At 68.8% G+C, this 56724-nt stretch carries 54 protein-coding genes and 1 tRNA gene (1 of these 55 only partly in view); 28 read left to right on the top strand and 27 right to left on the bottom strand.

Translation table 11 applies throughout. The features are described 5' to 3' along the window. Positions 1-283, top strand: partial view of a LysR family transcriptional regulator gene (locus NA8_RS20945; RefSeq protein WP_063052105.1) — the end only. It extends 653 nt beyond the left edge of the window; only the last 283 of its 936 coding nucleotides appear in the window; its start codon lies beyond the left edge, outside the window; it ends in the stop codon at positions 281-283. A gap of 36 nt (positions 284-319) precedes the next feature. Here NA8_RS20945 and NA8_RS20940 read toward each other — a convergent pair whose 3' ends face one another. Together NA8_RS20940 and leuA are read right to left on the bottom strand one after the other, a co-directional pair. Next, positions 320-1948, bottom strand: a complete 1629-nt coding sequence (locus tag NA8_RS20940) for a MinD/ParA family ATP-binding protein (RefSeq protein WP_063052062.1) — start codon at positions 1946-1948, stop codon at positions 320-322. Positions 1949-2210: 262 nt separating this feature from the next. Further along, positions 2211-4004: a 2-isopropylmalate synthase gene (gene leuA, locus NA8_RS20935; protein ID WP_063052061.1), complete on the bottom strand. Its 1794-nt coding sequence runs from the start codon at positions 4002-4004 to the stop codon at positions 2211-2213. Positions 4005-4273: 269 nt separating this feature from the next. Here leuA and NA8_RS20930 point away from each other — a divergent pair, with 269 nt between their 5' ends. From NA8_RS20930 to NA8_RS20915, 4 genes are all read left to right on the top strand, one after another. Then, entirely contained in the window at positions 4274-5041 is a 768-nt protein-coding gene (locus NA8_RS20930) for a sulfite exporter TauE/SafE family protein (protein ID WP_063052060.1), read from the top strand. 105 nt (positions 5042-5146) lie between these two features. Continuing rightward, positions 5147-6775, top strand: coding sequence for an alpha/beta hydrolase (locus tag NA8_RS20925; RefSeq protein WP_157106811.1), 1629 nt, complete (start codon positions 5147-5149; stop codon positions 6773-6775). Positions 6776-6851: 76 nt separating this feature from the next. Further along, positions 6852-8471: a GMC oxidoreductase gene (locus NA8_RS20920; RefSeq protein WP_063052058.1), complete on the top strand. Its 1620-nt coding sequence runs from the start codon at positions 6852-6854 to the stop codon at positions 8469-8471. A 106-nt stretch (positions 8472-8577) separates the two neighbouring features. Continuing rightward, positions 8578-9453: an ion transporter gene (locus NA8_RS20915; protein ID WP_245663926.1), complete on the top strand. Its 876-nt coding sequence runs from the start codon at positions 8578-8580 to the stop codon at positions 9451-9453. Here NA8_RS20915 and NA8_RS20910 read toward each other — a convergent pair. Both NA8_RS20910 and NA8_RS20905 read right to left on the bottom strand, forming a co-directional pair. Further along, positions 9431-10642, bottom strand: coding sequence for a low temperature requirement protein A (locus NA8_RS20910; protein WP_063052103.1), 1212 nt, complete (start codon positions 10640-10642; stop codon positions 9431-9433). The genes NA8_RS20915 and NA8_RS20910 overlap by 23 nt on opposite strands. Positions 10643-10725: 83 nt before the next feature. Continuing rightward, the gene (locus NA8_RS20905; protein ID WP_040864430.1) at positions 10726-11184 is read right to left on the bottom strand and encodes an SRPBCC family protein; all 459 of its coding nucleotides are present in this window, start codon (positions 11182-11184) and stop codon (positions 10726-10728) included. A 252-nt stretch (positions 11185-11436) separates the two neighbouring features. Between NA8_RS20905 and NA8_RS20900 the strand changes: the two genes are divergently transcribed. After that, entirely contained in the window at positions 11437-11784 is a 348-nt protein-coding gene (locus NA8_RS20900) for a hypothetical protein (RefSeq protein ID WP_063052057.1), read from the top strand. An 85-nt stretch (positions 11785-11869) separates the two neighbouring features. Here the strand turns inward: NA8_RS20900 and NA8_RS20895 are convergent, their stop codons facing one another. Continuing rightward, entirely contained in the window at positions 11870-12061 is a 192-nt protein-coding gene (locus NA8_RS20895) for a DUF1918 domain-containing protein (protein ID WP_040864432.1), read from the bottom strand. 64 nt (positions 12062-12125) lie between these two features. Further along, positions 12126-12719 carry a TetR/AcrR family transcriptional regulator gene (locus NA8_RS20890; RefSeq protein ID WP_063052056.1) on the bottom strand — a complete coding sequence of 198 codons (594 nt, stop codon included), beginning with the start codon at positions 12717-12719 and terminating at the stop codon, positions 12126-12128. Between the two features lie 55 nt (positions 12720-12774). On the opposite strand from NA8_RS20890, the gene NA8_RS20885 reads away from it, so the two are divergent. Then, positions 12775-13350 carry a dihydrofolate reductase family protein gene (locus tag NA8_RS20885; protein ID WP_063052055.1) on the top strand — a complete coding sequence of 192 codons (576 nt, stop codon included), beginning with the start codon at positions 12775-12777 and terminating at the stop codon, positions 13348-13350. Between the two features lie 29 nt (positions 13351-13379). Continuing rightward, the gene (locus NA8_RS20880) at positions 13380-13955 is read left to right on the top strand and encodes a dihydrofolate reductase family protein (protein WP_063052054.1); all 576 of its coding nucleotides are present in this window, start codon (positions 13380-13382) and stop codon (positions 13953-13955) included. Positions 13956-14050: 95 nt separating this feature from the next. Here the strand turns inward: NA8_RS20880 and NA8_RS20875 are convergent, their stop codons facing one another. Continuing rightward, on the bottom strand, positions 14051-14464 hold the full coding sequence (locus tag NA8_RS20875; protein ID WP_063052102.1) for a YjbQ family protein: 414 nt from the start codon (positions 14462-14464) through the stop codon (positions 14051-14053). 163 nt (positions 14465-14627) lie between these two features. Between NA8_RS20875 and NA8_RS20870 the strand changes: the two genes are divergently transcribed. Further along, a complete protein-coding gene (locus tag NA8_RS20870) occupies positions 14628-15893 on the top strand; it encodes an aspartate kinase (protein WP_040864436.1) in 1266 nt (421 codons plus the stop codon). A gap of 3 nt (positions 15894-15896) precedes the next feature. After that, positions 15897-16931 (top strand): aspartate-semialdehyde dehydrogenase, encoded by a 1035-nt coding sequence (locus NA8_RS20865; protein WP_063052053.1) that lies wholly within the window; start codon positions 15897-15899, stop codon positions 16929-16931. A 54-nt stretch (positions 16932-16985) separates the two neighbouring features. Here NA8_RS20865 and NA8_RS20860 read toward each other — a convergent pair whose 3' ends face one another. Further along, positions 16986-17549 (bottom strand): TetR/AcrR family transcriptional regulator, encoded by a 564-nt coding sequence (locus tag NA8_RS20860; RefSeq protein ID WP_063052052.1) that lies wholly within the window; start codon positions 17547-17549, stop codon positions 16986-16988. Positions 17550-17634: 85 nt separating this feature from the next. Here NA8_RS20860 and NA8_RS20855 point away from each other — a divergent pair, with 85 nt between their 5' ends. Both NA8_RS20855 and NA8_RS20850 read left to right on the top strand, forming a co-directional pair. After that, on the top strand, positions 17635-18057 hold the full coding sequence (locus NA8_RS20855; protein WP_157106810.1) for a nuclear transport factor 2 family protein: 423 nt from the start codon (positions 17635-17637) through the stop codon (positions 18055-18057). Between the two features lie 126 nt (positions 18058-18183). Further along, complete coding sequence (locus NA8_RS20850) at positions 18184-19107, top strand: aminotransferase class IV (RefSeq protein ID WP_063052050.1); 924 nt, start codon at positions 18184-18186, stop codon at positions 19105-19107. 18 nt (positions 19108-19125) lie between these two features. On the opposite strand, the gene NA8_RS20845 is transcribed toward NA8_RS20850, so the two are convergent. Together NA8_RS20845 and NA8_RS20840 are read right to left on the bottom strand one after the other, a co-directional pair. Next, a complete protein-coding gene (locus NA8_RS20845; protein WP_063052049.1) occupies positions 19126-20475 on the bottom strand; it encodes a serine hydrolase domain-containing protein in 1350 nt (449 codons plus the stop codon). Between the two features lie 247 nt (positions 20476-20722). Continuing rightward, positions 20723-21964 (bottom strand): APC family permease, encoded by a 1242-nt coding sequence (locus NA8_RS20840; protein WP_063052101.1) that lies wholly within the window; start codon positions 21962-21964, stop codon positions 20723-20725. A gap of 568 nt (positions 21965-22532) precedes the next feature. Here NA8_RS20840 and NA8_RS20835 point away from each other — a divergent pair. The 3 genes from NA8_RS20835 (at position 22533) to bla (ending at position 25603) form a co-directional block, all read left to right on the top strand. After that, a complete protein-coding gene (locus NA8_RS20835) occupies positions 22533-22958 on the top strand; it encodes a Fur family transcriptional regulator (RefSeq protein ID WP_063052048.1) in 426 nt (141 codons plus the stop codon). A gap of 63 nt (positions 22959-23021) precedes the next feature. Beyond that, positions 23022-24494, top strand: coding sequence for a catalase (locus NA8_RS20830; RefSeq protein ID WP_063052047.1), 1473 nt, complete (start codon positions 23022-23024; stop codon positions 24492-24494). Positions 24495-24598: 104 nt separating this feature from the next. Continuing rightward, the gene (bla, locus tag NA8_RS20825; RefSeq protein ID WP_084466959.1) at positions 24599-25603 is read left to right on the top strand and encodes a class A beta-lactamase; all 1005 of its coding nucleotides are present in this window, start codon (positions 24599-24601) and stop codon (positions 25601-25603) included. 37 nt (positions 25604-25640) lie between these two features. Here the strand turns inward: bla and NA8_RS33895 are convergent, their stop codons facing one another. Then, positions 25641-25781 carry a hypothetical protein gene (locus tag NA8_RS33895; protein ID WP_157106809.1) on the bottom strand — a complete coding sequence of 47 codons (141 nt, stop codon included), beginning with the start codon at positions 25779-25781 and terminating at the stop codon, positions 25641-25643. Between the two features lie 415 nt (positions 25782-26196). Between NA8_RS33895 and NA8_RS20820 the strand changes: the two genes are divergently transcribed. Together NA8_RS20820 and NA8_RS20815 are read left to right on the top strand one after the other, a co-directional pair. Beyond that, positions 26197-27423, top strand: a complete 1227-nt coding sequence (locus NA8_RS20820; RefSeq protein ID WP_063052046.1) for a cytochrome P450 — start codon at positions 26197-26199, stop codon at positions 27421-27423. A 147-nt stretch (positions 27424-27570) separates the two neighbouring features. Further along, positions 27571-28161 (top strand): TetR/AcrR family transcriptional regulator, encoded by a 591-nt coding sequence (locus NA8_RS20815; RefSeq protein ID WP_063052045.1) that lies wholly within the window; start codon positions 27571-27573, stop codon positions 28159-28161. A 64-nt stretch (positions 28162-28225) separates the two neighbouring features. Here NA8_RS20815 and NA8_RS20810 read toward each other — a convergent pair whose 3' ends face one another. The 4 genes from NA8_RS20810 to NA8_RS20795 all read right to left on the bottom strand — a co-directional run bounded on the left by NA8_RS20810 (position 28226) and on the right by NA8_RS20795 (position 35677). After that, the gene (locus NA8_RS20810) at positions 28226-29458 is read right to left on the bottom strand and encodes an FAD-dependent monooxygenase (RefSeq protein WP_063052044.1); all 1233 of its coding nucleotides are present in this window, start codon (positions 29456-29458) and stop codon (positions 28226-28228) included. Positions 29459-29620: 162 nt separating this feature from the next. Continuing rightward, complete coding sequence (atzF, locus tag NA8_RS20805) at positions 29621-31348, bottom strand: allophanate hydrolase (protein WP_063052043.1); 1728 nt, start codon at positions 31346-31348, stop codon at positions 29621-29623. Then, positions 31349-34897, bottom strand: coding sequence for an urea carboxylase (gene uca, locus NA8_RS20800; protein WP_063052100.1), 3549 nt, complete (start codon positions 34895-34897; stop codon positions 31349-31351). 72 nt (positions 34898-34969) lie between these two features. Beyond that, positions 34970-35677 carry a GntR family transcriptional regulator gene (locus NA8_RS20795; RefSeq protein WP_063052042.1) on the bottom strand — a complete coding sequence of 236 codons (708 nt, stop codon included), beginning with the start codon at positions 35675-35677 and terminating at the stop codon, positions 34970-34972. Between the two features lie 198 nt (positions 35678-35875). On the opposite strand from NA8_RS20795, the gene NA8_RS20790 reads away from it, so the two are divergent. Further along, a complete protein-coding gene (locus tag NA8_RS20790) occupies positions 35876-36334 on the top strand; it encodes a hypothetical protein (RefSeq protein WP_063052041.1) in 459 nt (152 codons plus the stop codon). A 42-nt stretch (positions 36335-36376) separates the two neighbouring features. Here NA8_RS20790 and NA8_RS34420 read toward each other — a convergent pair whose 3' ends face one another. Then, positions 36377-37099, bottom strand: a complete 723-nt coding sequence (locus tag NA8_RS34420; protein WP_063052040.1) for an SDR family NAD(P)-dependent oxidoreductase — start codon at positions 37097-37099, stop codon at positions 36377-36379. A gap of 541 nt (positions 37100-37640) precedes the next feature. Between NA8_RS34420 and NA8_RS20775 the strand changes: the two genes are divergently transcribed. Next, entirely contained in the window at positions 37641-38150 is a 510-nt protein-coding gene (locus NA8_RS20775) for a tyrosine-type recombinase/integrase (protein WP_063052038.1), read from the top strand. 125 nt (positions 38151-38275) lie between these two features. On the opposite strand, the gene NA8_RS20770 is transcribed toward NA8_RS20775, so the two are convergent. The 3 genes from NA8_RS20770 to NA8_RS20760 all read right to left on the bottom strand — a co-directional run bounded on the left by NA8_RS20770 (position 38276) and on the right by NA8_RS20760 (position 41066). Continuing rightward, a tRNA-Pro gene (locus NA8_RS20770) sits at positions 38276-38349 on the bottom strand. 60 nt (positions 38350-38409) lie between these two features. Beyond that, the gene (locus NA8_RS20765) at positions 38410-39504 is read right to left on the bottom strand and encodes a DUF8017 domain-containing protein (RefSeq protein ID WP_063052037.1); all 1095 of its coding nucleotides are present in this window, start codon (positions 39502-39504) and stop codon (positions 38410-38412) included. 599 nt (positions 39505-40103) lie between these two features. Further along, positions 40104-41066 carry a metallophosphoesterase gene (locus NA8_RS20760; RefSeq protein ID WP_063052036.1) on the bottom strand — a complete coding sequence of 321 codons (963 nt, stop codon included), beginning with the start codon at positions 41064-41066 and terminating at the stop codon, positions 40104-40106. A 133-nt stretch (positions 41067-41199) separates the two neighbouring features. Here NA8_RS20760 and NA8_RS20755 point away from each other — a divergent pair, with 133 nt between their 5' ends. Then, positions 41200-41664: a GatB/YqeY domain-containing protein gene (locus NA8_RS20755; protein WP_063052035.1), complete on the top strand. Its 465-nt coding sequence runs from the start codon at positions 41200-41202 to the stop codon at positions 41662-41664. Positions 41665-41719: 55 nt separating this feature from the next. Here the strand turns inward: NA8_RS20755 and NA8_RS20750 are convergent, their stop codons facing one another. Next, a complete protein-coding gene (locus NA8_RS20750; RefSeq protein ID WP_063052034.1) occupies positions 41720-44089 on the bottom strand; it encodes a penicillin-binding protein in 2370 nt (789 codons plus the stop codon). 367 nt (positions 44090-44456) lie between these two features. On the opposite strand from NA8_RS20750, the gene NA8_RS20745 reads away from it, so the two are divergent. Then, positions 44457-44780 carry a WhiB family transcriptional regulator gene (locus tag NA8_RS20745; RefSeq protein WP_063052033.1) on the top strand — a complete coding sequence of 108 codons (324 nt, stop codon included), beginning with the start codon at positions 44457-44459 and terminating at the stop codon, positions 44778-44780. 94 nt (positions 44781-44874) lie between these two features. Here the strand turns inward: NA8_RS20745 and bagB are convergent, their stop codons facing one another. Next, positions 44875-46014: an ATPase BagB gene (bagB, locus tag NA8_RS20740; RefSeq protein WP_063052032.1), complete on the bottom strand. Its 1140-nt coding sequence runs from the start codon at positions 46012-46014 to the stop codon at positions 44875-44877. Further along, complete coding sequence (bagA, locus tag NA8_RS20735) at positions 46011-47048, bottom strand: ATPase BagA (RefSeq protein ID WP_063052031.1); 1038 nt, start codon at positions 47046-47048, stop codon at positions 46011-46013. Before bagA ends, bagB begins: the two co-directional genes overlap by 4 nt. Positions 47049-47512: 464 nt before the next feature. On the opposite strand from bagA, the gene sp36 reads away from it, so the two are divergent. From sp36 to NA8_RS20725, 3 genes are read left to right on the top strand one after another with little or no spacing between them, the layout of a single operon-like run. Next, positions 47513-47674 (top strand): Sp36 family protein, encoded by a 162-nt coding sequence (gene sp36 / locus NA8_RS33890; protein WP_085994820.1) that lies wholly within the window; start codon positions 47513-47515, stop codon positions 47672-47674. Between the two features lie 17 nt (positions 47675-47691). Then, positions 47692-48150, top strand: a complete 459-nt coding sequence (locus NA8_RS20730; protein ID WP_040864456.1) for a RidA family protein — start codon at positions 47692-47694, stop codon at positions 48148-48150. 39 nt (positions 48151-48189) lie between these two features. After that, positions 48190-48981: an MBL fold metallo-hydrolase gene (locus NA8_RS20725; RefSeq protein ID WP_063052030.1), complete on the top strand. Its 792-nt coding sequence runs from the start codon at positions 48190-48192 to the stop codon at positions 48979-48981. A gap of 65 nt (positions 48982-49046) precedes the next feature. Here NA8_RS20725 and NA8_RS20720 read toward each other — a convergent pair whose 3' ends face one another. Both NA8_RS20720 and NA8_RS20715 read right to left on the bottom strand, forming a co-directional pair. Then, complete coding sequence (locus tag NA8_RS20720) at positions 49047-49721, bottom strand: Crp/Fnr family transcriptional regulator (RefSeq protein WP_039794544.1); 675 nt, start codon at positions 49719-49721, stop codon at positions 49047-49049. Between the two features lie 132 nt (positions 49722-49853). Further along, the gene (locus tag NA8_RS20715; RefSeq protein ID WP_063052029.1) at positions 49854-50096 is read right to left on the bottom strand and encodes a hypothetical protein; all 243 of its coding nucleotides are present in this window, start codon (positions 50094-50096) and stop codon (positions 49854-49856) included. Positions 50097-50319: 223 nt separating this feature from the next. On the opposite strand from NA8_RS20715, the gene nth reads away from it, so the two are divergent. The 4 genes from nth (at position 50320) to NA8_RS20695 (ending at position 53654) form a co-directional block, all read left to right on the top strand. Continuing rightward, on the top strand, positions 50320-51021 hold the full coding sequence (nth, locus tag NA8_RS20710) for an endonuclease III (RefSeq protein ID WP_063052099.1): 702 nt from the start codon (positions 50320-50322) through the stop codon (positions 51019-51021). Then, entirely contained in the window at positions 51018-51662 is a 645-nt protein-coding gene (locus NA8_RS20705) for a TlpA family protein disulfide reductase (protein WP_245663925.1), read from the top strand. Before nth ends, NA8_RS20705 begins: the two co-directional genes overlap by 4 nt. Before the next feature lie 97 nt (positions 51663-51759). Then, the gene (locus NA8_RS20700) at positions 51760-52464 is read left to right on the top strand and encodes an NUDIX hydrolase (protein WP_063052028.1); all 705 of its coding nucleotides are present in this window, start codon (positions 51760-51762) and stop codon (positions 52462-52464) included. After that, positions 52461-53654 carry a MarP family serine protease gene (locus tag NA8_RS20695; RefSeq protein WP_063052027.1) on the top strand — a complete coding sequence of 398 codons (1194 nt, stop codon included), beginning with the start codon at positions 52461-52463 and terminating at the stop codon, positions 53652-53654. Before NA8_RS20700 ends, NA8_RS20695 begins: the two co-directional genes overlap by 4 nt. Positions 53655-53705: 51 nt before the next feature. On the opposite strand, the gene NA8_RS20690 is transcribed toward NA8_RS20695, so the two are convergent. From NA8_RS20690 to nhaA, 3 genes are read right to left on the bottom strand one after another with little or no spacing between them, the layout of a single operon-like run. Continuing rightward, positions 53706-54641 carry an alpha/beta fold hydrolase gene (locus NA8_RS20690; protein WP_063052026.1) on the bottom strand — a complete coding sequence of 312 codons (936 nt, stop codon included), beginning with the start codon at positions 54639-54641 and terminating at the stop codon, positions 53706-53708. Positions 54642-54686: 45 nt separating this feature from the next. Beyond that, entirely contained in the window at positions 54687-55193 is a 507-nt protein-coding gene (locus NA8_RS20685) for a phage holin family protein (RefSeq protein ID WP_063052025.1), read from the bottom strand. Between the two features lie 33 nt (positions 55194-55226). Beyond that, complete coding sequence (gene nhaA, locus NA8_RS20680) at positions 55227-56522, bottom strand: Na+/H+ antiporter NhaA (RefSeq protein WP_063052024.1); 1296 nt, start codon at positions 56520-56522, stop codon at positions 55227-55229. Between the last annotated feature and the right edge of the window lie 202 nt (positions 56523-56724).

The following is a 56724-nucleotide window of genomic DNA, read 5'->3' as shown; positions in this document are numbered from 1 at the left end:
GCGTATAGCGCAGCGCCTCAACGACTTTCGCGTTATCGAGACCTTGGTCGCCGTCGGCTACGGCGTCGCGCTCATGCCGCGCTATGCCGTAGGCCACCCGGACCTGGCGGTGCTGCGGCTGTCCGGTGTGCGTGCCGCCCGGATGTACGAACTGGCCACCCGGCCCCGGGCCGAGGCCCGTCCGGCGATCGCGGCTGTGCTCGCGGCGTTCGAATCGGCCGCCGCGTCGGCGACAGACGATTCCGGGACGCCGCCCGGAAAAGGCGCCGCCACCGGGGCATAACTCCGGGCGGCGGCGCCGAGTCGGCAGGCGAACCGATCAGAATCCCGGCGGCGATTGGTGTCGGTAGGGGTGCTGTGCCTGCGAGCTGACGTAGCCGAAGTCGTCGGCGACCATCGCCGCCAGCTCCAGCAGCGCCCGCCGAGTGGGCTTGCTGACCAGTTCCAGATCGATCTCCGCGCCCTCGGCGAGGTGGTCGTCGAACGGCACCACCTGCACCGCGCGGGTGCGGTCGAGGAACAGCTTGCGCAGCTGGTCGAGATCGACGGTGGACGCGCCGCGCCGGGAAGCGTTCACCACCACGACCGTTCGTTCCACCAGCTTGCCGTAGCCGTGGTGGTCGAGCCAGTCCAGCGTGGCCGACGCGCTGCGCGCACCGTCGATGGCGGGCGAGGTGACCAGCACCAGCGAACTCGCCATATCCAGCACGCCCGCCATCGCGGAGTGCATCAAGCCGGTGCCGCAGTCGGTCAGGATGATGTTGTAGAACGACTGCAGAATGCCGATCGCCTTGCGGTAGTCCGCTTCGCTGAACGCTTCGGAGACCGCCGGATCCTGTTCACTGGCAAGCACTTCCAAACGGCTCGGCGCCTGCGAGGTGTGCGCCCGCACGTCGGAGTACCTGGTGATGTGCTGGTCCTCGAGGAGGTTGCGCACGGTGGAGCGGGTCTGCCGCGGCACCCGGTGCGCGAGCGTGCCCAGGTCGGGATTGGCGTCGATCGCGATGACCCGGTCGCCGCGCTGCGAGGCGAAGGTGGAGCCGAGACCGACCGTGGTGGTGGTCTTCCCGACGCCGCCCTTGAGCGAGAGGATCGCGATCCGGTAGTCCCCGCGCACCGGCTGGTTCACCCGGTCGACGAGGTCCTGGTAGACGATGTCGGCCGCCGATTCGCCCGGGTTGATCATGCCGCCGGAGGCCTTGTGCACGGCACGGCGCCAACCGCTGCGCGGCGCCCTGCGAGCCCGCCTGAGCAGGTTGAGATCGTTCACCGAATGCCCCGGCTGGCCGGGCTGCGGCACGTGCTGCGGTTGGAACGGCGGTGCGGACAGATGCGGCGGACCGCCCTGCCAGCTCGGCACCTGCGGTTGCCCGATCGGCGGCGGGGGCGGCGGTTGATAAGGGGGCGGCGGAGGCTGATGCGTCACCGGTGGTGGCGGCGGAGCCCAGCTGTAGATCGGGCCGCTGGGTTGATCCTGCTGCGGCGCACCGGATCCGGGCTGCGCGGAATCCACCGGAACTCGCCGGACCAAGCCGTCGCCGCCGATCTCCTGGCGGTACTCCCCATAACCGGGATGGGGCCCTTCCGGAGGTGTCGCTATCGGGTGGCTACCGCTGTGGCTCGGCTGCGGCTGAAATGCCCCGGTAGGGAACGGCTCCCCCGGAAACGGTGACGGAGGGGGATACGGGCCCGGGCTCGGCGGGGCGTACGAACCGTAGGGCTCGGCCGGTCCGGCCTGCGGGGGAGCCCAAGCCTGCGCCGGTGCGTCCGCTTGCGGGTAGACCGTGGTCTGCTCCGTCGAGCCTTGCGGCTCCGGCCGTTCGGGCTGCGCGTCCGGCTGGGCAGGCCCATCCGCCACGTCGGATTCCTTCGCTTCCTCGCCGCCGATCGGTTCGGCCGACGGATCGGTGGCCGCGGACTCCGTGTCGCTGACTTCGGCCGTATCCACGGAGTGACTCTGCAGCCAGGGCGGTGAGGTCGGATTGTGGTCGTTTGGTGTCACGGTTCCCCCATCTGCTCGGGAATTCGAGCAGAGAGCTCGGCGCTTGGAGTGCGAATCCCACGCTAGCACGGGGTTCGCTACGCCGTGTCGCGGTAGGCGTGCCGGACGTGGGGAGCGGCGCGGCCCACAACCGGTCTGCGCCAGCGGGATCGGGCGCCGCGCGGTGGAACCGTCGCGACGCCCGTCCGAGTCCTTCCGGAATGCGCTGTCAGTGCGCCCGGTTCACCGCCGACACCACCGCGCGCAGCGACGCGGTCGTGATCGAGGTGGCGATGCCGACGCCCCACACCACCCGGTCACCGATCGCGCACTCCACGTAGGCGGCGGCCTGCGCGTCGTCACCCGCGGACATCGCATGCTCGGAGTAGTCCAGGACCTCGACCTCGAAACCGACCGCGGCGATCGCGTCGACGAACGCCGCCAGCGGTCCGTTGCCCTTGCCGGTGATCTCCTGCTCGACGCCGTCGACCTTCACCACGGCCACGATGGAGTCGACCCCGCCGTCGGTCTCCGACGCGGTGACCTTCTGGCGCATCCGCTCCAGCGGGCGGATCGGGCTCAGGTACTCCTCGTGGAAGACGTCCCACATCTCCTTGGGCGTCACCTCGCCGCCCTCGCCGTCGGTGATCTTCTGGATCGCCTGGGAGAACTCGATCTGCAACCGCCGAGGCAACGCCAGCCCGTGGTCGGTCTTCATGATGTAGGCGACGCCGCCCTTGCCGGACTGCGAGTTGACCCGGATGACCGCCTCGTAGGTGCGGCCGACGTCCTTCGGGTCGATCGGCAGGTAGGGCACCTCCCAGACGATGTCGTCGACATCCGCCCCGGCGGCGTCGGCCGTGGTCTTCATCGCGTCCAGGCCCTTGTTGATGGCGTCCTGGTGGCTGCCGGAGAACGCGGTGTAGACCAGGTCGCCGCCGTACGGGTGGCGCTCGTGCACCGGCAGCTGGTTGCAGTATTCGACGGTCCGCCGGATCTCATCGATGTCGGAGAAGTTGATCTGCGGGTCGATGCCGCGGGAGAACATGTTCATCCCCAGCGTGACCAAGCAGACGTTGCCGGTGCGCTCGCCGTTGCCGAACAGGCAGCCCTCGATCCGGTCGGCGCCCGCCTGGTAGCCCAGCTCGGCGGCGGCCACCGCGGTGCCGCGGTCGTTGTGCGGGTGCAGCGACAGCACGATCGAGTCGCGGCGGGCCAGGTTGCGGCTCATCCACTCGATCGAGTCGGCGTAGACGTTCGGCGTGGCCATCTCCACGGTGGCGGGCAGGTTGATGATCAGCGGCTTGTCCGGCGTCGGCGCGATGATCGCCGAGACCGCGTCGCAGACGTCCTTGGCGTACTCCAGCTCGGTGCCGGTGTAGGACTCCGGGCTGTACTCGTAGCGCCAAGAGGTGTCCGGGTAGCGCTGCTCGATCTCCAGGCACAGCGCGGCGGCGTCGGTGGCGATCTTCTTCACCGCCTCGCGGTCGGCGCGGAACACCACCTTCCGCTGCAGGATCGAGGTGGAGTTGTAGAAGTGCACGATGACGCTCTGCGCGCCCGCGCATGCCTCGAACGTGCGTTCGATCAGCTCCGGGCGGCACTGGGTCAGCACCTGGATGGTCACGTCGTCGGGGATCGCGCCGTCCTCGATGATCTCGCGGACGAAGTCGAAATCGGTCTGGCTCGCCGAAGGGAACCCGACCTCGATCTCCTTGTAGCCCATCCGCACCAGCAGGTCGAACATGCGGCGCTTGCGGGCGGGGCTCATCGGGTCGATCAACGCTTGGTTGCCGTCGCGCAGGTCGACCGCGCACCAGCCCGGCGCCCGATCGATCACCCGGTCCGGCCAGGTGCGGTCGGGCAGCGAGATCGGTTCGACCTCCTCGGCGAACGGCCGGTAGCGGAACGTCGGCATCGAGGAGTTCTTCTGTTTGTTCCACCCGGGCTGGTCGGCGGGGGCGGGCTTGCTCGGCGCGGTGATGGTGCGCGCGGCGGATACGAATGCGTCAGCAGGGGACATGGGGGTTTCTCCCGAGGATGTCGTTTTTCCCAATGGGCTGGGTCGACCGGCGCGGCAAAACCCCGCGACGGGAGCCGGTCCGATCAGACCCCGTCGCGGCGGTCGAGAAGAAGTGCCCGCTGCATGATGTCCGCGAGTTTACCGTGCCGCTGTCCGGGCGGGAAGGGAGGTCCGTCGTCGGGTGATCCGACGACCCGGCTACCGTTCGGTCCGGCAGTGGACAACGCTTGTACGGGCCGGGGGTCCGACGGGACGTCGAAGGATTGGCTATGACGTGGCTGGAGCAACTGGCCGTCTTCGGTGCGGGCATCGCGGCGGGCGGCATCAACACCATCGTCGGCTCCGGCACGCTGCTCACGTTTCCCGTTCTGCTGGCGTTCGGCCTTCCTCCGGTGACCGCGAACGTCTCCAACACCATCGGTCTGGTCCCCGGTTCCATCAGCGGTGTGCACGGATATCGCAGGGAACTCGCAGGCCAGCGCGACCGGTTGGTGCGGCTGGGCACCGCGTCGTTGCTCGGCGGCATCACCGGCGCGGTGCTTCTGCTGGTGTTACCGGCCGACGCGTTCAAGGCGATCGTGCCCATATTGATCATCCTGGCACTGGTGCTGGTGGTCGTGCAGCCGCGATTGGCAGGCTGGGTCAAGCGACGCAGGGACAACGACGGCGCCCCGGCGCCCGCGCACGGCGGCTCCGTCCTGTTCGCCGCGATCTTCGCCACAGGTGTCTACGGCGGGTACTTCGGAGCCGCCCAGGGCGTGCTGCTGATCGGTTTGCTGGGCGTTTTCGTACACGACGACATCCAGCGCCTCAACGGAGTGAAGAACGCGCTCGCCCTGATCGTGAACGCGGTGTCCGCGCTGATCTTCATCGCCGTGGCGGATGTCGACTGGCGTGCGGCGGTGCTGATCGCGCTCGGCTCGATCATCGGCGGGCAGCTCGGCGCACGGCTGGGCAGGCGGATGCCGCCGGTCGCGCTGCGCGCGGTCATCGTCGTGGTCGGCGTCATCGCGGTGATCCGCCTGATGGCGTCCTAGAGCGGGGCGGATGGCAACGATGCGTACGAACCGGTATTGCCGCGGAAATCTCAGGGTCGGATGTCAATCCTCAGGATGACGACGCCCGCCCGCGCGGGGCACAGGATGAGTGCCGTGCCTAGCTGGAAGATCGTCATCGCCGCCGCGCTCGCCGCCGCGCTGCCCGCGGTGAGCGGCTGCGGCGGCCCGCCGAGCCGACACGAGTCGGCGGTCGCGGAACTGGCCGCGCAGGCCGACGCTGCGCCGACGCCGCTGCTCGAGTGGGCGCCGTGCGCGGAGCCGAAGCTGAACAGGTTCCAATGCGCGACCGCGCAGGTGCCGGTGGACTACGCGCATCCGGACGGTCCGACCCTCGGGCTGGCGGTGGTGCGTCAGCAGGCCACCGACCCACAGCGGCGGATCGGCACGCTGTTCTCCGCTGTCGGCGGTCCCGGTGGATCGGGGCTGCGCTGGGCGGAGCAAGGGGAACTGCTCGGCGGCGAGCTCGCGCGCCGCTTCGACGTGATCACCTTCGACCAGCGCGGGATCGGCCGCAGCGGACAGGTGCGGTGTTTCGCGGACGCCGGACAGCAGCACCGGTTCTGGTCCGGCGCGGTGTTGGCGCCGGTGAATCCGGAGCAGGAGCGTGCGGCCGACGCGGCGAGCCGTGAGCTGGCCGCCGGTTGCGCGGCACACGGCGGCGCGCTGCTCGGCCACCTGACCACCGTGGACGCGGCGCGCGACCTGGACCTGCTGCGCCGGGCCGTCGGCGATCCGCAGCTGACCTACGAAGGCGGTTCCTACGCCAGCTACCTGGGCCAGGTGTACGGAGCGCTGTTCGGCGATCGGGTGCGTGCGCTGCACCTGGCGTCGGTGATCGACCCGGATACCTACACCAACGACACGCGACGCGCCATCGAGAACCGCGCGGCCGGAACCGAAGAAGTGCTCGGTGAATTCCTGCGGCTGTGCGCGGACGCGGGACGGGAGCGCTGCGCCTTCGCCGCGCCGGGCGGTCAGGGCGATGCCGTCGTGAGTGGAGGTGCGGGCGCTCCCGTCCGCCCCGCCGACCTCCGCACCCGCAATGACGCTGTGCTGCAACGCCTTCGCGAGGGTCCCCTCGTGGTGGGGGCCGGAGAGCGGGCGCGGACGGTCACCTATGCCGAGGTGCTGTCGTCGCACGCGCTGTTGCTGTACGACCCGGAGCGGGGCTGGCCCGCCCTGGCCGAACTGCTCGCCGAACTGGAACGCGGATCGGCGGGCAACCCCGACGCGGTGGGCGAGATCCTTTCGGCGACGGCGCAACCGGACGACTTCCTGGACTCTTTCATCGCGATTTCCTGCGCGGACAACAGCTTTCCACGCGATCCCGGCCAATGGCCCGGCATGGCGCGGGATCTGGCGGGCGTCAGCCCGACTTACGGCGCGTTCTGGTTGTCGTTGCTCCATGCGTGCGCCTTCTGGCCGTCCCCGCCCGAGGGGTATGCCCAGCGGTATACCGGGCCGTGGATCCTGCGATCGGACACCCCGGCCGTGTTGGTCGACAACCGATTCGACCCGGCCACTCCGCTCAGCGGCGCACGGCGCGCGCAGCAGGAATTGGTGAACGCGCGGTTGGTCGTCGTCGAGGACGGGTACGGGCACACCCCGCTGAACGAATGCACCCGGAAGCTGCGCGAGCATTATCTCATCGACCTACAGCTACCCGCTCCCGGGGCGACCTGCCGCCCCGATGAGCTGCCGTTCGACCGATAGCGAAAACGGATATCTGTTCACAAAACGGGAATACCGGTAATCTGCGCACGCTAAGCCTGATGATGGAAGGTGACCGGTGCGTAGACGTGCCTTGTTCAAGGCGGCGGGCACCGCCGCCCTGCTCGGTGCTGTGGGGACGATGACGGGGACGAGCACGGCGTCCGCCGACCCGATGTGGGAGGCCTTGTTCCGCGCCTGGGTGCCGGAGATCTTCGCCCCGATTCCCGACCCGGCGGAGCACTCGCCCGCGATCGTCATCGGCTCGGGCTTCGGCGCCGCGGTGACCGCGTTGCGCCTGGCCGAGGCCGGGATCGTCACCACCGTGCTGGAACGCGGTTCGCGCTGGCCGAACGACCCGTGGCGGGAGATCTTCACCGGCGACGACCTGCCCGACGGCCGCGGCTTCTGGCACCGCACCCACTTCACCGGCGTCACCAAGGTGCCGATGCGTTTCGCCAGTTTCGGCGGCGTGCTGGACTGCACCGAGTATCCGGGCATCGACGTCTGGCGCGCGGCCGCGGTCGGCGGCGGCTCGGTGATCTTCAGCGGGGCCATGATCGCCCCGCAGCGCCGCTTCTTCGACCACGTCTTCGGTGGCACCGTCGATTACGGCGAGATGGAGCGCGTCTACTATCCGCGCGTGCGGGACATGCTGCGGCTGAGCCCGATGCCGGCGGACATCTACAACTCCTCGCCGTTCACGCATTCCCGCGCCTGGGACGACCAGGTGCGCAAGGCCGGCTACCAGCCCCAGCCGAACGACTCGATCTTCAACTGGGACATCCTGCGCGCCGAACTCGCGGGCGGTGCGAAGCCGTCGGCCACGGCGGCCAGGAGCAATCTGGGCAACTCCAACGGCGCCAAGTTCGACCTGAACCAGAACTACTTGGCGTACGCGCAGGGCACCGGACGGTGCGGAGTCTTCCCCGGCCATCGGGTGGACGCCATCGCGCAGGAGTCCGGCGGCCGCTACGCGGTCACCGTGACGAAGCTGTCGCCGACCGGTGATGCGCTGTCCACCCGCACCCTCACCTGCGATCGGCTCTTCCTCGGCGCCGGATCGATCGGCACCTCCGAACTGCTGGTCCGTGCCCAGGCCACCGGCGCGCTGCCGAACCTGAACGAGCACGTCGGCGACGGCTGGGGCACCAACGGTGACGTGGTGCTCGCCCGCGGCGCCAGCGCGCTGGCCGGTCACGGCCAAGGCGTGCCGAGCGCGAGCCGGATCTTCGACGAATCCGGCGTACCGCTGACTTTGGAGAGCTGGTACATCCCGGGGATCCCGTTCGAGACCGGCGCGCTGGCCTCGCTCGGCATGGTGCTCGACCCGACCCGTACGCGGTTCGGCTACAACCGGGCCACGAACCGGGTCGGGCTGAGCTGGTCGGTCAAGAACCGGGACGACACCGTGGCGGCGGCCAGGGCGGTCGACCACCGGATCGCCGAACGCGCGGACGCCCTCGTCGAGTACAGCGCCCTCGGCTACGACGCGAACGCGCTGTTCACCGCGCATCCGCTCGGCGGAGCGGTGCTGGGGCGGGCAACCGACGGCTACGGCCGCGTGCACGGTCATCCCGGCCTCTACGTGGTGGACGGCGCGGCGATACCGGGCAGCACGGGGACGGTCAATCCGTCGCTCACCATCGCCGCGCTTGCCGAACGCAATATCGAGGCGATCGTTCGCGCCGGTCGCTGAGCACGTAGGCCTCCGGGCGGTGCGTCCGGGAGTATCGCCAACCGTGCCGAGCATGCTTTCGGCGTACTAATGTCGGCGGCACCGTTCGGCGTCGAAGGGATTCGCAGTGTCCGCTCCCGCTTCCAGCTCGGGCATCGAGAGTTCCTCCGCCGATCGATACGGCCTGCGGGAATCGCCACAGCCGCAGGACTATCCGCGCAAGCCGCCGATGCTGTGGACCGATTTCGTGATGCTCGCGCTGGCCGTCGTGTCCGTGGCGCTGGTCGCCTGGATCACCTTCTTCCCGGTCTCCGGGCACACCTACCACGTGGTCGTCGTCGTCGACTGGTCCCTGTGCGCGGTGTTCGCGATCGAGTTCCTGTGGCGCTGGCGCCGTGCGGGCTGGCCGTGGACCTTCCCGCTCGTGTACTGGTACGAGGTCCTCGGCATGATCCCGGTGACCAGCCTGTTCTTCCGCGGCTTCCGGTTGTTGCGGCTCGTGGTGATCGTCGTCCGGCTCGCCCGGGTGGCCGATCGCCTGTTCGGCGACCGGGTGACGGCCGCGGTGGTGAACCGGTTCGTGGCCACCATCGTCGACACCATTCGCCGTCCGATGACGATCGCGGTGATGGACGAAGTGGCGCAGGTGCTGCGCACCGGGCACTACACCCGCAACATCGCGGCCGCCCTGGAGGAGAACCGCGCCGAGCTCGACGAGATGATCCTCGAGCTGATCAAGAAGGACCCGCAGGCGGGCCGGGTGCGCTACATCCCCTTCCACGACGAGATCATCCGGCTGATCGCCGACACCACCTTCCGCATCGTGTTCCAGGTGCTGGAGGATCCGCGCACCGACGAACTCGTCGCGGACGTCCTGCGAGAGAACATCGATCAGATCCGCGACGCGGTCCGCGACGGTGCACGGGTGCCGCCGTCCGCGTACGGGCCGACACCCGACGAGGACTGCGTGCGGCATCGCGTCACTCGGGCACCGCGTGCCTGATCGCGTCCCGCGGCTGCGCCAAACGCACGGTCTCCCAGGCGATCAGCGCGATCAGGACGACGCACAGCAGGGCCAGCGACGCCAGCGCGGGCAGAGCACAGGCCAACGGGATGAGCGCCAGCAGCACCGCCACGGCGACCACGCGGGGCATCGTGACGGTGCCGGTGGCGAAGTGCTTGAATCCCACCAGCGCGATCAGATACAAAACGACGCCGCCGTAGAGTGCGTACAGCGGGATGCCGTACAGCGCGTCCTTCAGGGTGTGGTGCGAGGAATCCCCGACGTAGTAGAGAACTTTCTTCAGCCCCAGTGACAGCGCGATGATCCCGACGATCATCGGGAAGTGCCAGAAGGTGTAGGAACCCTGCGCGATCTTGATCTGCCGCCTGCCCTCGGCATGGACGAGTTCGTGCTCCACCGCCAGTGCGGCGACGTCGAAGTACGCCCACCACAGCAGACCGGAAACGGCGAGGCCCAATAGCGAGCCGAGAGCGATCGGCCAAGAGATCGGCAGATCGGCCACCCCGATGCCGATCGAGACGATCGATTCACCGAGCGCGACGATGACGATCAGCCCGTAGCGCTCGACGAAATGCCTGGCCGAATTCAACCGCCAATCGGTGCCGGCGAACAACGTCCACAGGTAGTCGCCGGCGATCGCGGCGATCCACAGGGCGATCTGCACCCTGCCGGTGGTCAGCGCGGCGACGACCAGCAGCGTGGTGCCGAGGGTGATCGAACCGAGCGCCCAGCGCAGCAGTTGGCCGCGCAATTGCGGATCAGCGGCACTGGCCAGCCAGAACATCCCGAAGTGCACCAATCGCACGACCAGGTAGGCGATGGCGAAGACCAGCGGCCCGAACCATCCGCCGGTCTTGTCGTCGAACGCCTCCGGGATGGTGAGCGCGGCGAGGAACGCGCCACCCATGGCCGCGAACATCGCCACCCGTGCGATGCCCTCGTCGGCGCGAACCACATTGCCGAGCCAGGAGTAGGCGATCCACAGCCACCACATCACCGCGAGCACCAGCGCCGCGCGCAACGCGTTCTTCGCGCTGGCGTCGTCCGCGACCAAGCCGGTGACCATGGTGAACGCGAAGACGAGCACCAGGTCGAAGAACAACTCGAGCTGGGTCACCGAGGCGTCTGCGGCCATCGGCTGGAACCGCACTCGTTTGGAACCGATCATGCCGCTCATCGTCGCACCCCGATCGGTTCGGCGCCGGTTCGCTGCCGCGCCCGCCCGCCGATTTCGCGCAGAGCACAGCGCGGCTACACGGGCTGGTAGGTCTCCGTTTCGGGGAACCGCTCGGCGAAATCGATGAAACACTCCGCCACCACTTCATTGGCCTTGCGGAAAGTGCGTTTCAGCAGAAATCCGGGAACGGGGAGGGGTAGATAGAGTTCGACGTGGTACCAGACGTGCGTGCCGTCGACGCTGTCGGACACTTCGAAAAAGCCGCCGCCCCGGACGCCCCGGGTGCTGTCGGCGACAACCCAGGAGGATCGGTCGTCGGTCCAATCATATTCGAGCACTTGAAGATCCGAGCTGCCGAGCAGTTCCGCCTTGAGGAAGACGCGCCGCGGCCTGCGCCGGGCGTCGCGGGTGGCGACCCGCACGTCGCTGTAGGAGGACGACCATTCCGGAAGCGATTCGACGGCTGTCAGGGCATCCATGACCTGTTCGGGATCGGTATCGACGAAGAATCGGATATCCGTTTTGGTGCGCATGGCATACCTCCGACCCCCGGTTGGACAAGTCGGCCGATTGTCTCCGCGATTTGTCCGGTTCGTCAACCTGGCTGCGCGAGACCACATCTCGGCTAACCGGATAACGTGCCGTTATCAGGTCGAGATCGGCGATCGGCTACCGATGGAACAACTTCCGGACGGAAGGATGGGGTCGGCCGGAGGGCCGCGCGCCTACGATCGGATCCGAATGGGCGCCGGTCTGCGGCGCCGTCGGTCGGGCGGGAGGATGTCATGAAATACGCCGAACTGCTGGCGCAGGCGCGGGACGCGATCACGGTGCGCCGGGTCTACGGTGACCCCTACGAATCCGGCGGGGCGATAGTCATCCCCGCCGCCTCGGTCGGCGGCGGCGGTGGCGGAGGCGGAGGCGGCGGGAACAGTCCGGACGGGGAGGGCGCCGGGGAAGGGGTGGCGTTCGGAGTGGGCGCCAAGCCCGTCGGCGCCTATGTGCTCCGCGACGGGCGGTTGACCTGGCATCCAGCCGTGGATGTCAACGCGATCATCGAGACGGCGGGCAAAGTGCTGATCGCGGGGGTGCTGGCCTTCGCGCTGACTCGCTACGCCAAACGCCGCGCCTGACCGGCGCGGCGAGCGACGTTTCGGCGTCGGGGAGCACCGGACCGGGCGCGGGGCGATGCCGCCCGGCGCGCGATCCGGCGCGCGTTCATTCCGATGTGGCGGGCTCGACGATCGCGTCGGGCCCTGGATACACCAGCGACTCGTGACCGTCGGAGAAGCGCACCACGTAGGGCGGCGTCCCCTCCGGCCCGCGGACCTCGATGATCTCGGCCAGGTGATCCACTTCTCCCACCACGTGTCCGTGCACGCAGAGTCGATCTCCTACATGTGCGATCATCGCCCCATTATCGAACGCCAGTGGTGCGCGTCACAACCACTCGGGCGAAGGCGGCCGATCGGATTCAGTCGTCCGCGCTGATCACGCGCTCGACCGCGGCTTCGATCAATGCCCGGCTCTGCTCCTCGGTGAACACGTCGGGCAGCGTCATTCGGTCGACGATCAGCCAGTTCAGTGCGAGGTAGAGCAACAGCACCGACTTCTCGTCGCCGGGCAGGCCCGCCGCGAGATGGTTGCGCACGTTGTAGTCGATGTCCTCGCGCACCCGTTCGGTCAGCACCGCGCGCAATTCCGGCCGCCGGGTCGCCTCCAGGCGTAATTCGAGCAGCGCCAGGTAGCCGGTGCGGAACGCCTCGATGCGTCCGACCGTCTCCGTCATCAGTTCGACGATATTGGCGCGGGTCTTCGGCCCGTCGGTCAGTTGGGTCATCGTGGCTTCGCTCGGCTGTAGCCGCTCGTAGAACCGTCGGCCCGCCTGAGTGAGCAGGTCGTCGCGGTTGGTGAAGTAGTTCGACGCCGTGCCCGCGGGTACGGCGGCCTCCTTGTCCACCGCGCGGAAGGTCAGTCCGCGCGCCCCATCGCGCGCCAAGACCTCGATCGCGGCGTCGACCAGCGCCTGTCGTCGCTCCGGATTGGTCCGCACTTGACACCACTCCATTCGTAGTACTATCTTTCAACCACTACAGACAGAGTACTACAAGTGAGGTGTGGGTATGCGAAAGCTTGTCTACTATGTGGCCGTGTCGCTGGACGGCTACATCGCGGGCCCGGCGGGGGAGTTCGACTTCTATCCGTTCGACACCGAAATGAGCGCGTGGATCAGCGGGCGGTATCCGGAATTCGTGCCGAGTCACTTGCGTCCGCTGGTGGGGATGGCGGTGGACGAACAGAACAAGCGGTTCGACACCGCCGTGATGGGCCGCGGCACCTACGAACCGGCCCTGTCCGAAGGCGTGACCAGCCCGTACGCGCACATGAAGCAGTACGTGGTCTCCAGCACGCTCGGGCGCATTGACGATCCGGCCGTCGAGCTGGTCGAACGCGACCCCCTCGGCCTGGTGCGGGAGCTGAAGCAAACCGAAGGCGGGGATATCTGGCTGGTCGGCGGTGGCGAACTCGCCGCCCAGCTGCTGGGCGAGCTGGACGAGATGATCATCAAGAGTTACCCGGTGGTCGCGGGCGGCGGGATATCCGCGTTCTCCGGCGCGTTCCGTCCCACTTTGTTCGCCCCGGTGCAACGCAAAGAGTTCGGCAACGGCGCGCAGGTCACCTGGTTTACGCGGGCCTGAGTTCCCACTTCCCTCCGAAAGGTGTTTTCATGCGAAAACTCGTCTATTTCGTCGGCCTCTCCCTCGACGGCTATATCGCGGGGCCGAACGGTGAGATCGACTTCTTGCCGGTGGGCGATGAGATGTGGGAGTGGCTGCGCGCGGAGTATCCCGAGACGCTGCCCACCCACGTGCGGCCGCATATCGGACTCCCCGTGGACGCGCCGAATCAAAAGTTCGACACCCTCGTCATGGGTCGCGGCACCTACGATCCCGCCCTGGCCATCGACGTGACCAGCCCGTACGCCCACATGAAGCAGTACGTGGTGTCCAGCACGCTCGGCCGCATCGATGACCGGGCGGTCGAACTGGTCGAGCGCGACCCGGTGGGGCTGGTCCGCGAACTGAAACGGCAGGACGGTAAGGACATCTGGCTGGCGGGTGGCGGCCTGCTCGCCGCCGCGCTGCTGGAGGAGATCGATGAACTGGTGATCAAGAGCTATCCGGTCGTCGCGGGCACCGGGGTACCCGGCTTCGCGGGCGAGTTCCGTCCGACGCTGTTCCGGCCGACCGAGCGCAAGGCTATCGGCGACGGCGTCCAGGTCAGTTGGTTCACCCGGGCCTGAGCCGGCGCCCGGCCTCGGGGGACGCGGCCGGCTCGGTCGTCGAGTCGGGAGCGATCTGCCCGTTGCCGCCTGCGCTCCGCCGGGAGAGACCCAGGTCAGCTCGCGTCGGTGAGGAACGACAGCCGCACTTGCCGGTCCGGGTTGTCGACATTGAGATCGACCAGCGCGATCGACTGCCACGTGCCGAGGGCGAGCTTCCCGCCGATTACCGGAACGGTCGCGTACGGCGCGATCAGAGCGGGCATGACGTGGGAGCGTCCGTGTCCGCGCGAGCCGTGCGCGTGCCGCCACCGGTCGTCGGCGGGCAGCAGATCGCGCAGCGCGGCCAGCAGATCGTCGTCGCTGCGCGCGCCGAGTTCCATGACCGCGATCCCCGCGGTGGCGTGCGGCACGAAGACGTGCAGCAGCCCGTCGCCGCCGGCTGTACGCGCGAAAGTCGCGCACTGCGGCGTGATGTCCTGTACCACTTCACTGTGGCCTGTTCGCACGTCGAGCAGTGTGCTCTTCATGTGCACATCGTCCCTCATCCGTCGCGGCCCCCGCGGTGCTATCGGGATGGGATGCGGCTGTGGGCTTTTCCACAAGCCGGGCAGGTAGCGGCAAAACCGCTGGCCCCGGCCGGTACCCTGAATGACTGTTACCAGTTTGTTGTCGATCTTGGAGGACCCTGTCGTGGCTCTCGTGGTTCAGAAGTACGGAGGATCCTCGGTGGCGACCGCCGAGCGTATCCGGCGCGTCGCTGAACGGATCGTGGAGACCAAGAAGCAGGGCCACGATGTGGTGGTCGTCTGCTCCGCCATGGGTGACACCACCGACGAGTTGCTCGATCTCGCGCAGCAGGTGGCGCCGTCGCCGCCCGCCCGCGAGATGGACATGCTGCTCACTTCCGGTGAGCGCATCTCCAACGCGCTGGTCGCCATGGCCATCCACTCCCTCGGTGCCGAGGCCCGCTCGTTCACCGGTTCGCAGGCGGGTGTGATCACCACCGGCGCCCACGGCAACGCGAAGATCATCGACGTGACCCCCGGTCGCGTCCGCGCCGCCCTGGACGAGGGCCTCGTCGTCCTGGTCGCGGGCTTCCAGGGCGTGAGCCAGGACAGCAGGGACGTCACCACGCTGGGTCGCGGCGGCTCGGACACCACCGCCGTCGCGCTGGCGGCCGCGCTGCAGGCCGATGTCTGCGAGATCTACACCGACGTGGACGGCGTCTTCACCGCCGATCCGCGGATCGTGCCCGACGCGCAGCGGCTCGAGCAGGTCTCCTACGAGGAGATGCTGGAACTGGCGGCCTGCGGGGCCAAGGTGCTGATGCTGCGTTGCGTCGAATACGCCCGCCGCTACAACGTGCCCGTGCATGTGCGCTCGTCCTACACCGACAAGCAGGGCACCTACGTTTACGGATCGATGGAGGACATCCCCTTGGAGCAAGCAATCCTCACCGGCGTCGCGCACGACCGCAGCGAGGCCAAGGTGACCGTGGTCGGGCTGCCGGACGAACCGGGCTACGCCGCCAAGGTGTTCCGCGCCGTCGCCGACTCGGAGATCAACATCGACATGGTCCTGCAGAACATCTCGAAGATCGAGACCGGCAAGACCGACATCACGTTCACGCTGCCGAAGTCCGAGGGCGCCCGCGCGGTCGAGATGCTGACCAAGCGCCAGGCCGAGATCGGCTTCTCCCAGGTGCTCTACGACGATCACATCGGCAAGGTGTCGCTGGTCGGCGCGGGCATGAAGAGCCACCCGGGCGTCACCGCCACCTTCTGCGAGGCGCTGGCCGAGGCGGGTGTGAACATCGACCTGATCTCCACCTCGGAGATCCGGATCTCCGTGCTGGTCAAGGACACCGAGCTGGACGAGGCCGTGCAGGTGCTGCACAAGGCCTTCGACCTGGGCGGCGACGAGGTCGCGGTGGTCCACGCGGGAACGGGGCGATAGGCCATGGGAGTTCGCGTAGGAGTCGTCGGCGCGACCGGACAGGTCGGCGCCGTCATGCGGAAACTGCTGGACGAGCGCGACTTCCCCGCCGACGAGTTGCGGTTCTTCGCCTCCGCCCGTTCGGCGGGCAAGACGCTGCCCTGGCGCGGCCGCGAGATCGTCGTCGAGGACACCGAAACCGCGGATCCGTCCGGCTTGGACATCGCGCTGTTCTCGGCCGGCGCCACCATGTCCCGCGTGCAGGCGCCGCGTTTCGCCGCGGCGGGCGTCACGGTGATCGACAATTCCTCGGCGTGGCGCAAGGATCCCGAGGTCCCGCTGGTGGTCAGCGAGGTCAACCCGGAGCAGACGCGCAACCTGGTCAAGGGCATCATCGCCAACCCGAATTGCACCACGATGGCGGCCATGCCCGTGCTCAAGCCGCTGCACGACATCGCCGGTCTGCGCCGCCTGATCGTGTCCAGCTACCAGGCGGTCTCCGGCAGCGGCCTGGCCGGTGTCGAAGAACTGGCGAGCCAGGCCCGCGCGGTGATCGGCGACGCCGAGAAGCTGACCCACGACGGCCGCGCCGTGGACTTCCCCGCCCCGAACAAGTACGTCGCCCCGATCGCGTTCAACGTGCTTCCCCTGGCGGGTTCGCTGGTCGACGACGGCTCCGGCGAGACGGACGAGGACCAGAAGCTGCGCAACGAGAGCCGCAAGATCCTCGGCATCCCGGATCTGGCCGTGAGCGGCACCTGCGTGCGCGTGCCGGTCTTCACCGGCCACTCGCTGTCGGTGAACGCCGAATTCGCCGAGCCGCTCTCGGTCGAGCACGCCAAGGAGATCCTCGCCAAGGCGCCCGGCGTGCGGCTGGTCGACGTGCCGACCCCGCTCGCCGCGGCGGGCATCGACGAGTCGCTCGTCGGCCGCATCCGCCAGGACCCGGGCGTGCCGGACGGCCGTGGGCTCGCGCTGTTCATCTCCGGTGACAACCTGCGTAAAGGCGCTGCCCTCAACACCATTCAGATCGCCGAGGTGCTGATCGGCGACCGCTGAGACAGATCGATCGAACGGGTCGCGGACTTTCCGCGGCCCGTTCGTCGTTTCCGATCAGCGGGCGCGCAGTCCGTCGAAGACGACGGCGAAGGTGCGGTCGCGCTGCGCGGGAGTGACCGTGCTGCCGTGGGTGGCGAGGAACGCGCCCTTGACGAGGCGCATCAGGTCCTCGACATCGATGTCGGTGCGTACGCCGCCCGCCTCCTGCGCGCGGGTGAGCAGCGCGCCGATCACCGTGTTCAGCTCGTGTACCGGCCGCAGATACGCCGGGGCATCCGCGCCGCCCACCGCATCGGCGAGATCGCGTTTGACGCTGCCCTCCGCCACGAGCCGGGCCAGGAAGTCGAAGAACGCGGGCACGGGGTCGGCGGCGTCGGCCAGTTCCCGGGCCGCGGCGATGATCCGGTCGACTCGATCCACGATCGCCGCCTCGAACAGCGCCTCCTTGGTCGGGAAGTGCCGGTAGACGGTGCCCGCGCCGACACCGGCCCGCCGCGCGATCTCATCCAGCGGCACCGCGAGTCCCTCCGCCGCGAACGCTTCTTGCGCGGCGGCCAGCACCCGCTCGCGGTTGCGGCGGGCGTCGGCGCGCAGCGGTCGGCGCTCGGGCTCGGTCATGGGGGACGAGTTTACTGTTGACAATCGGGGCGGTCGTTCCGGATGATAAGCGGGTCGTTCGTTCCGTTTATCCGGAGGTGTGGTGATGACTCCCGACTCGCCCGTCGAAAGCCCGCGTGAGCTGGTCGAGCGGCTGTTCAGCGAGCTACGCTCCCGCGACGCGGGGGCGTTCGTCGCGCGGTTCGCGCCCGATGCCATCTTCGAGATCCCGTTCACCGTCCCGGGGCTCCCGGCCCGCTTGGAAGGCCGCGAGGCGATTCGCGAGCACTTGGCGCAGCGCTGGTCGGGACTTTCCGGAATCGAAGTGCACGCCATCCATCCCCAGGTCTACGAGACCACCGACCCCGAGGTGCTGCTCGTGGAGAACGAGGTCGACATGACCGTCCCGGGATCCGGCCGCGCGCGAGTTCGCACGTCCGTCAACGTCGTCCATGTCCGCGACGGCGAGGTCGTGCTCTTCCGCGACTACATGGACACCGCCCGCTTCGCCCGCTCCGCGAAGCGGTGAGTGACGCCTACCGCGTCGTCGACGATGCGATCTGGATCGCCGAGGTGGGCAAGCACTACGACTGACCTCGGTCTGCCCGCCGAAAAGCCCTCGCTCGGCGCACGGCGCGGCTGTTAGCCTGCGCCGATGGCGAATCCTCATCCTCTTGTGTATCTCGGCGACCGGATCGTTGCGGCTGATGCCGCCACGGTCGGCGTCGCATCGTCGGCGGTGTTGTACGGACTCAGCGTCTACACCGTTTTCCCGGTGCATGTGGATGGGGCAGCGCGTACGGCATTCCGCCTGGACGATCATTTCCGCCGGCTCGAGGAGTCCTGCAAGATCATCGGAATCGATCGGTTCGCGGCGGAGTGGGATTTCGAGCGGTTCCGTGCGACCGTCGTGGAACTGATCGCCGTGAACGCTCCGCGCGAGGACGTTTTCGTCCGGGCGACGGTGCATGTGGTCGAGTCCATTCCGGGCACCCGGGTGCGTGGCTGCGCGATCCGGGTCAGCATGTTCGTCTACGACGCGGTGCCCATCGTCCCGCAGGACGGCATGCGCTTGAAGTCGAGCCCGTGGCGGCGCATTCCGGACAACGCGATTCCGTCTCGCGCGAAAGTCAACGGGGCGTATGTGAATTCCGTGCTGGCCAAGCAGGACGCGATCGACAGCGGCTACGACGACTGCGTCTTCCTCGACGGCAACGGGCACGTCTGCGAACTCAGCGCGGCCAATATCTTCCTGGTCCGCAACGGCACGCTGATAACCCCCGATGTCTCCTGCGACATCCTCGACGGCATCAACCGCAGGACCGTACTCACCTTGGCGGCCGAGGACGGCATTCCGGTGGTCGAGCGCACCGTCGATCTCACCGAGTTGTACATCGCCGATGAGGTTTTCGTGACCGGAACGTCGGCAGGCGCGCCGCCGGTCGTGGAGGTGGACGGCCGCGTCGTCGCGAACGGCGTGCCCGGCCCGATCTCCCAGGCGCTGCGTAAACGTCACTACGCGGCACTGCGTACCGACAATGTGCACGGCTGGGTCACGGATCTGTCGGCGGCCCGGTAGTCCACCGCGCCGCGCCGCTCAGCGGATGCCCGGGGTGCGCGGGTCGGGTCCGAGACAGACCAGGATGGCGCACCCCGGAGGGGTGTGCGCGAACGGCGGGTCCAGCGGGCGATTCAGGCAAGCGAAGACATTGCAGCCGGGATAGGCGGCGGGACCGAGCCCGAACACCGCGATCAGGATGTCCGTGTCGACGAAGCGGCGGGGGTCCAGCCGCAGCGGCGGCTCGACGTACGGCCCCGGGTCGGGCACCGGCCGGTCGTCGAACGCGTCGAATACCTTGCGGAAGAACTCGTAGGGCAGTTCCTGGGTGTTCTGCACTACGCCCGACACGCCCTGGCTGCTGACGTTTCCGAAGACGCCGGTCCACACCACCGTGAGATCGAGGCTCGGAATGACGAAGACGTTCTGCAACCCGAGTCCGGCCATCGCGTACACGTCGCCGGGCAGGAAGTCGGCGATCTCGGCGCAACCGCTTCCGAGCCAGAACAGGTAGCCGTAGCACGCGTTCGTGGGTGACGGCGTGCGTGCCATGGTCAAGTAGTCGGTGGAGACGATCCGCTGTGCGCCCCAGCGTCCGTCGTTGCTGACCAGGAGGCCGAGTTTCGCGAAGTCGTTCGGCGGGATCATCAGATGCGCGTAGCCGTAGGTGTGCCCGGAGCGGTCGCGCGCCCAGTGGTAATCGCTGCGGAGAATGCCGAGCGGATCGAACAACTCGCGCTGCGCGAACCGTTGCAGAGGCTCGCCGACGGCCAGCTCCAGCACGTAGGCCAGCAGGTCGACATTGCGCTGGCTGTAGGTGAAGACGGTGCCCGGCGGATTGTCCAGCGGCACGCCGAGCGCTTGCACCGCGCTGTCCGGGTCGACCGGGATCACACCGGTGGCGCCCTCGGTCAGCACGCCGACCCGCATGCCCGAGGTCTCGGTGAGCAGGTTCTCGACCGTGATGGACCGGTGCGCCGCATCGCCGAGCCCGGCGGGCAGATAGCGGTCGATCGGTGCTCGGAGATCGAGTTTCCCTTGATCCCAGGCGATTCCGGCGAGCAAGGAGACAACGCTCTTCGTCGAACTCCAGATGTTCCAGGCCACGTTGCCGGTCTGGTCGTTCGTCGGTCCCTCGCCGATGAGGCAGTTGTGCCGGAACACCTGCACGTTGAAACGGTTTCGACCGGACGCGAAGGTCAGCGCGTCCCGGAGTTTCGCCGAATCCAGACCGACCTGTTCCGGTGCCGCCCGCTCCAGATCGCGTCCAGAGCTGACCGCGCACCGCACCTGCTCGCCGGGCGCGGCCACCGCGCTCCCGGTGAAGAGATTGCCCGCCACCAGCGAAACTGCCGCGATTCCAGCCAGGAATCCACCGAAACGCCCCATGTGCAAGAGGCTAGCGCCCTTTCGCCTGATCACCCGGGCAACAGGCGGGGAACTGGACATCCGATATCCGCACGGGTCGGGCCGGGCTCGGACATCTCGTCGTGAAACTCGATCGGCGGACGCCCTTACCGCCGCATACACCGCCGCACACCGGGCGAGCGTGCCGTGTATCGGGGACGCGCGGCGGCGATCGGCACGCCGAGCACGTGCGGTGCCAGGCCTGGGTCCATGCGGCGATGGGCAGGCGTCACCGGCGGTAGCGCCTGGCCAGGCCGTAGAACGCGGTGCCGAGTGCCAGCGCACCGAGTCCGGCGAGGACGGAGCCGAGGGGCAGGGAGAACCCGACGACGACGCAGCCGGCCGCCCCGGCCACGGGGACCCACCGGGGCGGGCGGTTCTCCTCGGTGGTCAGGGTGGCGGCGGAGATGTTGGCGATCAAGTAGTAGAAGAGCACGGTGAACGAGGAGAACCCGATGGCCGCGCGCAGATCGAACAGCGCGGCGACCACGGCGACCATCGCTCCGACCACCAGTTCCGCGCGGTGCGGCACCCCGAACCGCGGATGCACGGCGGCGAGCGCGCCCGGTAGATAACGGTCGCGTGCCATGGCGAGCACCGTGCGTGACACACCGAGGATCAACGCGAGCAGCGATCCGGTCGCCGCGAGTACCGCGCCGATCCGCACCACCGGGGCGGCCGCGGGGACGCCCGCCGCGCTGACCACTCGCGCCAGTGGATCGGTGGCCTGGGCCAGCCCGGCGGAGCCGAGCACGCTCAGCGCCGCGACCGCCACCAGCGCGTAGACCGCGAGGGCGAGTCCAAGCGCGATCATGACGGCCCGGGGAATGGTGCGTCGCGGTTCGCGTACCTCCTCGCCGAGCGTGGCGATGCGGGCGTATCCCGCGAACGCGAAGAACAGCAGCCCCGCGGCCGTGAGCACCTCGCGCGGGCCGATCCGGTCGGGCAAGGCCGTCGCCGCCGAGTGCGTCCCCGACAGCCCGATCACGATCACCATGGCCAGCACCGCGAGCACCACCGCGACGAGCACCCGGGTCACGAACGCCGACTTCTGCACCCCGGTGTAGTTGACGGCGGTGATCGCCACCACCGCCCCGACCGCCACGGCATGCGCCTGCCCGGGCCAGGCGTAGCTACCGACGGTCAGCGCCATCGCCGCACACGAGGCGGACTTGCCCGCGACGAATCCCCACCCCGCGAGATATCCCCAGAACGGCCCGAGCCGCTCCCGCCCGTAGACATACGTGCCACCGGACACGGGATACCGCGCCGCCAGCCGTGCCGACGACGTCGCATTGCAGTACGCCAGCACCGCCGCCACCGCGAGCGCCACCGGCAACCAACTCCCGGCCGAAGCCGCCGCAGGCGCCAGCGCCGCGAATATCCCCGCCCCCACCATCGCCCCCAACCCGATGACCACCGAATCGGTGAGCCCGAGCCTGCGGTGCAAGGTCCCGTCCTGCGACGCCATGAAGTGCATCCTGCCGCATCGTCCCCGCTGCCGCCGAGCGACTACGACTCGCGAAGAGCTCCGGCAGTGGCACATGGCTGCGGCGCAACGCGAGAAGCCTCCTCGCTCTGGGCCACTCGACCGATGTGGCGGAAATGACAGCGCCGCCGAATTCGGGAGGAATCCGGCGGCGCTGCGAGCTCGGACACCATGTCGGTGTCGCAACCGTCGACGTCCCACAAGCGCCTCTCGGCGAATGGTCGCTCGTAGCGACAAGGGGTGCGGCCCGGGGCTGTCCGGACGCCGGCGGTGGGTGTCGACGTCCCACAAGCGCCTCTCGGCGGGTGGTCGCTCGTAGCGACGAAGGGTGCGGCCCGGGGCTGTCCGGACGCCGACAGGGGGTTTCAACCACCAGCCCGCGCAACCTATTCCAGCGCTGATTTGTGACGCTCGCCACTTAGGTCAGGCCGTGTTCGGGGTCGAGCTCGGTGATTCGCGGCCGGTGGGCGCAGACTTCGGCCTGAAACTTTTCTTGAATGATTCCAAATTATTTTCTTGACTTATTCCAGAAAAGGGCCAGAATCGAAGCGTGCACACCTACAGCGCCGATCCACGCGAGTGGCTGCGAGCAGCGGGTTTGCGGGTCACCGCCCCGCGGATCGCGGTGCTGGACGCGGTTGCCGCGCGGCCGCATTCGGATGCCGACACGGTGGCCGCCATCGTCCGGGACGTGCTGGGCTCGGTGTCCACGCAGGCTGTCTACGACGTCTTGCACGCTTGCGTGCGCGCCGGAATCCTGCGGCGGATCGAGCCTGCGGGCTCGTCCGCGCGATACGAAACCCGGATCGGTGACAACCACCACCATTTGGTGTGCCGAAGCTGCGGTGCGGTCGCGGATGTCGACTGCGCCGTGGGCGAAGCCCCATGTTCGGACCCTTCGGACGCTCACGGATTCGTGGTCGATGAAGCCGAGGTCGTCTTCTGGGGACTGTGCCCGACCTGCCGTTCCGAGTAGCGGTCCGCACCTTGCCACCCGGGTAGCCCCGCCCGGGACAATCTTCACCAGCCGAGGAGTCCGATGACCAAGCCGACAACCACGAACACCGGTATCCCGGTCGAGAGCGACAACGAATCGCTCACCGCGGGCGCGCAAGGCCCGATCCTGCTGCACGACCACTACCTCATCGAGAAGCTGGCCCAGTTCAACCGGGAACGGGTGCCGGAACGCATCGTGCACGCCAAAGGCGCTGGCGCTTACGGTGAACTGGTCGTGACCAACGACGTCAGCAGCTACACCAAGGCGAAACTGTTCCAGCCGGGCGCGCGCACGGAGTCGCTGGCGCGGTTCTCCACCGTGGCCGGTGAGCAGGGCAGCCCGGACACCTGGCGTGACCCGCGCGGATTCGCGGTGAAGTTCTACACCGAGGACGGCAACTACGACCTCGTCGGCAACAACACGCCGATCTTCTTCATCAAGGACCCGATCAAGTTCCCCGACTTCATCCGGTCGCAGAAGCGACTGCCCGGCAATGGTCTTCGCGATCACAACATGCAGTGGGATTTCTGGACCCTGCGTCCGGAGAGTGCGCACCAGGTGACCTGGCTGATGGGTGATCGCGGCATCCCGAAGACCTACCGGCACATGAACGGCTACGGTTCGCACACCTATCAGTGGATCAATGCCGCGGGCGAGCGCTTCTGGGTCAAATACCACTTCAAGACCGACCAGGGCATCGAATACCTGACCCAGGCCGACGCCGACCGAATCGCGGGCGAGGACGCCGATTACCACCGCAAGGACCTGTGGGAGGCGATCGAGCGCGGCGACTTCCCGAGCTGGACGGTGTACGTGCAGGTCATGCCGGTCGCGGAGGCGGAGGGCTACCGGTTCAACCCGTTCGACCTCACCAAGGTGTGGTCGCACAAGGACTACCCCTTGCTCGAGGTCGGCAAGTGGACGCTGAACCGCAACCCGCGCAACTACTTCGTGGATATCGAGCAGGCCGCGTTCGAGCCGTCGAATGTCGTTCCCGGTGTCGGCTTCTCGCCGGACAAGATGCTGCTCGGCCGCGTCTTCGCCTACGCGGACGCGCACCGCTACCGCATCGGCACGAACTACGCGCAGCTGCCGCCGAACCAGGCCAGGGCGGCGGAGGTGAACTCCTACTCCAAGGAAGGCGCCATGCGGTACCACTACAACGAGCCGAATGTGCCGGTGTACGCGCCGAATTCGTTCGGCGGGCCACACGCCGCCCCGGAGCGGGCCTCCGACGGCGGCATCTGGGACTTCGACCCGGCCATCGTGCGGGCCGGCTATCTCCAGCACGCCGAGGACGGTGACTTCACCCAGGCGGGCACCCTGGTCCGCGAGGTGCTCGACGACGCGCAACGCGAGCGGCTGGTGCACAACATCGTCGGTCACATGCTCGGCGGTGTGCGGGAACCGGTGCTCGGTCGAGTCTTCGAATACTGGAAGAACGTGGACGCCGACCTCGGCAAGCGGGTCGAGGAGGGCGTGCGCGCCGGGCTCGACGGCGGCTCGCAGGGCTGAGCGCCCGCGCCGAAGGCAGGTGTGCGTCATCGGCGCGCACCTGCCTTCGGCGTGTCCGGCCGATCCTGTTTGCCCGGTAGGTGCCCGGATGCCAGAGTGATGGCATGTCTCGGCTGACACGCGCCCACCGGATTGCGCTGGCCGCCGCATTGGCTCTGCTGGCCGGATGCGGTACGGGAACCGATGCGGTGCAGCCGGGTTCGATCACATCGAGCGTCCGAGCGGCTCCCGCCGCGAACACGAGCGTGGCTGACCTGGAGGCTCGCTACGGCGCGCAGATCGGGTTGTTCGCGGTGGACACCGGCACCGGCAGGACGGTGACCCACCGCGCCGACGAGCGGTTCCCGTTCCTGTCCACCTTCAAGACGCTCGCGGCGGCCGCGCTGCTGCGCTCGCATCCGCTCGACACGGGATACTTCGATCGAGTGATCCGGTTCCACGAAGCGGATCTGGTCGAGTACTCGCCCGTGACCAGCGCAGGAGTGGCCGAGGGGATGACCCTTGCGCGAGTGGCCGAGGCGGCGATCACCCGGAGCGACAACACCGCGGGCAACCTGTTGCTGCGCGAGCTCGGCGGGCCGGAGGGGCTCACGGCGTTCCTTCGCACGCTCGGCGATCCGGCGAGCAGGCTCGACCGCTGGGAAACGGAACTCAATACCGCGATCCCCGGTGACGAGCGGGACACCACCACGCCCGCCGCGCTGGCGGCGGACTACCGCGCTGCGGCGCTGGGCGACGCGCTCGGCGCGCCCGAACGCGATCAGCTGGTCGCCTGGCTGAAGGCGAACACCACCGGTGGCAAACGCATCCGCGCGGGGTTGCCCGCGAATTGGGTGACCGGCGACAAGACGGGCACCGGCTCCTACGGCTCGGCCAACGACGTCGCGATCGTCTGGCCGGAGGGCGGCCGGGCGCCGATGGTGATCGCGATCCTGAGCCGCAAGTCCGACGCGGACGCCGAGGCGAACAACGACTTGCTGGCGGAAGTGACGAAGGTGGCCGTAGAACGTCTACGGTCACCCACCGGCGCCCGCCCCACCCGAACCGATCGGCATCGCTGGTCGCGCACTTCCGTCGCCGCGGTACGCCGGGCTTCGCGGGGACTGTAGTGGACCTGGCCGGGTGTTGACGGCCAGGTTCGTAGACCTACAGCAGGCCCCACCAGTAGAGCAGGCTGGCCAGAATCCAGACCAACACGGTTTCCATCGTCGCTCCCAATCTTTTGGCGCACTCGTCACCATCATCCCGCGATCCGGCTCGGCGCGGTAGCCGCTTGCTGGGCACCACTTGATAAAGGTGCGCTCACCTGCGGCTTCGATCTTGCAAGGTGTTCTTAAGCGCGTGCCAAGCGCCGGCCTGCATTGTTTGTCTCGCGGGAGGAACAAGCCCAGCACCGCAGGTGCGAACCGGGGAACGACCTGTCTCGAGGGGTGACAGGCCGGACCTCGGGGGTGGTGTCCGCCGGGCCGGTCTACGAGGGGTGGCCGGCCCGGCGGACGCGGACGCGGAGCGGTCGCTCGCGCGGGCTCTTCCTGGAGCTGACCGGCAACGACACGGTGGTTGCCGCTGCCGAAGGTAACCAACGAGTGCGCGCCACCGGGTCCGGAGGGGAAGCTGCGGTTGGGCTGGTCGCGAGGGTGATCGGCCCTCCTCCCTGAAACCTGTTCTAGACAGTTGTCAATTTTTGTCTTACGGTCGATACATGGTGAACGTTGCGTATCGGCCGGCTCCGGTGTTCGAACTCCGTTCCGGCCCCACTTGGGCATCCCCTTGGGAGATGTACGCGGCGCTGCGTGAGCACGATCCGGTGCAGCACGTCGTACCGGCGGCGCGGCCGGAGAACGACTACTGGGTGCTCACCCGGCACGAGCACGTGTACGCGGCGGCACGCGACAGCGAAACGTACTCCTCTCGCGACGGGCTGACGGTGGAATACGGCGAACTCGACGACCTCGGCCTGACCGACAACCCCCCGCTGGTGATGCAGGACCCGCCGCAGCACACCGACTTCCGCAAACTGGTCGCTCGCGGGTTCACCCCGCGTCAAGTCGAGGAAGTCGAGCCGGTGGTCCGCCGGTTCGTGCGCGACCGGCTCGACGACCTCGAGGCCCAGGGCGGCGGTGACATCGTCGAGCGGCTGTTCAAGCCGCTGCCGAGCATGGTGGTGGCGCACTACCTCGGGGTGCCCGAACAAGACCGGGCGAGGTTCGACGGGTGGACCGACGCCGTTGTCGCCGGCAGCATCGACCGGACGAACACCAAGGCGCAGGCGGCGTCGGCGGAGATGATGGGCTACTTCGCCGGACTGATCGAACGCAGGCGCTCCGATCCCGGCGACGACACGGTGTCACTGCTGGTCCAGGCGGGAATGGCGGCCGACGACACGGACGTGCGCGGGCTGGTCCAAATCCTCGCCTACGCCTGGACCATGGTCGCAGGCGGCAACGACACCACCACGGGCCTGCTGGGCGGCGCCGTGCAACTGCTGCAACAGCACCCGGACCAGCGCGCCGCGCTCGCCGCGGACCCGGACCGGATTCGCGTCGCGATCGAGGAATTCGCCCGGCTCACCTCGCCGGTGCAAGGGTTGGCGCGAACCGCGACGCGCGATGTCGAACTGGCCGGGAAAACGGTGCGAGCGGGGCGGAAAGTGCTGCTGGTGTTCGGGTCCGCCAACCGGGACGAGCAGGCGTTCGGCGCGGACGCCGCCGACCTGGACATCGACCGGAACCCGCAGCGCATCCTCACCTTCGGGCACGGGCCGCACCACTGTCTCGGTGCGGCGGCGGCTCGGATGCAGGCCAGGGTCGCCCTCGAGGAGCTGCTCGATCGGTTCCCCGAATATGTGGTCGACATCGACGCGGTCGAGTACGCGAGCGGTCCGTACGTTCGCAGGCCGACTACTGTGCCGTTCCGGTGCAGGGGCTGAGCGGCGAGGTGGCGCGACCCGGACTACGCACGTCCGCTCGCGCCGCAGCCGGTGAGCCCGGCGTCGGCGGGGCGGAGAACTCGGCGCGGCGGTCCGCACCGCTGTGGGAGTGGCCCCGCGGTGCGGTGAAGTAGGAGAGGACACGGCATGAGTGGCGATTGGCTGGCCGACGGCCGCGCCGAGCTGGCCGGTGAGCGCATCCTGGACGCGGTGCGCGCGCTGTTCATCGACAAGGGCGTCAGCGGGGTCGGCATGGCCGAAGTCGCCGACGCCGCAGGCTGTTCCAGGGCGACGCTGTATCGCTACTTCGAGAATCGACAGGCGTTGTATGTGGCCTTCGCGGGGCGGGAGGCGCGGCAATTGGTCGAGCGAGTCTGGCGCGACCGCGCGGTGCGCGCGAGTGCGGAGCCGGGAGAGCAGTTGCTCGACACGTTGACCGCGCTGCTCGCCGAGGTAAGGAAAACGCCGCATCTGGCGGTCTGGTTCGAACCTTCCAACGCGGGGATCGTTGCCCAGCTGGCTAATTCGGCGGGCGTGGTGGACGCGCTCGCCACGGACTTCGTCGCCGGATTCCGCCCCGGCCTGTCCGCCCTCGCCGCCGAGCGCGTCGGTCGGTGGGTGGTGCGTGCGATGGTGTCGTTACTGACGCTGCCCGGTGCGGGTGAAGACGAGGAACGAGCGATGCTGCGCGACTTCGTGCTGCCGTTCCTGCTCGACGACCGGACGGTAGTCGCCTGATCCGGCACGTCGTCGACCGGAGCCGCGCGGGACTCCGGTCGAAGCGCGACCCCGCCGCCCGGGCTCAGACCGTCGCGGCCGAGTAGTCGGGCAGGTCGTAGGTCTCGGTCTTGCTCAACATCCGCATCATCACCGGGCGCATCGCCTTCGACATCATCAGCTTGCTGACGGCGTGGCCCGCGCGAATGCCGAAGCGGGACTTGGGCGTCATGGCGTTCAGGCCGCCCGGCTGCAACTGCTGGGCCGTCTTCACGAAGGGGCGCAGCACTTCTTCGTAGCGGGCCAGGCCCCGTCCTGGGTTGTCGGCGTGCGCGGCCAGCTCCCCGGCGAGGACGTACGCGCCCACCAGCGCCATCGCGGTTCCCTGGCCGGTGAGCGGCGAACCGCAGTAGCCCGCGTCGCCGAGCAGGACCACTCGGCCCTGGACCCAGCTCGGCATGTCGATCCGGGCCAGCTCGTCGAAGTAGAAGTCCGGCGCGTCGGACACGGCCGCCGCGATGCGAGCCGATTCCCAGCCGCCGCCGGCCAGACGGTCGCGGATGAACTGCTGCTGTGCGGCGACATCCCTGCGCAGCGCGGGATCCGCGGCCGCGCGGATCACGACGAGCGCCTTGCAGGTGGCCGGGTCGGCGTCGGGGCGCATGCCCAGCCCGGTGGCGCCCACCAGCGAGTGCATCGTGAACCAGTGCGGCTCCAGGTCTTGCGGGCGCGGCAGCGTGAAGAACGACATGTATCCGCCCAGGTACGTCGCGAACTGTTCCTCGGGGCCGAAGACCATCCGGCGGGTGGCGGAGTGCAGTCCGTCCGCGCCGATCACGATGTCGAACCGCTCGGCCGCGCCGGAGGCGAACGTGACGTCGACGCCCGTGTCGTCCTGCCGGATCTCGGTGATCCACTCGCCGTACCGGTAGTCGACGCCGCCCTCCGCGGCGAGCAAGTCGAGCAGCACCTGGTTGAGATCCCCTCGAGTGATCTCGATTTCGGCGACCGCGCCCTTGCCGTCGAAGAGTTCGGCGGACATGCGGAGGATCTCGCGGCCCGCGTCGTCGACGTACTTCATGCCCCGCTCGTCGAGCTGGTAGTCGCGGATGCCCGGCATCATGCCCATCCGCTCGGCGACCTCGCGACTGGGCCCGCGCAGGTCGACGGCCTGCCCGCCGGGCCGCGGCGTCGCGGCGCGCTCCACGACGGTGGCCCGGATGCCGGACCGGAGCAGTTGCAGCGCAACGGCATTGCCGCCGATGCCGCCACCGGCGACGAGCACGCGGAGCTGGCTGCTTACGGACTTGGCGCTCATGACTTTCCTCGACTCCCACTGGATTGACCAAATGTCTTAGACGTATGTCTAACACGCCGCTGGCACAATTGTCTAGCACAAATGTCTAAGTGGGTGGAACGAGCAATGGCCCATGGCGGCGAGGAGCACTCGCGGCCATGGGCCATCGGTGAAAAGCGCGACCTAGGAACGACGTTGGAGATAGGTGCGCCAGCTCGCGAGATGGGTGATGTCGGTAGCGGCGCTCGCGGCGTCGTAGGTGCAGGTGAAACCGACGGCCTCATGGCCGTCGGCGAGTTCGATGCTGGTCAAGGCCATAGGAGCGGGAAGCTCGGCGAGGAACACGCCCAATCCGGCGGTGGAGACGCGGAAGAGTTCACCCTCGATCGGGGCGCCGCGGCCCGGTCCGTGACGCACCAGTCCCGGCTTGGGCGGCGTGGTGTCGAGCGCGGTCAACCGGTAGGCGTCGGTGGTCCGGATCTCGCCGAGAAAGCGGGCGCCGAGTTGCTCGAGCTGGAAATGCAGCGGCTGCCCACGCAGGTGTGCTCCGAAGACGGCGAGGTCGACACCGCGATCGATCAGCAGCGGCGGGCTCTGGGAACCCAGCAGGCGGGCGGCGAGGTCGACAGCCACCTGGTCGGCGAAGGCGGGGGTGACCAGCATGACTCCGAACGGCGCGCCGTCGGCGGTGCCCGCTCCGGGGACGGCGACGGCGGCCATGTCCAGCAGGTTGCAGAAGTTGGTGTATGTGCCCATGCGCCGGTTGATTTCGATCGGATCGGCTCGCACCGCTGCGATGCTCGGATGCTCGGTGGTCGTCGGCAGCAGCAGTGCGTCGAAGCCGTGCAGCAGTCCGGTGGCCGCGGCCTTCGCGCGGGCCAGCTGCTCGAGATCGGCGGCGAACGCCGTGCCGGTCTTCTCGCGCGCCGCGCCGATGATCGCGGTCACCGTGGGGTCGGCGCCCGCGGGAGCGGTGTCCAAAAACGCGCCCACCGCGGCGTATCGTTCGGCGACGAGCGCACCGTCGTAGAGCAGGAGCGCCGCGTCGAGCAGGACGGAGATGTCGATTTCCTCGGTCTTCGCGCCGATATCGGCGACACTGGCGACCGTGCGGGCGAACGCTTCTCGATATGGCTCGCCGAGCGCGGTCAGGTCCTCTGGGCGCGGCACGGCGATGCGCGGCGCGAGCGGCGCGGCCAGCCGGACGTCGGCGGGCCAGGTCCGGCTGCGCGGGTCGCGCGGCTCGGGGCCCACCATCACCGCGGCCGCGGAGACCGCCGAGTCCAGGTCGGCGGCGAAGACCGTGACGGCGTCGTAATCGGCACAGGCGGGCACCGTCCCATGCGCAGGGATCACCCCCAAGGTGGGCTTGATGCCGACGATTCCGTGCAGTGCCGCGGGCACGCGGCCGGACCCCGCTGTGTCGGTGCCGATTCCGATGTCCGCGATGCCGAGCGCCACCGCCGCGGCGGAACCGGAACTCGACCCGCCCGCCACCAGCTCCGGATCGAGGGCGTTGCGCACCGCGCCGTATGGGCTGCGCGTCCCGACCAGCCCGGTGGCGAACTGGTCCAGGTTCGTCTTTCCCAGCACCAGCGCCCCGGCCGCGAGCAATCGCTCGATCGCCGCCGCGGTCACCTCCGGCAGGTAGGCGAACTCCGGGCAGGCCGCGGTGGTCGGCAGACCCGCCACATCGATGTTGTCCTTCACCGCCATCAGAACGCCGGCCAGCGGCAAGGACTCCCCGGCGGCGAGCCGCCGCGCGAGGGCGGCCGCTTCGGCGGCGACCTCGGATTCCGGTCGCAGAGTGATCCACACCTCCGGCCGATCGACCTCGGCGATCCGCCGATAGGCGGCCGCGACGCGTTCGACGGGGTCGGCCGCGGTATTGCCTGGGACGCCTGCGGGCATTCAGTCGACTCCGATCACTACTAGGGGCGTGCCCGGCTCCACCTTGGCGCCGGGCGTGGTCAGTACCTTCAGCACGCTGCCCGCGCTCGGGCTGTACACGGGTAATTCGAGTTTCATCGCCTCCAGGACGGCCACCGGCGCACCGGCCTCGACCTGCTGACCTGGTTCGACTTCCACGCGCCAGACATTGCCGATCATCGGCGCCCGCACCACGGTCGCGTCGGCGGGCAGCCCGGCGAGCGGGTCTTCGATCGGCGCGGCGACGGGCGCGACGGTGCTGCGTTCGAATTCGCCCGCAGCGCGCCACGCGTCCTTCTCCGCCTCGAACGCGGCGGCCTGCCCGGCCTCGAACTCGGCGATCGCGTCGGCCTCGGTGCGCAACAGGCGCAGGTGGTCGGCGAGCGCGAAACTGCCCTCGCTCACCTCGGCGTCGAACCTGCCCGCCGCGGCCGCCCGGCGGTACTCGAGCAACTGTTGCGCGCTGACCGGTTCCCAGACGATGCGATCGAAAAACCGGAACAACCAGGGCGTGCCCGGTTCGAACGGCGCGGACTGCCGGTAGCTGGACCAGATCGGCACGGTGCGGCCGATCAGCTGATAGCCGCCCGGGGAGGCCATTCCGTAGACGCACAGGTACTTGCCGCCGATGCCGACGGCGTCCGACGGGGTCCAGGTGCGCGCCGGGTTGTATTTCGTGGTGACCAGGCGGTGCCGCGGATCCAGCGGAACCGCCAGCGGCGCGCCGAGATACACGTCCCCGAGCCCGAGCACCAGATACTCGGCGTCGAAGACGGTGGTGCGCACATCGTCCACACTGTCGAGCCCGTTGATACGGCGGATGAACTCGATGTTCGACGGCAGCCAGGGCGCGGTGTCACGCACACCGCTGCGGTAACGGTCGATGGCTTCGGTGATGGACGGGTCGTCGAACGACAGCGGTAACCGGATGGTGCGGCTCGGCACCACCAGGTCGGTCGTGGCGGGCAGTTCGAGTTCGAGTTCGGTCAACGTGCCCAGCAGCCGATACAGCGGCAGTGCCGCGGGGTCGAAGTGGATGTGCAGGGACCGGACACCGGGGGTCACGTCGAGAATGCCGGGCAACCGGACGCCCGCGAGCCCTTCGGCCAGTGCGTGCACCCGCATGCGCAGCCCGAGATCGAGCACCATCTCGCCGTATTCGACCAGGACGTTGTCGTCCCCGGCGCGCAGATACCGTACCCGCGGACGGTCCCGCGACGGCTCGAGTCCGCCGAGAACGCCGCGATCCCGCAAGACCGCAGCGGCATCGGTGACCAGCTCCGGCACGCGACTGCCATTGGACGAACGCAACGCGGCCGCCTTGTCGTCGCCGACCGGCACGAACCGCACCGAGTCGCCGGGACGCAACTGTCCCAGCCGCCAGCGATGCGCGGACACCACCGTCAGCGGACAGGCGAATCCGCCGAGGCTCGGACCGTCGGGCCCCAGCAGGATGGGCGTGTCACCGGAGACGTTCAGCGCGCCCACGCTGTAGGGGTTGTCGTGCAGGTTGGACGGATGCAGCCCGGCCTCGCCGCCGTCGCTGCGCGACCAGGCCGGTTTCGGGCCCTCCAGGCGGATGCCGGTGCGATTGGCGTGGCTGCCGACCCGCCACGGGTGCGTGCAGAACTGGATCATGTCGGCGTCGGTGAAGTACGCGGAGGTCTGCGGCCCGACGCCTACCGCGAGCTGCCACTCGTGGGTGAATTCGGGCCGCTCATCCGGCGGCACCGCGGCGGGTGTGCCTGGTGCGCTCGCGTCGACCGGGGCGATGCCGAGCACGTCGCCGGTGGTTACGGCGCTACCGGTCACACCGCCGAATCCGCCGAGAGTGAAGGTGGCCGCGCTGCCGTGATAGAGCGGCGCGTCGAGGCCGCCGCGCACCGCCAGATAGGTGCGCAGGCCGGTGTCGGTGGGTGCGCCGATGTCCAGCACCGCGCCCGCGGCCACGGTGACGGGCTCCCACATCGCCACCGGGCGGCCGTCTACCGTCACCGGAGCAGGCGCACCGGTCACGCACACGACGGTGGTATCGGAGAAGCGCAATCGCGGCCCCTGCAGGGTGCATTCGAGCGCGGGGACCCCGGCCGGGTTGCCGACGGCGGTGTTGGCGAGGGTGAAGGAGAGGTCGTCCATCGGGCCGGACGGCGGAATGCCGACGTTCCACAGGCCGATCCGACCGGGGTGGTCCTGCACCGTGGTCATGGTCCCCCCGCCCAGCACATCGATGCGGCGGCCGGCCGGCCGGATCTCGGCCAGCGTGGTGGTGGTGTGCTCGGTGCGCAGGACCCGGCCCTCGGCCATGGCCTGGCGCAGTTGCGGCAGGTTCGTCTGCACGCCGTAGATCCGCGTCGCGGCGAGCGCGGTGCGCAGTGCGGCGAAGGCGTCCGCTCGGCTCTCGCGTGCGCTGATCACCTTCGCCAGCAACGGGTCGTAATACGGGCTGACCTCCGAACCGGTGCCGACCCACGTGTCGACCCGTACGTCGTCCGGGAAGCACGCGGCCGTGATGAGGCCCGCGCTGGGGCGGTAATCGTGGCCGGGATCTTCCGCGTAGACGCGGGCCTCCACCGCGTGACCGGTGATCGCCGGACCGCTCTCGGGCTGTTCGTCCACCATCGAGGTGTCCCCGCCGGCCAGGCGCAGCATCCACTCCACCAGGTCGACGCCCGTGACCGCCTCGGTGACCGGATGTTCCACCTGCAGGCGGGTGTTCATCTCCAGGAACGACGCGGCCCCGGTGTCGGCGTCGTAGACGAATTCCACCGTCCCGGCCGAGCGATACCCGACCGAGCGGGCGAGTTCCCGGGACGCGGCGAGCAGGCGCTCCGACAGTCGCGCGGTGAGTCCCGGCGCGGGCGCCTCCTCGATCACCTTCTGGTTGCGGCGTTGCAGCGAGCAGTCCCTGGTACCGAGGCTGACGACGCGGCCGTGGCCGTCACCGAACAACTGCACTTCGACGTGCCTGGCCCGCGCGACGAAACGTTCCAGGAAGACGCCCGCCGAACCGAAGTTCGCCGCCGCGATGCGCTGCACGCGCTCGTAGGCCGCGCGCACCTCGTCCGGGCCGAAGCAAGCCTGCATACCGATGCCGCCACCGCCGCCGACCGCCTTGAGCATTACGGGAAAGCCGATCCCTTCCGCCTCCGCCACCGCGTGATCGGCCGATTCGAGCAGGTCACTGCCCGGAACGAGCGGTACGCCGACCGCACGTGCCGCCGTACGGGCGGTGTGCTTGTCGCCGAAGACGCGCAGCTGCTCGGCAGTCGGTCCGACGAACGCGATGCCCGCCTGCTCCACGACGGTGGCGAACTCCGCGTTCTCCGAGAGGAATCCGTAGCCGGGATGAATGGCCCCGGCTCCGGTCGCCCGCGCCGCGTCGACCACCAGGTCGGCGCGCAAGTACGACTCCGCGGCCGGGCCCGGACCCAGACGTACGGCCACGTCGGCCATCTCGACGTGCGCGGCGCCGACATCCGCGTCGGAGTACACCGCGACCGTCTTGAGCCCGAGCGCCCGGGCAGTCCGCATGATGCGGCATGCGATCTCGCCGCGGTTCGCGACAAGCACCGCATCGAATTCCAGCCCCACTACCGCTCCCTGTTAATCCGTGGCCAGCGACATCGCCGCGATCGCGCGGGTGACCCGATCGAGCACCACGTCCAGCGATTCACCGATGTGCGTGTGCAGCAGCCGATACGCGAGCGGGAGATCGTCCGCCAGCACGGCGTCGAGGATGCCCAGATGCTCGGCGATGGTGGTCTCGATCCGGTTGTTGACCATGAAGTCGTACATGCGCACGTGGCGGATGCGGGAATTCACCGCTTTGAGCGCACGTACCATCTCGGTGTTGCCCGCCGCGGTGAGCAGCGTGACGTGGAATTCCTCGTCGCGCACTACGAAGCCGGGTTCGTGTTCCGGAGGATCGGCGCGCAGTTCCAGCCAGGCCGCGCGCTCGGATTCCAGCAACTCCTGATCGTGCGTGACCATAGGATTGGTCATCGCGCGCTGAATCCCGCCGAGTTCCAGAGTGATTCGCAGTTCGTACAGATCGCGGATCAGCGGGATGCTCGGCCGGACCGGACTGAAGCCGTATTCTTCGCGTTGCAGCAATCCGTCCGAGCACAGCACGGTCAGCGCTTCGCGGATCGGCGTGCGCGAGATGCCGAAGCGCGCCGACAATTTCGGCTCGGTCAGCCGTTGACCGAACTTGATGTCCCCGTTCATGAGCTCGCTGCGCAGGGCCGCGTACACCACGTCGCGTAGCGGTTTGCCCGCCGCGTCGGCCGAAGCCGCTATCCGTGTCGACATGCCTGTATACGCTATTGACCACGAGTTTCGATGAAGTGTCCGTAAGTTATCACCGCGTTAGCGTCTGCTCACCGCGTCGCTCGCCGCGAGGGTGCCCGGACAGCCGGTCGGTGGTGGGGCCTGCGAAACGAAATCCCGCCTCCGCGCGACAGACTCATCGAGGTCGGTTGTCCACCAGCCAAGCATCAAGGAGACCCTATGAAGCGCAGCACGAAGTTCGCCGGAGCGCTCGCCGCCGTGGCAGCGGCCCCGATCCTCGCGGCCGGTAACGCCCAGGCGGACCCTGGCACGGTCTACTTCTCGATGGGCAGCACGAACTGCGCGATCTTCGCGAACGGCTCGCTCGGATGCGATCTCGCCTCTCCCATGTATATGAGCTACTACATCGGCGACACGTACGTGCCGGTGCCGGTGCCGGTGAACGAAATAGCGATCGACCAGCCCTGGCTGCCCGCGCATCCCACCTTCGACCCAGGCACGCCGTATACCCTGCCGGGTGGCAATCCCCGCATCGACGACGTGAAGACCGGCTCGGGACCGTGGGGTCCGATCATCGAGCACGCCGGAGCGTCGTGCCAAGTCGGTTTCCACGGCAGCTTCACCTGCCAGGCGCTGGGCCGGGGGTTCAGTACCTACGGCAGCACGATCGTCGCGTGATCGTGCGGCGGCGCGACCGCGGACGGCGGGTGCGCCGCCGGGCTAGCGTCCGCCGGCGCCGTTGAGCCGGATCACTTGTGCGTTCACCGTGCTCGCCGCGTCACCGGCCAGATAGGCGACTACCGCGCCCGGGTCGGCCGGCTCGAGCGCGGCGAGGGCGGTCTCGAGTTCCGCGTTGTCGGTCGTGCCGACGCCGTAGCTGACCGTGTTGACGGTGATCCGCCGCGGCACGAAGTCCGGGGCCACGGCCTGGCCGAGCTGCTCGACCGCGCCGCGCGTCGCGTCGTGCACCGCGCTGCCCGGGTCGGCGGGATCGCAGACGCTGATGATCCGGCCCCCGTCGGACAAGTGCTGCAAGGCCAGCTGCAGGCCGTGGAACACGCCCTTCACCGTCGCCGCGAAAGCGCTGTCGAACGCCTCCGAGCTGAGCTTCGGGAACGGCTCGGACTCCGGTACCGCCGCGGTGTTGACCAGCAGGTGCCAGCCGCCGCACTCGTCGAGCAGCGCCTGCACCAACTCCTCGTACTCACCGCGATCGGCGATGTCCGCCGCGAGCGCCAGTGCCGAGCCGCCTGCCTCGGTGATCTCCTTCACCACATCCGCGGCGGGCTCCGGAAAGTGCGGATGGTGCACCACGACCTGTGCACCTTGCGCGGCAAGCGCTTTCGCGATCGACCGGCCTATTCCGGTGTAGGCCGCCGTAACCAGGGCGGTCTTCCCGGACAGCGGTTTGTCCGCGGGCACGTTATCGACGGGCTTGCTCATCTGCCCACCTTTCGTCGATTGCGGAAAATATGGGTCCAGCGATGATATTCCCGCACATGACCCGACTACCCGTCCACAGGTCCACCGATCGCCGTCGTGTCGGGTGCACGGCAAGATCGACCATCTGTCGGTCCAGAAGTGGGTTACCGAGCTGTCGCAGAGGAAGTCCCGGGCCACGGTCGCCGAGTGCAAGCGGATGATGTCCGGCGTGATGCGTTCGGCGGTGAAGAACCGCATCATCGGTGTCGATCCCACTGCGGGCGTACGTATTCCGAAGCGCCGCAAGCGGGATTCCGACGAGCGGTACCTGTCGCGGGAGGAAGTTCGGGCAACAGCTGTTGCCCGCGGTCCGGCCGGAACGGTACCGGGTGTTCGTGGCCGTGGCGGCGTTCGCGGGTCTGCGGTGGGGTGAGGCGGCGGGTTTGTGTGAAGATGCCGTGGACCTGGACGCCGGGCTGCTTCGGGTGATCCGCACCGTGACCGCGGTCGCCGGGCATGTGGGTTCAAGCCTTTCCCGAAGTCGCGTGCTGGTCGGCGCACGGTGCCGCTTCCTAAGTGGCTCGTCGCGGAGCTGCGCGAGTACATGCGCACCTACCAGCGCGGACCGCATGGGCTGATCTTCACCAACGAGGTCGGTGGGCCGTTGCGGCGCACCCTGTTCCGGTCACGGGTGTGGCGCCCGGCGCTGGTGCGGGCGGGCCTGCTCGGTGAGGTCAGCGGAGTCGGCGACGGCAAGTTCGAAGCGGTGTGGATGGATGAGGATGGCGACGCCCAGTCGGAAGTGTTCGGCAACGTCGACAAGGCGGTGCAGGCGGTGGCGCGCAACGAACACGGCGGGGTGCGTTTCCACGACTTGCGCGACATGGCCGGTACTTGGCTGGCCGACAACGGGATGCCTCCGCACAAGATCGCGGTCGTGCTCGGCCACGAGAACGCCACCACGACGATGCAGTACTACGTGCGTCGGGTGGAGGATTGGGGCGCGGTGCGCAAGACGATGGGCGACGACGACAGCGACGATGAAGGCTCAGACGGCGTCCTGGTGAGCTGATTCCGAGCTGATGCTGCCTTTTCGCTGCCTACCGGCATCGGCATCGCTTCGGCTGTCGGCGACAACGGAGAAGGCCCCTGACCATGCATACTGGTCAGGGGCCTTCCCGTCGTCTCAACCACGAGTCGGGGTGACAGGATTTGAACCTGCGACCTCTTCGTCCCGAACGAAGCGCGCTACCAAGCTGCGCCACACCCCGTGAAGTGGACCTGGAGTAGCTTACAACAGGGCGGGCCGAGACGTTAAACCGGCAGGTCAGTCAGCCTGCGAGAGGGCGGATGCTGGTGAAGATGCGCTTGGCGGTGTCGGCGTCGAGGGCGTGCGGGACGCCCGTGTCGGCGGCGATCACCATGACGAAGTTCCCGTTGTCGTTGGGGAACGCCGCGGTGTACACGGAGTACGCCTTCGCGCAGCCGGGCTTGGCGTCGGTGACGGTGCCCTTGGTCTCCACGAACATGCCGTGCTGTGAGCCGTCCAGCGATGCCAGCGGCATGGGCAGACCGGGTGTGCCGCCGGGCGTCGCCTTGTAGGCGAGCGTGGCGGTCCTGGCACCGAGTTCGGTGGCCGCCTTTCCCGGGTCGGAAGTCTCCGAGCCGGTAAGGAAAGCGACGGTGCGGGTCGATCCGGGGCAGTAACCCTTGCCCTCGCTGGCCAGGCCTTTACCCGCGACGGCGTTCGGGGGCTCGCCGAAGCCGCCGATGGTGCCTTGCGGCGCGATCGTCCAGTCGCCGGGCACGTCGTAGGCGGCGCCGCTGTCGGGTGCTCTGACGACCTGGTATCCGGGGATGACCGGTGTTTTGTCACCGGAGCCCCGCGCGGTCGTCGTGGGGGCCGCTTTGGTCGTGGTGCGGGTGGGCCCGTCCACCGTCGTGGTAGTGAGGGCGTTCACCATCGACGGAGCGGTGTCGCGGGCGGAATCGTCCGTCTGCATCATGCTCAGGGCTACTATCCCGGCCACGAGACCGGACACCAGCAGCACCGCCAGGCCGGCCGACAGCACGAGTTTTCCTCGGCCGCTGCCGTTCGGGCGGTTCGGTGGTGGTCCTCCGAATCCGCCCTGCGGGCGGTAGCCGGGCTGATACCGCCCATCGGGCGGGATGCCGTACTGCGCCGGGCCGCCTGCGGGCGGCCAGTGTGAAGCCTGGACCGGCTGACCGAACCGGTCGGCGCCCGGATAGTCGAGCAGGGGCGTCGCCTGGCCATCGAGGCCCGGGGTCGGGCTGCCGAAAGGGGCAGGCTGGTCGAGTGCGCCGAGCGGCTGTCCGAGCATCGTCGGATCGTCGCGCCGGTAGGCCGGATCCGGCTGAGTTTGCGGGGGCCACGGGTCGGAGGGTTTCTGCTCCGGGGCCGACATGGTGGGATCGTCGCGGCCCGGCGTCCCGGGGCGTCGGCTGACCCACTCGGCGAGAACGGTCGGCTCGGCCGGTGCGGGCGTGTGCGGGCCCGAGCCGTCGTCCGATAGCCGAGATGTCGGGGGGTCGCTCTGCCCGCCGGGTTGCCACTGGAGTGTCTCGGCGGGCTCTCGGTTCGGCTGCCATTGCGTGGCTGGGTCGGCCTGCCCCGGATACAGCGGCCCGCCGCCCTCACCTGTCGCGGCTCCCGGTTGCCACGGGGACATCGGGGCAGGCCCGTTCGAGGCCGGTTGCTCCGGTGCGCCGCGCTGCCAAGGTGTGACAGGGGGACGTGCCGGTTCGTCGTACCCGCCGGGCTGCCACGGGGACCATTGTTGGGGGCCGGCGGTTTGCCGAGGCGAGCCCGGATGCGCTTCTGCCTCCGGTGGCCGGGCACCGGCGTCGTCTCCGGCCGGAGGAAACGCGGAATGCGGTGCGTGGAAGGGCTGTTGCCGAGGATCCGGCGGCCCGGCGGCCCGTCCCATGATCGTCGGGTCGTCGCGCCGGTCGTCGAATCCACTCACAGTTGTCCCCTACCTGCCACACGTCTCGGCAGGGGACCTTAGCGGGCGACGGCCTCCGATGCCGACACTCCGTGGCCCGTGTCGGCTCCCGGCCGCTTCGGCGGCGCGGCGACCAGCGTCAACAAGGTCGCCTCCGGACGACAGCAGAAGCGGTACGGCGCCCACGGGGAGGTGCCGACACCCGCGGAGACGTGCAACCGGGTGTGCTCGCCCCACTTCGAGGCGCCCTTCACCCGAGAGCGATCGATCCCGCAGTTGGTGACCAGTGCGCCGTAGCCGGGCAGGCACAACTGGCCCCCATGGGTGTGCCCCGCCAGCACCAGGTCGTACCCGTCCTCGGCGAAGCGGTCCAGCACTCGGGGCTCGGGGGAGTGGGTGAGGCCGAGCCGCAGGTCGGCCAGCGGGTTCGGGGCGCCTGCGACGGTGTCGTACCGGTCGCGTTGCAGGTGCGGATCGTCGACACCGGCGGTGGCGATGCGGATGCCTGCTACCTCGAGGTCGCGGCGCACGTGCGTCAGGTCGAGCCAGCCGCGCTCGGTGAAGGCCGCGCGCAGGTCCTTCCACGGCAGTGGAGCGCCGTAGATGCGGCGGTGGTCCTTCTTGAAGTACTTCAGCGGGTTCTTCGCCACCGGGGCGAAGTAGTCGTTGCTGCCGAAAACGAAAAGCCCCGGGCGGGAGAGTAATCCGCCGAGGGCCTGGACCACCGCGGGCACCGACTTCTGGTGCGAGAGGTTGTCGCCGGTGTTGATCACCAGGTCCGGCTCCAGCCGGTCCAGTTCCCGCAGCCACTGCTGCTTGAGCTTCTGCCCGGGCGTCATGTGCAGGTCACTCAGGTGGAGCACCCGCAGCGACGACGACCCCGGCGCCAGCACAGGCATGGTCGCCTCCCGTAGGACGAAGGCGTTGCGTTCGACCAGCGAGGCGTAGCCGATTCCGGCCACCGCGGCCCCGGCGGCTCCCAGCGCGGTCGTGCGTACAGCAGAGGTCGAGATCACGGGCATTTGCCCAGCATAGGTGACCTCGCTCAGGAGCGCCGAGTGTGTTTCCGCACAAGCGCCCCTTTTCTCGGCGGGAAATCGGGCCGCGCGGCAAATGTAGTGGGACCACCGCCCAGGAGCCGCTACCGTGAGCGGCATGTCGGAACTCAAATCGCAGCTGCGAGCGGATCTCACCGCCGCGATGAAAGCAAAGGACACGCTGCGCCTTTCCACGTTGCGGATGTTGCTGTCGGCGATCCAGACCGCCGAGGTCGCCGGCTCTCAGGCACGTGAGCTCACCGACGCCGAGGTCGTCTCCGTGTTGCAGAAGGAGTCGAAGAAGCGCAGCGAATCCGCCGAGGTATACACGCAGGCCGGGCGCGGCGAATTGGCGGCGAACGAGCACGCCGAGGCGCGCATCATCGATGAGTATCTGCCGACCCAGTTGACCGACGCCGAAGTCGCCGACCTCGCCGACACCGCCATCGCGCAGGTCGCCGAGGAGATCGGCGAGCGTCCCGGCATGCGCCAGATGGGGCAGGTCATGAAGATCGCCACCGGGCTCGCCGCGGGCAAGGCCGACGGCTCGCGCATTTCGGCCGCAGTGAAGGCGCGGCTGTAGGACCGCGACGAGGAAAAGGGGCCGCGAACCGTGTGGTTCGCGGCCCCTTTCTCTGTCAGCGCGGGATCGGGATCGGAATCGGGATCGGTGGCAGCTGCGGCGGTAGCGGCAGTCCCGGAATGCCCGGCGGCGGGGCGGGCGGCCCTGGCGGCGGCGCGGCTCGGACGGTGCCGTCGCTGATGTACAGCGTGATCACCGAGCCGGGGATCGCCGATCCGTTCGGCGCGGTGCCCATCACGGTGCCCTTGGGGCGATCGCCCGCCCCGGTCACCGGCGACACCTGGAAGCCCGCGGCCACCAGCGCCGCGGTGGCCTCGCCCTGGGTCTTGCCGACGACGTCGGGTACCTGTGCGTTGTTCGCGCCGCGCACGTACTTGTCGTCCAGCGGGGGCAACCCGGGCGGCGGGAACAGTGGTACCACCGGTTTGATCGCGTTGAACCAGGTGCGAGCGGGCTCGTTACCGCCGAACAGGTTGCCGTCGCCGCAGTTGCGCAGCGGGAACGAGCAGATTTCGCCGGGGGTGGGGCTGTCGCCGTAGGCGTAGACCGCGGCGGCCAGCGCGTTCGTGAAGCCGAGGAAGGCCGAGGAGCGGTGGCTCTCGGTGGTACCGGTCTTGCCCGACATCGGGAAATTCCAACCCACCGACTGGGCCGCGCCCGCCGCCGTGCCCGAAATGTCGTCTTTGCTCATCGCGTTGGCCAGAGTATTGGCCAAGCCGGGCTCGACCACCTGCTCGCAGGCCTGCTGGGTCAGCGGCACCTGCTTGCCCTGGCGGTCGACGACCTCCTTGATCGGATTCGGGGGGCACCACCGGCCACCGGAACCCAGCGTCGCGGCCACGTTGGACAGCTCCAGCGGGTTGATCGCGACCGGGCCGAGGGTGAACGAGCCGAGGTTCTGGTCCTTGATCATGTCGGCCAGGCTCTGGTTGCCGTGGCCCGAGGTGCCCGCTTCGGTGAACGAGCGCATGCCGAGCCGGACCGCCATGTCGACGGTCGGGGTGACCCCGACGGCCTGGATCAGCTTCACGAACGCGGTGTTCGGCGAGGTGGCCAGCGCCTCGGTCACCGACATGGGCGACTTGTACCGGCCCGCGTTCTCCACGCAGTAGGTGGCGGGCGGGCACCCGCGGGCGCCACCGTTACCCATGCCCTTGGCCTCGAACCGCCCTGGCACCTCGAGCTGGGCATCGATGCCGAGGCCCTTCTCCATGGCCGCGGCGGTGGTGAAGATCTTGAAGATGGAGCCCGCGCCGTCGCCGACCATGGAGTACGGCTGCGGCTGCACGGTCTCGCTGGCGTCCCGGTTCAGGCCGTAGGTGCGGCTGCTGGCCATCGCGAGCACCGGATGCGTGTCCTGCCCCGGCGCGACCACGGACATGACCTCCGCGATGTTGTCGAGATTCGGGTTCGCCGCGTCGGTCACCGCTCGTTTCACCGAGTCCTGGACGGCCGGATCGAGGGTGGTCCTGATCAGGTAGCCGCCCTTCTCGATCTGTTCGCGGCTGATTCCGGCGTTGGCCAGGTACTGCAGCGCGTAGTCGCAGAAGAAGCCGCGGTCGTTGGCCGCGATGCAGCCGCGCGGCAGGCCCTTGGGCTCCGGCAGCACGCCCAGTGGCTTGGTCTTCGCCTCGCGGAACTCCTCGGCGCGGCTGGGGATGTTCTGGATCATCGTGTCCAGCACCGTGTTGCGCCTGGCCAGCACGCCGTCCGGGTTGGTGTAGGGGTTCAGCTTGGACGAGCTCTGCACCATGCCCGCCAGCATCGCGGCCTGCGAGACGTTCAGATCGGCCGCGTCGACGCCGAAGTAGGTCTTCGCGGCGTCCTGGATGCCGTAGGACGAGTTACCGAACGGGACGAGGTTGAGGTACCTGGTGAGGATCTCGTCCTTGGTCAGCTCCCGGTCCAGCGTGAGCGCCATCCGGATCTCCCGGATCTTGCGGGCCGGAGTGGTCTCGATGGCGGCGCGGCGCTCGGCGTCGGTCTTGGCCACCACCAGTAGCTGGAAGTTCTTCACGTACTGCTGGTCCAGCGTCGAGGCGCCCTGCTGGACCTCGCCACTGCTGGTGTTGGTGAGGAACGCGCGTAGCGTTCCCTGCCAGTCGACGCCCTCGTGCTCGGCGAAGCGACGGTCCTCGATGGACACGATCGCCAGTTTCATGTCGTTGGAGATCCGGTCGCTGGGGACCTCGAATCTGCGCTGCTCGTACAGCCAGGCGATCGGATTGCCCGCCGCGTCGACCATGGTCGATACCGCGGGCGCCGTTCCCTCGACCAGCTCCGCGGAGACATTGTCGACGGCGTCGGCGGCACGGTTGGAGACGAACCCGAAGCCGCCGGCGAGCGGGAACAACAACCCGGCGACGAGCACGGAGGCCAGCACGCAACTGCCGGCCAGCCGCGCGAGCGTATGTGTGATCGGCACGAATCAAGACTACGGGTTGCCATTCGAGCCTTCTTGGCGGCATTTGTCCGGAGGCCGTAACTGGTTGTTCGCGAACCGGAATGGGCGTGTCGCGCGATCGCGAGCGGCGTGTCGCATGAGGGCGCGTACGCAATCTGCCTGCCCGTCCAGTGCGCGGCCCGCTTTGCAGGGACGGACGTACCAAAAAATCTCGAGGTGGTCTTGCGCAAGCGCCATACCTTTACCTAGATTGAGAACCCAGTGTGATAGAGCTAACACTCAAAGTGGAATGTGGTGCACTTCGCAGCGGGGTTTGGGTGCTGCGTGGTGACAACGCGATTCTGGAGCGCCGTTGACCCGGTGTTCGGACTGCAAAGGGGCACACCAAATGCAAATGACAACCCCCATCGCTCGATTGGACGTGGAGCAGGCCGAAGCAAGGATCGCCTGGGTAGCCCAGGCTCGATGCAAGGAAGTGGATCCCGATCAGTTGTTCGTCCGCGGCGCGGCGCAGCGCAAGGCCGCGACGATCTGCAGGCACTGTCCCGTGCTCATGCAGTGTGGTGCCGACGCGCTCGACAACCGCGTCGAGTTCGGTGTGTGGGGCGGCATGACGGAGCGGCAGCGCCGCGCCCTGTTGAAGCAGCATCCGGAAGTCACCTCGTGGGCCGACTTCTTCCAGGCCCAGCGGCAGCATCAAGTGGCGATGTAGTCCGGCCACATCGAAACGGAGCCCGCGCGAGCGGGCTCAGTTTCGTTTCAGGAGCAATGTTTCCGTTCGGAGCAATAGCGGATACGCCTAAGTATCAAGCGGTCGCGCGCGCCGTGCCGGTGAGCTGATCGCCGACGACGCGCAGCGCGTCGAGATCGGACACCTCGAACGGGAGAGCGGTGACCGAGACGATCGGCACCCGCGGATGCGCGCCGGTGAAGCGGTGCAGCAGATGCTGCTCGCGTTTATCGGTGACGACCCGGCGGGCGTGCACCCGCAACACCGCCGCGGTGAGCGGATCGGAATCCGCCACCTGGTCGGCGGCGGTGAGCGCGTGATCGGCAGGCAGCGAGCTCAGCACCGGGTGGGTGCGGTTGAGCACCAGCCCCGCCAGCGGCATCCGTTCGGTGGAGAGGCGGTCGACGAAGAACGAGGCCTCCCGCAGCGCGTCCGGTTCCGGCGCCGCCACCACGAGGAAGTGCGTACCCGGCCTCGACAACATGGCGAAGGTTCGCTCGGCCCGCTCCTGGAACCCGCCGAACAGCGACTCCAGGGACTGCAGGAAGTTCGACGCGTCCTTGAGCATCTGCCCACCGACGACGGTGGACACGCCCCGCACCGCCAGGCTCATCGCGCCGGTCACCAAACGGGTTACGCCCCGGCCGGGAGCCATGATCACCCGGATCATGCGGCCGTTGAGGAAGTTGCCCAGCCGCTTGGGAGCATCCAGGAAGTCGAGGGCGTTGCGCGAAGGCGGGGTGTCGACCACGATCAGGTCCCACTCGCCCCGGTGGGCCAGCTGCCCCAGCTTCTCCATCGCCATGTATTCCTGTGTGCCGCCGAAGGAGGAGGCGACCGTCTGATAGAAGGGGTTGGCGAAGATCTGCTCCGCTTTCTCCCCGCTGGTGTGCTCGAGCACCATGTCGTCGAAGGTGCGGCGCATGTTGAGCATCATCGCGTGCAGTTCGCCCTTGGCCTCGGGGCCGAGCGCCACCCGCTGCGGGTTGTTGCCGAGGTCGGCGACGCCCAGTGACTGGGCCAGCCTGCGCGCGGGGTCGATGGTGAGCACCACGACCTTGCGGCCTTCCTCGGCGGCGCGCAGCGCGAGGGCGGCGGCGGTGGTGGTCTTGCCGACGCCGCCGGAGCCGCAGCAGACCACAACCCGGGCGGACGGGTCGGCGATGATCCGCGAAACATCCAGCGGGGCAGCCGTGGGGTGGGTCGGCGTGCTCATCGGACTCCCTGTGCGGTGAGGTGTTCGGCTAGTTCGTACAGTCCGCCCAGGTCCATCCCGTCCGGGAGGGCGGGCAGGTAGAGCCGGGAGATGTCGACCTTGGCCAGTTCCTCGGCGCTGTCGTCCTGTGCTTGCAGCGTGGCGGAGTGCTCGATCGTTTCGGTGAGCAGCCCCTGTAAGTCGCTGTCGGTGAGGTTGATGCCCGCAGAGGTGAGGCTCGCGCGGATGGCGTCGGCGTCCAGTTCGCCGCGAGCGGCCCGCGCGCCCAGTTCGGGCGGGAGCTGCCCTTCGGTCGCGCGGTTCACGATGACGGTGCCGATGCGCAGGTCGGCGGCGGTTAGTTCGGCGACCGCGTCGGCGGTCTCCTGCACCGGCAGCGCCTCCAGCAGCGTGACCAGGTGAATCATGGTCTGATCGGAGTGCAGCAGCTGCGACACGCCCTCGGCCTGCGAAGCGATCGGCCCGCCCTTGGCCACCTCGGCCATGGCCTTGGTGACGTCGAGGAAGCCGGCGATCCGGCCGGTGGGCGGTGCGTCGACCACGATTTCGTCGTAGACCCGCCTGCCGGACTTGTCCACACGAACCGCGCATTCCTTGATCTTGCCGGTCAGGATGACGTCGCGCAGACCGGGCGCGATCGTGGTGACGAACTCGATGGCCCCCATCCGGCGCATCGCGCGGCCCGCGAAGCCGAGGTTGTAGAACATGTCGAGGTATTCGAGGAAGGCGTGCTCGATGTCCAGCGCCAGCGCGACCACTTCGCCGCCGCCGTCGGCGGTGGCGATCCGTGTCTCGGTCGGCGGCAGCGGCGGCAGGTCGAACAGTTGCGCGATCGATTGTCTGCTCTCCACCTCGACCAACAGCACCCGGCGCCCGCCCGCGGCGAGCGCCAGAGCCAGCGCCGCGGCAACCGTCGACTTGCCCGTGCCTCCCTTGCCGGAGACGTAGTGCAAGCGGGCTTGCTCAGCGCGCTTCGGCCACCTCGTGTCCAGTCCCGGCTCCGCCGAAAGCGGCCCTGCAGTTGGTACTCCCACGATCGCGAGCCTATAACTGGTCCGCCGCTGCGGGGCACCGGCCGTACCAGACGGGTGGGTCGCGCGGGCCGGTCTCCGCTCTTGCCGCGGCCGCCGCTCGAATTCCGGAACACCCGGGTAAGTGGCCGTTTCCCGTATGAATCGCGGTCGCGCCAGGCGAAGCCACCGGGGTGATCCGGACCCGGTTCCCACTCCACCGTCCCTGTCTTCGCTGCTAGGCGACACCGAGCGTCGTTCGTTCGCGGGGCGGGTGCCGGGCTGCCATGCCGGCGAAGAGACACGAACAGCCCAGCCCACCGCCGCACGCCACTACGCGGCTCGCCCACCGGTCTCGAGTGACGCGCGCGACATCGCCTATTCGCCGTTGGCGGTCTCGGGCCTCTTCGCGCAAACGCGAGCCACAAGGGGCCGCGAACACGCCGCGACGCGGTAGCGGCAATCAGACAGAGCTACGCTTCTCGCTCATGAGTGATACGACCCTGTGGGAGTACGCGACCGTGCCGCTGCTGACGCATGCGACCAAGCAGATTCTCGATCAGTGGGGAGCCGATGGCTGGGAGCTGGTCACCGTGCTGCCCGGTCCGACCGGTGAGCAGCACGTCGCCTACCTCAAGCGGCCCAAGTAGCGAAGGACGGTGACGTAGTGACCCAGTGGGAGAAGAACCTCGCCGAACTCGGAATCACCCTTCCTCCGGTCGTGGCTCCGGTCGCGGCCTACATTCCCGCGATCCGCACCGGGTCGCTGGTCTACACCTCCGGTCAGTTGCCGTTCGTGAACGGCCAGTTGTCCGCGGTCGGCAAGGTCGGCGCCGAGGTGTCGATCGAGGAGGCCAAGGAGGCTGCCCGGCTGTGCGCGCTGAACGCGCTGGCGGCGGTGCACGACCTGGTCGGCCTGGACGCGGTGGTGCGGATCGTGAAGGTGGTCGGATTCGTCGCCTCGGCACCGGGATTCGGCGACCAGCCGGTCGTGATCAACGGCGCGTCGGAGTTCCTCGGCCAGGTCTTCGGTGACGCGGGCAAGCACGCCCGCTCGGCCGTGGGCGTCTCCGAACTTCCCCGCAACACTCCGGTCGAAGTCGAACTGATCGCCGAGGTGCGCTAGACCGGAATTGACGGCTCCGTTTCGATCCGAGGTTTTGCGATGACGTTGACTCACCCCGCCTACGGGCAGCTCCGGCAGGTCACCGAGACGGCGGCGGTGCTGCTCGCCGACAATCCGGGGCAGATGACCTTGGAGGGAACCAACACCTGGGTCCTGCGCGCGCCAGGACGGTCGGACTGTGTGGTGGTGGATCCGGGGCCGAAGGACAAGTCGCACATGGCCGCGATCGCCGAGGCCACCGGCGGCCGGATCGCGCTCACGCTGATCACCCACCGCCATCACGATCACACCGGTGGTATCGATCGGCTGGTCGAGCTGACCGGGACACCGGTGCGCGCCACGGATTCCGGCTTCCTGCGCGGCTCGTCCGATCCCCTCGTCGACGGCGAGGTGATCGAGGCCGCGGGCCTGCGGATCACCGTGCTGGCGACGCCGGGTCACACCGGTGACTCGGTGAGCTTCGTCCTCGACGACGCGGTGCTGACCGGCGACACCATCCTCGGCGCGGGCACCACCGTGCTGGACTCCAGCGACGGGGCGCTGGCCGACTACCTGTCCTCGCTGGATCGGTTGGTCGAGGCGGGCAAGGGCAAGGCGTTGCTGCCCGCGCACGGCCCGGACCACCCGGATCTGGAGCCGGTCGCCCGGTACTACATCGCGCATCGGCACGAGCGCCTCGGTCAGGTGCGGGAGGCGCTACGGGCGCTCGGCGCGGACGCGGGCGCGATGGCGGTCGTGCGGCGCGTGTACGCCGACGTGGACAAGCGGCTGTGGCCCGCGGCGCGCAGTTCGGTGCAGGCGCAGCTGGACTACCTGCGCGTGCACGGCTAGCCGGAACGACAGAACGCCGGGTTCAGTGGAGCGCTGAACCCGGCGTTCGGCGTGGAGTCCGTGTGTTACCTGGCGCGACGGGCCAGGCGCTCGGAATCGGAGATGAGCACGCTCTTGCCCTCCAGCCGCAGCCAGCCGCGATGCGCGAAGTCGGCGAGCGCCTTGTTCACGGTCTCGCGGGAGGCGCCAACCAGCTGAGCGATCTCCTCCTGGGTCAGGTCGTGGGTGACCCGCAGCGCGCCCGCCTCCTGGGTGCCGAAGCGCTGTGCGAGCTGCAGCAGCGCTTTGGCGACCCGGCCGGGGACGTCGGTGAAGATCAGGTCGGCCAGGTTGTTGTTGGTCCGGCGCAGGCGGCGGGCGAGAACGCGCAGCAACTGCTCGGCGATCTCGGGCCGCTGGTCGATCCAGGTCTTGAGGGCGTCGCGATCCATCGTCACCGCCCGCACTTCGGTCACCGTGGTGGCGGTGGAGGTGCGCGGGCCCGGATCGAAGATCGACAGCTCGCCGAACATGTCGGACGGGCCCATGATGGTCAACAGGTTCTCGCGGCCGTCGGGCGAGCGGCGTCCGATCTTCACCTTGCCGGACGTAATGATGTACAGCCGGTCGCCCGGCTCACCCTCGTTGAAGATGACATGACCGCGCGGGAAATCCACCGGCTGAAGTTGCTTGGCGAGGGCGGCCACCGCAGTGGGCTCGACGCCCTGGAAGATGCCTGCTCTGGCGAGGGCCTCGTCCACGAATGTGCTCCTTAGGGAAATGGCTCTGTACTGGACCGAAGCGACTCGGCCAACAGCGCAGTCTACGCGGCGTCACAACAGCGTAGTGACGGACACCACGTAACGAGTGGATTGCGCGGCGCGCACGCCGGGTCAGCTCGCGCGGGCCACGTCCATCTCTTCGCCGCGGGAGCGGCGCCTGCGCATCCGGGCCACGGCGGCGGGCAGACCGAGCTTCGTCAGCTCGTTCACCTCGGGGTTACTGGCCTTGTCCAGGTACTGCTGAACCTCTTCGTCGGGTTCGAGAAGCTTGCGGAGCCGGTTCTCGACCCGCTCCATACCCAGTGCGAACAGCATCAGCACCACTGGGAAGAGCACCACAGCGAGTCCTTGCATGACGAGCAGTAAACACCGTCGAGGTCTCAGATGGAACACGGCAACTGAACTGGAAGGGCAACGTTGTCCACCGATTCCGTATGGTGGACGCGTGCGCGTCTCCCCCTCCACCGCCGCCGGGAACGGGCTTGCCCCCGGCTCCGAGCCCTCCGGAACGCCGCCGGTCGCCGCCGCGGCTCCACAACGGAAAACCAGGGCGCGACAGGCGGAAACCCGGCTCGGGCTGGTCCGCCGCGCGCGCCGGATGAACCGCGAACTGGCGACCGCTTTCCCCGACGCGCACTGTGAGCTGGATTTCACCACACCGCTCGAATTGGCGGTCGCGACAATACTTTCGGCGCAGTGCACCGACGAGCGGGTGAATCTCACCACGCCCGCGCTGTTCGCCCGGTACCCGGACGCCCGCGCCTATGCCGAGGCAAACCGCGCGGAGCTGGAGGAATTCATCCGGCCGACCGGCTTCTTCCGGAACAAGGCCGCCTCGCTGATCGGACTCGGTCAGGCGTTGCTGGAACGGTACGACGGTGAATTGCCTCACACCCTGACCGAACTCGTCCAGCTGCCCGGCATCGGGCGCAAGACCGCCAACGTCATCCTCGGCAACGCGTTCGGGGTGCCGGGGATCACAGTCGACACCCATTTCGGCCGTCTGGTGCGCCGCTGGGGATGGACCGACGAAGAGGACCCGGTCAAGGTCGAGCACATCGTCGGCGCGCTGATCGAGCGCAAGGAATGGACGATGCTCTCGCACCGGGTGATCTTCCACGGACGGCGCGTCTGCCATTCCCGCAAGCCGGCGTGCGGCGCGTGCGTGCTGATCAAGGACTGCCCCTCGTTCGGGATCGGGCCGACCGATCCGGAGGCCGCGGCCAAGCTGGTGAAAGGGCCGGAGCGCGAGCATCTGCTGGAGCTGGTGGGCCGGTGAGCTCGGAGCCCTCGGGCCGAAGAAGGAGGGGGCATGCGTGGCGCTGGGCACTGGCCGGTCTGATCGTGGTGGTGGCGCTGGCGGTCGCGGTGTGGCCGCGTGGCGACGACGCGACGGAGGAGCCGCAGTCGCCCCCCACAGCCTCGGGCGTCTCCGATGACCTGCGCGCTGTCGCCCATTTGCCGGACTGCCCGAGCGGCGCCCCCACCGGGAACGGGCCGCTGGCCGGGATAACGCTGGAATGCCTGGCGAACGGCAGGCCGGTGGACCTGGCCGCCGCGCTGGCGGGCAAGCCCGCTCTGCTGAACCTGTGGGCCTACTGGTGCGCACCGTGCGCCCAGGAGTTGCCGTATTTGCAGCAATACGCCCAACGTGCCGGGAACGCGATTACCGTGCTGACCGTGCACAGCGACCCTGATGAGGCCAAGGCACTGTCCCGGCTGCGCGGGCTGGAGGTGCGGTTACCCGGCGTGGCGGACGCCGACGCGCGAGTGCGCACGGCCGTCGGGGCTCCCGCGGTGTTGCCGATCTCGGTGCTGGTGCGTGCCGACGGCTCGGTGGCCGACGTCGTGGTGCGGGCTTTCGGCGGGGTGGATGACATCGCGAATACGGTCGCGGGCAAGCTCGGAGTGGCCGCGTGACAATGCGGGTGGACGAATCAATGGTGGAGGTGACGGTGCGGGCGTGCACGCGGGCCGGTGAGCGAATGCGTGGGGGAGGTGTGCGTTGAGCATCGAAATGCCGCCGGGCATCCCGGATTGGCTGACCCGCTCGGCCGAACCGGCTACCGAGAACGCCGACACCCTGACCAGGGAGCGTGTGCTGCGCCGCGCCCTGACCCTGACCTCCAAGCCGCGCCAAGCGGCCGTGCTCGTGCTGTTCGGCGGCTCGCCCGAGCCGGACCCGGCCGCGCCCGGCGGACTGCCCGCCGACGCGGAGGTGCTGCTCACCCAGCGCGCCTCCACCATGCGCCAGCACCGTGGCCAAGTGGCTTTCCCCGGCGGTGCGGTCGACCTGGGCGACGCCGGGCCGATCGATACCGCGCTGCGCGAAGCGTGCGAGGAGACCGGTCTCGACCGTTCTGGTGTTGAGCCCTTCGCGGTGCTGCCGAAGCTGTTCGTGCCGCCGTCTCGCTTCGACGTGACGCCGGTGGTCGCGTACTGGCGCACGCCGGGCGCGGTGGGGGTGGTCGATCAGAGCGAGACCGAGCGGGTCGTGCGCGTCCCGCTCGCGCAGCTGCTGGATCCGGCCAACCGCTTCCTGGTCCGCAGCCCCATGGGCTATCAGAGCCCGGCGTTCCAGGTCGACGGGATGCTGGTCTGGGGTCTGACCGGCGGTATCCTCGCCGGGATCAGCAGGGCCTGCGGCTGGGACCGAGCGTGGGACCACGGGGACGTTCGTGATCTGGAGACCGCACTCGCCGCCGTGGGGATGACGTTATGAGTTCGTCGGCCTGGCTCGACATCGCCGTCGTGCTACTGGCGCTGCTGGCCGCTTCCTCGGGATGGCGCCAGGGCGCGGTTGCCTCCGCGCTGGCCTTCCTCGGCGTGGTGCTCGGCGCGGTCGCGGGCATCCTGATCGCGCCGCACATCCTGGTGCACGTCGACGAGGGCCGCACCAGAGTGCTCACCGGTGTGCTGCTGATCGTGGTGCTGGTGATCGTCGGTGAGGTCGCGGGCATGGTGCTCGGGCGCGCTGCGCGCAGCGGCATGCGTCATCCGTTCACGCGCAGCGTGGACAGCGCGGTCGGCGCGGTGCTGCAGGCGGTCGCCGTGCTGGTCACCGCGTGGCTGCTGGCGCTGCCGCTGGCCACGTCGTCGCAGCCGGCCATCGCGACGGCGATCAACGGCTCGCGGGTGCTCGCCGATGTCAACGACGTCGCGCCGAATTGGCTGCGCAGGCTGCCCAACGAGTTCTCCAAGCTGCTCAACACCTCCGGCCTGCCGGACGTGATCGGGCCGTTCGGGCGGGCGCCGATCGCGGCCGTGGAACCGCCCGATCCCAGCGTGCTGGCCAGCCCGGTCGCCGCCTCGCTGCAGCAGAGCGTGCTGCGCATCCGCGGGGTCGCGCCGAGTTGCCAGCGGGCACTGGAGGGCTCGGGCTTCGTCATCGCGCCCGAGCGCGTGATGACCAACGCCCACGTCGTCGCGGGCACCACGAGCGTCGCGGTGGACACCCCACGCGGCCCGCTGGACGCGAACGTGGTGCTGTTCGATCCGTCCAAGGACGTCGCGGTGCTCGCCGTGCCCGGTCTCACCGCCCCGGTGGTCCCGCGCGCGCCCGCGCCCGCGCGGTCGGGCGACAGCGCGATCGTGCTCGGTTACCCCGGCGGCGGCCCGTACACCGCGAGCGCGGCACGGGTGCGCGAGACGCTGGATCTGACCGGTCCGACCATCTACCGCAACGGCACCGTCGAACGCGAGGTCTACACCGTCCGTGGCCAGGTCAGGGCGGGCAATTCCGGTGGGCCGCTGGTGGATACCGACGGGCAGGTGCTCGGCGTGGTCTTCGGCGCCGCCGTCACCGACGACGACACCGGTTACGTGCTCACGCTCGCGGAGGTCCGCGCGCAGCTCGACGCGGCCGAACGAGTCGGCGCCGCGGTGGACACCGGCGCCTGCGTACTCAGCTGAATCGGGGTCCCCGGCCACGGGCGTCCGTGGCCGGGGAGGCATTCCCGCGGCTCAGGCCAGAAGTTTGGCCAGTTCCGTCGTCACGGCGTCCGGGTTCTCCTGGTGGGCGAAGTGCCCCGCCGCCGGGATGGCGACCAGTCTCCGTTCCGGTGAGAGATGAGGATCGCGGCGGAAGGCTCCCGCCAGCACGTACGGGTCCAGATCGCCGCGCATCGCCAGGACCGGGATGTGGATGGGCTCGCGCATGGTCGCCATGAACCGGCGGCCGTCCGGACGCCACTGACTGCGGAAGGCCCAGCGCTGATACTCCAGCGCACAATGCGCGGCGCCGGGAATCCGGATCGCCGAACGCATCCGCCGGGCGGTGTCGACGAATTCGGCGGTGCCGGTCCACCCCGCGCTCACCCGCTGACGCAGCAGCCGCTCCACCTCGAAGCCATCGGCGGTGGTCAGCAAGTGCTCGCCGTAGCGAGGCAGCTGGTAGCGAAGGAAGTTCGGCAGCCATGCCGCGCGCTGGCGGCGGTTGCGCAGCACGGAACTCTTCAGCGCCGACGGATGCGGCGAACCGACCAGCGCGATCGAGCGAACCAGTCGCGGATGCAGCACCGCGGTGGTCCAGCAGACCAGGCCACCGTCGGCGTGCCCGACCAGCGTCGCCTCGGTGTAGCCGAGCGCCCGGATGAGCCCGGCGACGTCACCGGCGAGCGTCCAGCCGTCATAGCCGCGTGGCGGCTTGTCGCTGTCGCCGTAGCCGCGCAGGTCGACGGCGACAACGTGGTAACCGAACTCGGCCAGGCCGGTCAATTGGTGACGCCAGGACCACCAGAAGTCCGCGAACCCGTGCAGCAGCACGATCAGCGGAGCGTCGGCCCGCTCGGGCGCCGCGTCCACGACGTGGAATCGAATGCCATTGGCGTGCACGTCCCGATGCGTCCACGGTCCGTCGTAACGGACGCTGGACGGATCCGGAAGCAAGTTCGCCGACACGGCGACCGAGCCTAGTAGCCGTCGTACCGGCTCGCGCACGCGCGCCTAGGAAGCGGGCTTCTCCAGCGCGAGACGGTCGTCGTGCGCGGACGCGCCCAAGCTGTGCGGCAGCACTGTGCGCGCCTGCTTGAGCGAATCGATCGTCTTCTCCGGCGCGCGCAGTTTCTTCACCCGCCGGTAGCCGAGGAAGGCCAGCGCCGCGGTGGCGACGACCATCAGCAGGAAGACGATCAGGAAGGCCGCCCAGCGCGCGAGCCACACGTCGAGCAGTTCGCCGAGGAAGAAGAAAAAGAAGAAGGTGCTGAACAGCAGCACGGTGAGCGCGAGGATGAAGTAGACGCTGCCCTGCAGGCCCTTCTTGATCTCACCGGTGACCTCGGCCTTGGCCAGCTCGACCTCGGCGCGGACCAGAGTCGACATCTGCTCGGCGGCGTCGCGGACCAGGCTCCCGAAGCTCGCGGAGCCGAGCGGATCGGCGTCCGTGAGGGGAATGGAGGTGACCGTACGACCGCGCTCCGCGCCGCTCCCGTTACCGCCGTGGTTGAAACTCACTTGGTCGACCCTTCTCCCTGTCCCGGCACTGCTTCAACTCCCGTTCGATCGGCGGCGCTCCCGGTGCCCTCCGTGGTCACGCAGGCTACCGCCTCCGGGCGGATCGCTCGTGCCGCCGTACTGTTCACGTTCTAGCGCACGGGCGTCCCGCCGAGCCTGGTGGACACGCCCACGCCGCAACAGTAGCGCCGAACCGGCGAGCGACGCCGCCAATGATGTGACCAACACAGCGGCTTTCGCCAACTCCACGTCCGCGACATCGGCGAGCGCGAGCTCCGCCACGAGAAGGCTAACCGTGAAGCCGATCGCGCCGAGCACCGACAGGGCGAACATGTCCCGCCAGCCGAGCCCGCTGGGGCGCTTCGCGACGCCCAACCGGATTGCCACCCAGCTCATCCCGAAGATCCCGAGCGGTTTGCCCAAGAGGAACCCGAGAATCACGGCGAGCGCGAGCCGGTTGGTGCACAACTCGCCGAAAACCGTGGGATTCAACGGCACGCCGGCGGCGAACAGGGCGAACAGCGGAACGCAGAACCCGGCGGAGATCGGCTGGAAGAGGTGTTCGAGCCGGGTGGCGGGCGCTTGGCGTTCCCCGGGATCCGGGCGCACCCGGGTGAGCAGGCCGAGCGCGACGCCCGCCAACGTGGGATGGATGCCCGCCTCGTGCAGTGCGTACCAGGACACCAACGCCAGCGGGACATAGAGCAAGGGCGTGCCGATCCGCGCGTGTTGCCCCATGGACCACCCGGCGAAGCATCCGGCCGCGACGAGCAGCCACAGCAGTGACACGGCGGTGGTGAACAGCACCGCGATCACGACGATCGCCAGCAGGTCGTCGACCACCGCGAGACTGAGCAGGAACACCCGCGCGCCCGCCGGGATGCGCGAACCGGTCAGCGCGAGCACGGCGAGCGCGAACGCGATGTCGGTGGCGACCGGGATAGCCCAGCCGCGCTCCATGCCGGGGATGCCGAACCCGACGACCGCCGCGATCAGCGCGGGGGTGATCACGCCACCGATCGCCGCGATGATCGGTAGGGTGGCGCGTCTGCGGTCGGCGAGTTCGCCGACGACCAGTTCGCGTTTGAGTTCCAGTCCGGCGACGAAGAAGAACACCGCCAGCAGACCGTCTTCGGCCCAGCCGGCCAAGGTCAGATCCAGGTGCAGCGGCGGGATCGCGACGACCGTCTCGGTCATCGCCAGATAACCTGCTTCCCAGGGCGAGTTCACCCACAGCAGTGCGATCGCGGCCGCGATCAGAAGCAGAGCGCCGCCGACGGTTTCCGTGCGGAGGTAGCGGGACAATTCCGAGCGCACTCGCGTGATCACGGGAAACCTTTCGGCGGCGATCGGGCAGCACTGCGGCGGCACCCACCGGAACCGGCTCAACGGATGCGTGACCGCTCGCCGACCAGACTTCCCGGCACACCTCACGCAATCTTAACGGGTGCGGCCGATGACAGGTCCGTCACCGGCCGCGCTCAGTGCTGTTCGGTCAGTCCTTGCCCTCCCGGATCGCCTCGAAGACGCT

The organism is Nocardia arthritidis NBRC 100137, from assembly GCF_001612765.1.
In the GTDB taxonomy this organism is placed as follows: Bacteria; Actinomycetota; Actinomycetes; order Mycobacteriales; family Mycobacteriaceae; genus Nocardia; species Nocardia arthritidis.
Note: the sequence above shows the minus strand (reverse complement) of the source record. Positions and strands in the feature narration are given on the sequence as shown.

Bases quoted from the DNA above. Each gene is read 5' to 3' on its own strand.
- atzF (WP_063052043.1), bottom strand. From the start codon at position 31,348: ATGCCCGCAGGCGTCCCAGGCAATACCGCGGCCGACCCCGTCGAACGC.
- NA8_RS20875 (WP_063052102.1), bottom strand. From the start codon at position 14,464: ATGAAGAGCACACTGCTCGACGTGCGAACAGGCCACAGTGAAGTGGTA.
- uca (WP_063052100.1), bottom strand. From the start codon at position 34,897: ATGCGGACTGCCCGGGCGCTCGGGCTCAAGACGGTCGCGGTGTACTCC.
- NA8_RS20745 (WP_063052033.1), top strand. From the start codon at position 44,457: ATGCAAATGACAACCCCCATCGCTCGATTGGACGTGGAGCAGGCCGAA.
- NA8_RS20865 (WP_063052053.1), top strand. From the start codon at position 15,897: ATGGGAGTTCGCGTAGGAGTCGTCGGCGCGACCGGACAGGTCGGCGCC.
- NA8_RS20795 (WP_063052042.1), bottom strand. From the start codon at position 35,677: ATGTCGACACGGATAGCGGCTTCGGCCGACGCGGCGGGCAAACCGCTA.
- NA8_RS20765 (WP_063052037.1), bottom strand. From the start codon at position 39,504: ATGTCGGCCCCGGAGCAGAAACCCTCCGACCCGTGGCCCCCGCAAACT.
- sp36 (WP_085994820.1), top strand. From the start codon at position 47,513: ATGAGTGATACGACCCTGTGGGAGTACGCGACCGTGCCGCTGCTGACG.
- NA8_RS34420 (WP_063052040.1), bottom strand. From the start codon at position 37,099: ATGAGCAAGCCCGTCGATAACGTGCCCGCGGACAAACCGCTGTCCGGG.
- bla (WP_084466959.1), top strand. From the start codon at position 24,599: ATGTCTCGGCTGACACGCGCCCACCGGATTGCGCTGGCCGCCGCATTG.
- NA8_RS20860 (WP_063052052.1), bottom strand. From the start codon at position 17,549: ATGACCGAGCCCGAGCGCCGACCGCTGCGCGCCGACGCCCGCCGCAAC.
- NA8_RS20840 (WP_063052101.1), bottom strand. From the start codon at position 21,964: ATGGCGTCGCAGGACGGGACCTTGCACCGCAGGCTCGGGCTCACCGAT.
- NA8_RS20700 (WP_063052028.1), top strand. From the start codon at position 51,760: ATGCCGCCGGGCATCCCGGATTGGCTGACCCGCTCGGCCGAACCGGCT.
- NA8_RS20815 (WP_063052045.1), top strand. From the start codon at position 27,571: ATGAGTGGCGATTGGCTGGCCGACGGCCGCGCCGAGCTGGCCGGTGAG.
- NA8_RS20725 (WP_063052030.1), top strand. From the start codon at position 48,190: ATGACGTTGACTCACCCCGCCTACGGGCAGCTCCGGCAGGTCACCGAG.
- NA8_RS20900 (WP_063052057.1), top strand. From the start codon at position 11,437: ATGAAATACGCCGAACTGCTGGCGCAGGCGCGGGACGCGATCACGGTG.
- NA8_RS20755 (WP_063052035.1), top strand. From the start codon at position 41,200: ATGTCGGAACTCAAATCGCAGCTGCGAGCGGATCTCACCGCCGCGATG.
- NA8_RS20810 (WP_063052044.1), bottom strand. From the start codon at position 29,458: ATGAGCGCCAAGTCCGTAAGCAGCCAGCTCCGCGTGCTCGTCGCCGGT.
- NA8_RS20715 (WP_063052029.1), bottom strand. From the start codon at position 50,096: ATGCAAGGACTCGCTGTGGTGCTCTTCCCAGTGGTGCTGATGCTGTTC.
- NA8_RS20790 (WP_063052041.1), top strand. From the start codon at position 35,876: ATGAAGCGCAGCACGAAGTTCGCCGGAGCGCTCGCCGCCGTGGCAGCG.
- NA8_RS20880 (WP_063052054.1), top strand. From the start codon at position 13,380: ATGCGAAAACTCGTCTATTTCGTCGGCCTCTCCCTCGACGGCTATATC.
- NA8_RS20845 (WP_063052049.1), bottom strand. From the start codon at position 20,475: ATGGGGCGTTTCGGTGGATTCCTGGCTGGAATCGCGGCAGTTTCGCTG.
- NA8_RS20930 (WP_063052060.1), top strand. From the start codon at position 4,274: ATGACGTGGCTGGAGCAACTGGCCGTCTTCGGTGCGGGCATCGCGGCG.
- NA8_RS20695 (WP_063052027.1), top strand. From the start codon at position 52,461: ATGAGTTCGTCGGCCTGGCTCGACATCGCCGTCGTGCTACTGGCGCTG.
- NA8_RS20905 (WP_040864430.1), bottom strand. From the start codon at position 11,184: ATGCGCACCAAAACGGATATCCGATTCTTCGTCGATACCGATCCCGAA.
- NA8_RS20855 (WP_157106810.1), top strand. From the start codon at position 17,635: ATGACTCCCGACTCGCCCGTCGAAAGCCCGCGTGAGCTGGTCGAGCGG.
- NA8_RS20910 (WP_063052103.1), bottom strand. From the start codon at position 10,642: ATGATCGGTTCCAAACGAGTGCGGTTCCAGCCGATGGCCGCAGACGCC.
- NA8_RS20850 (WP_063052050.1), top strand. From the start codon at position 18,184: ATGGCGAATCCTCATCCTCTTGTGTATCTCGGCGACCGGATCGTTGCG.
- leuA (WP_063052061.1), bottom strand. From the start codon at position 4,004: ATGTCCCCTGCTGACGCATTCGTATCCGCCGCGCGCACCATCACCGCG.
- NA8_RS20885 (WP_063052055.1), top strand. From the start codon at position 12,775: ATGCGAAAGCTTGTCTACTATGTGGCCGTGTCGCTGGACGGCTACATC.
- NA8_RS20925 (WP_157106811.1), top strand. From the start codon at position 5,147: ATGAGTGCCGTGCCTAGCTGGAAGATCGTCATCGCCGCCGCGCTCGCC.
- NA8_RS20890 (WP_063052056.1), bottom strand. From the start codon at position 12,719: ATGGAGTGGTGTCAAGTGCGGACCAATCCGGAGCGACGACAGGCGCTG.
- bagB (WP_063052032.1), bottom strand. From the start codon at position 46,014: ATGAGCACGCCGACCCACCCCACGGCTGCCCCGCTGGATGTTTCGCGG.
- NA8_RS20895 (WP_040864432.1), bottom strand. From the start codon at position 12,061: ATGATCGCACATGTAGGAGATCGACTCTGCGTGCACGGACACGTGGTG.
- NA8_RS20760 (WP_063052036.1), bottom strand. From the start codon at position 41,066: ATGCCCGTGATCTCGACCTCTGCTGTACGCACGACCGCGCTGGGAGCC.
- NA8_RS20820 (WP_063052046.1), top strand. From the start codon at position 26,197: ATGGTGAACGTTGCGTATCGGCCGGCTCCGGTGTTCGAACTCCGTTCC.
- NA8_RS20830 (WP_063052047.1), top strand. From the start codon at position 23,022: ATGACCAAGCCGACAACCACGAACACCGGTATCCCGGTCGAGAGCGAC.